A 55,762-nucleotide genomic window follows, 5' to 3' on the forward strand; every position below is an offset into this window, starting at 1 on the left:
ACACGGAAAACTCCGCGCAACTTAACGCCAGCACCGCGGCGCCCGAACCACACGACTTCGCCGTACGTCTCCGGCGCGAACGTCGAGCGCGCCATCAGCGTCCATCGCATCTCACCGCGCGTTCGTGACGTTCGCGAAGCGCCCCTCATCTCTGCCGTGAGACGGGCGGAGTTATGCGACTGATTTGGGTGAGAACGAAAGNGGGCGCTACTGGACACAACATCTAGCTGATTTGCCCGTCAGGCAATTCGATCTTTTGACCACTCGTCGGGCAGTGTCTGTACGCGGCTGGGTGAGCTTCAATTGCCGCATGGTGTGACGCGTTTACTCGCGTCGATCGTGCTCGCTTTCGATGGCCCGGCAATATTCGACAACGACCCTGCCCTTCATTTGATTGACTCAACATTGAACCTCCCTGTCATTCCGCTGACGTACATCAAGGGCCGGGGAACGGAGGTTTCCCATGACGACGCATCGAACGATCACCAATTTGGTAGCCATCGCTCTGATTGCTGTCGCGGTAACAGCCGCCACCCACCGACCGCTGCCGTCAAAGAACCATCGGAACGCACCTGCCGGCTTGATATCAGTCAGCGAATTGGCCGCTGACGTGAACAAGCTTGCGACTGACGACTACGACGATCAATCGTTTGTCTATTCGGCGAAGCGCAATTAACCGCGTGCTTCGCATGCTCGCGAGGATCGCGTGGCACGACATCGCCGAAATATGCCGCACGTGATCCAGTTCACAGCGCAACGCTTCGGGCGGGTCCATAAAGCGTCTGGGCTGACAGATGGATTTCCCGATATGGAAAGCTCTTTGCCACAGCGGAAAGCCAGGACGCGACGCTGGCTGATAACGGCCTTCCTGATTTACGGCGCGATGATCGCCGGTCTTCTTGGATTTGTTGTAGTTTTTTCAAGTGACGATACCCATGAAACAGCGGCCGAAAACACGGCGACCGTAGCGGCCACGAAACCTGCGCGCTTTGAGGCGGTGATCGCCAACTGGAACCGGTATCGCAACAAAGACGCGAGGGCGGACGCGCGGTAATCGCGCCGCGCTCAATCGAGAAGCAGGCGGCCGACCGGTTCGGCGCGGTCGCTGCCGCCTTTGACGACGACGATCTCGCCGCTGGCGGGCGAGACGCCGGTCAGCGCCGAAATGTTCGCGCCGTGGGTCACGACGAGCAGGTTTCCGCTCGCCGTCCATTTGGCGATGAGCGCGCGCCCACCCGCCGTCAGCGCCTCCCTTTGATCGCGCAGCACCACGACATTGCCGAATGTCGCCTCGGTCTCGACCGTGCCGAGGTTCATCAGCCTGCCCGTGTCGATGCACCGGCACCAGGGCGAGCTCAGGATCTTTTCGAACGCGATCCCCTCTCGCTTGAGCCGCGCACCGATCTTTTCCGCGTCCGCCCTGCCCTTGGCGCTGAGGTTGCGCTGGGTGGCGCAATCCTCGACGCGGAAGCCCGGCGGATCGCCGAAGCCTCCCGGTGCATCGGCATGCCGCATCAGCGCGACATGCCCGCCGGCGCGCAGGGCGTTCCAGGCCCTGGCAGCCTCGTCGGCGGTGGCGATCTCCGCCGTGGCGCTGAAGCCGAGCAGGAGTACGAAGATGGCGAAGCGAATAAGGGACATGGCCACCTCACTAGAAGTAGGCGATCAGGCGTCCCGCACAGATAACGCCGAGCCACAGCAGGATCGATAGCAGCGCCGTCGCCTTGGCCCCAAGGGAGGCTTCCTTTCCCCACGCTTCAACATGGCGCCATGGGATCGCATGCGCGATCACGATGTTGACCAGCGCCGCCACAATCAGCAGCGCCTTGGCCTGGAATGCCGGGTTTTTCACGACATGCGAAGCATCGGCGCTGAACAGCAGAAATCCCATACTGATCGCGAGCAGAAAGCCCACGCGTGACACCGGCAACAGCAATTGCGCCATCGGCTGGATCGCAATCGCACGTCCGAGCCCCAATAGCCTCAAATCGAGCGCCACGATCGATCCGACGAGCACCACGAACCCGATGATGTGCAGAATCTCGACCGCGGGATAAAGTGCGGGCGACGAGCGCATCGTGTGCCCCAGCGCGCTTTCCTGCAGCGCCAGGAAGATCGATGCGGCCGGCTGCTGTTCCACGCGCGGCCTACCGCAACTCGATGCGCTTGCCGTCGAGCACGATATATTCGATCCGCGCCTCATCCGGCTTGGTGGTGTGAGGATAGCCGAACACGGTGCAGGTCTTGCCGGGCGCGATCAGGTCAGCGGTTGCGCCGCGCGCCTGCATGCGCGAGGGTGGCGCCAGGATGAAGTGCCAGTGCTTGCCGTCGACCTCCATCTCGATCTCGCAATGCGGATTCTCGAAGGTCGATTTCAGGATTCTGCCGGTGACGGTGAACGATTTCGACGTATCGTATCCGCCCCAGCCGTGATGGGCGATCGCGGACGCCGGCACGAACGCTGCCGCCAGCGACAGGAATAAGCGACGGGTGATAGAGGTCATGGCAGCCTCCGTCGATCAGAGCCCGGAATCTATGGCGGCGCGCGCGCGGCAGCAAGGCTTTCACCGCGAGGTTGTGCTTCCATCCTGCTGCCCCGATCGGGTCCCCCTATAGTCCCGTATATCCCGCCTTTACCGGATCGTTGCTGCCGTCGAGCTGGCGCAAGTAAGTCAGCCCGCACACCGTCAGCCGATGCGGGTCCTTCTCGCCGGCCTCGACCAGCGTGGTGAGATATGCGGTCACCTTGGCGCGCGCCTCGTCGCTGGCCGCGGCCGTGCAGTTCAGAAGCAGATCATAGGTCTGCATGATGCGGTCGATCGCGGCTTCCATGGAATTCTCCTGATGTGGGATGACACCGTTGATACGGTCAAGCCGATACGCCGGCTTCGAATTTGGCGATTGCCCTGTTGGCGAGCCTGATCCGGTTGTATTCGCCGAGCTGGAACATCCTGACGATGATATCGAGCAGCCGCTCGTCGGTGGCGAAGCTGTCGGCGATGGCGCCGGTTTTGCGGAGGTAGTTCGAGGCAATGGCGTAAGCGTCGCCGACCACCTCGAAATTCATCACCTGCAACCCACGCTCGACCAACATGCCCCACCTGTTTATGGCCGGGCCAACAATGCGCAAGGGCCGGAATGGTTCCAATTTTTTTGGAACAGGGAACTCAGGGCCGCCAAACAAAAGGGCTTTCGGCCTGATTTCACTCAGGAAATCGGCAGTTCGGTCTCCGGATCGAAGAAATGCAGCCGGCCGGCCTGCGCCGACAGGCGGACCTGATCGCCGCGCGCGATCGCAGTTTCCGCCGGCACGCGGGCGGCGGTGATGCTGGCATTGCCGACCCTCGTCTCCAGCAGGATTTCCGAGCCGAGCTGCTCGACGACCTCGACATGGGCGTCGAAACCAAGGCCCGGGGCGCCGGCACCGAGTGAGAGGTGCTCCGGCCGCATGCCCATGATCACGCGGCGGCCGCTGTGGATCGCAAGCGCGGCCGCATCCGCGGGCCCGATCGTGAGCCGCAGCCCCTCCGCCTCGACCGACGTCACCCCCGCCGCGCTGCGCACGTTGACGTCGATGAAGTTCATCGCGGGCGCGCCGATGAAGCCGGCGACGAACTTGTTGGCGGGCTTGCCATAGACCTGCAGCGGCGTGCCGATCTGCTGAATGCGGCCGTCGCGCATGATGACGACACGGTCCCCGAGCGTCATGGCCTCGACCTGGTCGTGGGTCACGAACACCGAGGTGGTCGGGATTTCCGCATGCAGGCGCTTGATCTCGATGCGCATCTGGGCGCGCAGCTTGGCGTCGAGATTGGACAGCGGCTCGTCGAACAAGAACACCTGCGGGTTGCGCACGATGCAGCGGCCGAGCGCGACGCGCTGCTGCTGGCCGCCCGAGAGCTGCTTCGGCTTGCGCTGCAGCAGATCGTGCAGCCCGAGCATGCCGGCGGCGCGGTCGATCGCCGTCCTGATCTCGGCTTCCGGCGTCTTCTTGTTGCGCAGGCCGAAGGCGAGGTTGTCGTAGACGCTCATGTGCTGGTAGAGCGCGTAGTTCTGGAACACCATGGCGACGTCGCGGTCACGCGGCGGCAGGTGGTTGACCACCTTGTTGCCGATGCGGATGTCGCCGCTGGTGATGTCTTCCAGGCCTGCGATCATGCGCAGCGTCGTCGACTTGCCGCAGCCGGACGGGCCGACCAGCGCGACGAACTCCTTGTCGGCAATCTCGAGATCGACGTCCTTCACCGCGTGGAACAGCGAGCCATAATGCTTGTTGAGCTTGCTCAGTGAGATTGCTGCCATTGCCTCGCCGCTATCGAACCGGTTGCCTGTTTTTGGAAAGCCCGCCGCAAACCGCGCGGCGGGCCTCATGTCGTTGACTACTGCGCCGCCTTGCTGACCAGCGGGGCGTTCTCGGCAAGCACTTTTGCAATGTCCTCGCGCTTGCCGGTGACGGCCTTGGTGACGGCGTCGTTGAACGCCTTGTGCACGGCGGGCCATTGCGGGAAGTAATAGGCGCCGCGCACCTTGTCCGGGGAGTCGAGCACCGCTTCCTTCAACAGCTTCATGAAGGCATCCTGCTCGGCGATCTTCGGCCAGAACGTCGTATTGGGCGGCGGGGCGCCCGTCGACTTGAACAGCTTGGTCTGGCCTTCTTCGTCGAGCATCATCGCATTCAGCATCTGCTTGGCGAGCTTCTTGCGCTCTTCCGGTATCGACTTCGGGATTGCCCAGCCCCAGATGTCGTCCCAGCCGAACGGCTTCTTCCGGTCGGGGCCGAGTGGGAAGCGCGCGGCAGCGACCTTGCCGACAATCTTCGACTTGTTGGGATCGTTGAACGTGCCCCACCACAGCGTGTCCGCCACCGTGAATGCGGCGTCGCCGGCCATGAAGATGGCGTTGGCTTCGTTGCGGTCATAGGCCGGCATGCCGCGCGGCGAGATCTTGTGGGTGTTGATCGCATCCCACCAGTACTCCACCGTCTTCTGCATGCAGGGGTCGGTCAGGCTCGATTTCCAGCCAGCTTCCGCGAGCTTCTTGTTGTCGCGCTCGTAGGCCGGCAGCAGCACGTCGCAATTGTTGGCCCACATCGACCAGAACCAGCTGAACCAGGAGTGGTTCATCGACATGCCGCCGACATAGCCGAACTTCACCTTGCCGTCCGCCTGCAGCTTCTTGCTCATGGTGACGAGTTCATCCAGCGTCTTCGGCACTTCCTCCGGCTTGACGAGGTCGGATCGGTAGAAGAACACGCTGAAAGTCTGGCCCATCGGCACGACGGTGTTCTGGCCCTGCGCGTTGGCGAACACGATGGGCGACATGCTCCACTTGGAGCCGAACTTGTTGGCTTCGACGTCGTCGGTCGGCTCCAGCAGATGCGCCCAGGTCTGACCCCAGTCGTCATTGTGCCAGATGACGTCATACTGATCCGAGTTCGAGGTCAGCGAGGCCGTCATCTTCTCGACATAGACGCCGTAGGAGTTCGGCACCTTGACGATCTTGACGCCGTTCTTGGCGCCCCACGCCTCGAACATCGCAATCGAGGCATCCTGGATCGGGCTCGGCTGATAGCCGATCCGCAGTTCCTTCACCTGTGCGGCGGCACTGCCCGTCGCCGCCACCAGGGCCGCGGTTGCCGCAACGAACCATCTCGCCAGTCCCTGCATCGCCTCTCCTCCTCTTTTTGTTGTGTCTTTCGTTGCCTCGGCTAAATCCTCAGTCCGCGGATGACGTATTTCTGGCCGAACAGCGCGATCAGGAAGGCCGGCAGCAGGGCCATCACGGCGGTCGCCGCCATCAGATTCCAGCGCAGCCCCATCTCGGTGACGAACTGCGCCATGACCACCGTGATGACAGGCACGCGGTTGCCGGTCAGGATCAGCGCGAACAGGAACTCGTTCCAGGTGAACAGCCAGCACAGCACCGCGAGCGCCGATATCGCCGGCAGCGCCGACGGCACCGCGACGCGGATGAAGGCGCCCCACCGGGTGCAGCCGTCGATCATCGCAGCATATTCCATCGACGGATCGATGCCGTCGAAAAAGCCCTTCATCAGCCAGGAGAAGAAGCAGATGTGCACGGCGATGTGCGGCAGCAGCAGGCCGGTATAGGTGTCGTAGAGGCCCCAGCTTTGCGTCACGAAATAGAGCGGCAACACCCAGGAGATGTAGGGCACGCAGCGGAACACGTAGATGGTGCCGAACCAGAGCCGCGAGGCCGGCCCGGTGAAACGCGACAGCATGTAGCCGCTGGAGACCGTCACCAGCAGCGAGAACACGGTCGCCAGCGTCGAGATCAGCGCGCTGTTGAGAAAGGCTGCCACGATCCGCTCGTCGCTCAGGACCTCGGCGAAGCTGGCGAGCGTGAACTCGGTGCCGCGATGGACGTAATAGACGCCGGATTCCGGGCGCAGCGAGGTCAGGATCAGCCACAACACCGGAAAGGCGAAGGCAAAGCAGATGAAGGCGACCGCGAGCGCAAACAGCGTCTTGCGGCCGATCGGCGGCAGCCACGGCAGGAATTGGGGGCGGTTGACCATGGCCATCGGATCAAGCCTTTGCGATACGGTCGACGAGGCGGTAGAGCACCACGCCGATCACGAGAATGACGAGCCCGCCGATGATCGCGGCCGCCGAACCGCGACCGAGATCAAGATTGAGGAAGGCGTGCACATAGGCGTAGAGGCTGAACAGTTCGGTCGAGCGTCCCGGCCCGCCGCCGGTCAGCGTCCACACGATATCGAAGGTGCGGAAGGCATCGATGGCGCGGATCACCACGCAGACCACGATGACCGGACGCAGCATCGGCAGCGTGAGATAGCGGAACACGCGCCAGGTGGTGGTGCCGTCGATGGCGGCGGCCTCGAACGGCTCCTTCGGCAGGCTCTGCAGCCCCGCGAGCAAGAGCAGCGTGAACCACGGCGTCCACAGCCAGATGTCGGTCAGAAGGATGATGCCGAACGCGCTCCAGCGCTGCACCAGCCAGGGCTGCCCCTCGAGGCCGATCGCTTCCAGCACCACATTCACGATGCCGAACTGGTCGTTGAAGATCCAGCGGATCATGATCGCGGCGATCACAGGCGCCACCATCAGCGGCACCAGCAGGATGGTCTGCACCAGCTTCTGCCCGCGGAATGGCCGGTTAAGCAGCAGCGCCAGCGCCAGCCCCGCCACCAGCGCGCCGGCAACGCTCAGCACCATGAACAGGAAGGTGTTCGGCAACACCACATAGAGGAACGCCGGGTCCGTTATCACGGCGACATAGTGGTCGAAGCCGATCCAGGTCTTCTTGGGATTATAGAGCGCCCAGTCGCGAAAGCTGGCATTGGCGCCGATCACGATCGGCACGACCTGAAACAACAGCAGCAGCAGCGCAGCCGGCGCGATCAGAAGCAGCACGAAGCGCTGTTGCTCGCCGAACATGGGACGCCGTGATGCCGACAAGCCCGTTTCCCCATTTGGGCGTCAAGCCGTCACGACTCTTCTCGGCCGCTACGTGCGTGAAGCCTGTATTTTTTTGGGATTATGGGCGGGGCGTCGAAGGCTAGTCAATCCGGATTGTGCGAGGGGCACAATCGGATTGTGCAAGTGGCCAATAGTGGCCGGACGCTCATGCAAAATGCCGGCGACAATGGTGCGACTTGAGGTTGGCCGAAAAACAAAACGCACCGGCTCCGGAAAACCGGGGCCGATGCGCTTTGAGCAAGGCTTACTGCCTTGCCAGTTCATTGTCCGCTGTTGGCTGCCGGTCTTTTGAATGGCCGGCTTGACCGCGGAAAGAAATTCTCAGAGCCGATACAGGATCTGGTCGGTCCAGAACCGCTCGAGGCGGTGCAGCGACTTGTTCAGCGTCGCGAACTCCTCGTTCGAGATGCCGCCGACCTGCTCCACCGTCTTGACGTGCTTCTGGTAGAGCGCATCGACGATCTTGCGGATCTCCTGGCCCTGAGCGGTCAGGCGGATGCGGACCGAGCGACGATCAACGCGGGAGCGCTGATGATCGAGGAAGCCGAGCTCGACGAGCTTCTTCAGATTGTAGGAGACGTTGGAGCCGAGATAGTAACCGCGCGTGCGCAGCTCGCCGGCGGTCAGCTCCTTGTCGCCGATGTTGTAGAGCAGCAGAGCCTGCACCGAATTGATATCGGCGCGGCCGCGACGATCGAACTCGTCCTTGATGACGTCGAGCAGCCGGCGGTGAAGCCGCTCCACCAAAGTCAACGCTTCCAGATAGAGCGGCTGCACCGGAGTTTGGCCGGCAGAGCGCTCAGCGGTTTCCACCGCCGTTGCAACGGCTTTGATCATGACACTTCCCCTGTCGTCGTTTTTCGACTTATTTCGACGAAACTTCTGTCCCGCCTGATAGCCTCAACTTAAGGGGCCCGTTTGAAGATCCGCTTAAATAAGACAATAAAGAGATCATGAATTTAACAGAGTGAATTGTGCATTAAGCCCTATGGATCAAGGCTTTTTGCAACATTTCATTGAGGTTGGAAGCGCCCTGTTCACGCTTCGTCTGCATCCCCTGTCGCATTCGGAAACAGGTGCGTCAGAAATCGAAACGCTCGCGTAAGATGTGTGGTGGAACCCTTTACGGCCCTTAACGGTGAGCGAAACGTTACCGGCAAAATTTTGGAGAATTGTACGGGATCGCGTCGCGGTTTCTGCAGGCGGATGGAATATGGCGGAAAACTGCCGCGCTGAGGCGGCGGTGGCTTCATCCTTCGAGATGCGGCCAATTGGCCGCTCCTCGTCACAACGTCCTACGGCGGACGTTCGCGGGCGGCCATCCAGGCGAGCGCGAGATAGGCGCCGAGCATCACGGCCTCGAGCGCCACCACCGTCAGGCTGCCGCCATAGATGCCGGGAAACATCAGTTCGATCACCGCCATCGACACCACGGTGGTGAGCCACACCACCGCGCCCCAGGGCGTGGCAAGCCAGAGGCCGACGGCGGCGACGAGTTCGATGACGGCGAAATAGACGGTCGCGGTCTGCCAGGCCATCGACTGGTTCTCGAATGCCTCCTCGCCGCCGATGAAACCCGTGACCTGCGCCCAGTGGTACAGGCCCTTCATGATCGACACGATCGCCATGACGCGCAGGAACAGCACCAGGCGCCGCGTCCACACATTCTCGTCGGACTCGATCCGCTCCGAGGACATCGCCCCGACCGACATCGCATTGTCCCTGGCCTTGTCCCGCGCCGAAAGGTCAGACATGGCCACCGGCCCACGGGCTGACTTGGGAGCTGCCCCCGGAATCGGGCCTGAATGGTGCTGGAGTCTGCTCATGGTCTCATGTCTTGGCCCGCCGGCACGGCAAAATCAATTGCCGATGAGATGGATCAAGGCGCGGTGACGGGCGGCGGGCAAGGTGCTAGAACTGGAACAAATCAAAATTGAGCCGCCGCCTTCAGGAGTACCCATCACATGGCGATCAAATTCGGGCGTCCGATCGAACTGCGCGACGCGCCGCGGCGGCAGACCGCCCTCGCGTCCACGCCACTCGACCTGACCATCCGCCCCCGCCGCAACCGCAAGGCGGAATGGGCCCGGCGGCTGGTGCGCGAGAACGTGCTGACCACCGACGACCTGATCTGGCCGCTGTTCGTGGTCGACGGCACCAACACGCGCACGCCGGTGGCCTCGATGCCCGGCGTCGACCGCCTCACCGTCGATCAGGCGGTGCGCGATGCCGAGCGCGCGATGAAGCTGAACATCCCCTGCATCGCGCTGTTTCCCTACACCGAGCCGTCCTTGCGCGACGAGAACGGTTCCGAGGCGCTCAATCCGAACAATCTCGTGTGCCAGTCGGTGCGCGCGATCAAGAAGGAATTCCCCGAGATCGGCCTGCTCTGCGATGTCGCGCTGGATCCCTTCACCAGCCACGGCCATGACGGGCTGATCGACGACGGCAAGATCCTCAACGACGAGACGGTGGCGGTCCTGGTGCAACAGGCGCTGGTGCAGGCCGAGGCCGGCTGCGACGTCATCGCGCCCTCCGACATGATGGATGGCCGCATCGGCGCGATCCGCGAGGCGCTGGACGACAATGGTTTTGCCGACGTGCAGATCATGTCCTACGCGGCGAAATACGCCAGCGCCTTCTACGGCCCGTTTCGCGACGCCATCGGATCGGCCAAGACGCTGACCGGCGACAAGCGCACCTACCAGATGGACAGCGCCAATTCCGACGAAGCGCTGCGCGAGGTCGAACTCGACATCGCGGAAGGCGCCGACATGGTGATGGTGAAGCCCGGCATGCCCTATCTCGACATCGTGCGGCGGGTGAAGGACACGTTTGCGATGCCGACCTTCGTCTACCAGGTGTCGGGCGAATACGCGATGATCGCAGGCGCTGCCAACAATGGCTGGATCGACGGCGAGCGCGCGATGATGGAGAGCCTGCTCGGCTTCAAGCGCGCCGGTGCCGACGGGATCTTGACGTATTTTGCGCCGAAGGCGGCGGAGAAACTGAAGTCGGAGGGGTAAGCCCCCCGCTCTCTCACCGTCATTGCAAGGAGCGCGCGACAAAATTGCGCAGCAATTTTGCGCTGAAGCGACGAAGCAATCCATCTATCCGGTATGCCGTGCGATGGATTGCTTCGCTCCGCTCGCAATGACGGGGATAAAGGGCGACGTTCCCCTCAACCACCCACAATATTGCACGCTGTTAATGGTCGCAGGCCCTTGGCGGCAGCGCGGCCGGTTCCCATGTCTCGTTCGGGAATATCGGCCTGGAGGACGAACCATGTCTTATAGCGGCTCTGACAATGGCGGCAGCGGTACTTCTGCTGGCGGCGCCTGGCGGAACGACGGCGGGGTGCCGCCGCATGCGTTCGATCCCGATCTGCAGCCGGAATTGTTTCGCGGCGTGCTGACGCGGCGGGTGTTTGCGTTCCTGATCGACCTCGTGGTGCTGTCGGTGCCGGTCATCCTCGGCTACATCTTCATCTTCGTGTTCGGCATCGTCACGCTGGGGCTCGGCTGGATGCTGTTCTGGCTGGCGTGGCCGGCTACCATCGTGTGGGCGATCGTCTATTACGGCGCCTCGATCGGCGGGCCGCATTCGGCCACGTTCGGCATGCGCGCGATGGATCTGGAGCTGCGCACCTGGTACGGCGCGCCGGGCTATTTCGTGCTCGGCGCCTGCCATGCCGTGTTGTACTGGGTCTCGGTGTCGTTCCTGACGCCGCTGGTGCTTTTGGTCGGCCTGTTCAACGGCCGCCGCCGGCTGCTGCACGACGTGATCCTGGGAACTGTGATCATCAACAGCTCGGTTCGTACCCAGGTGGTGCCTTCGGGCCGCGGCAGCTACTGAGCGAGCCGCAAACTAATTGACCATCGGCCTTTGGAGCGCAATGCTGTAGCCGGTCCGGCCCTGAATCGGGTCTGACCGGCACTTTTGCGTTTTGATGCGTTTTCTTAACGGGAACTGGTGTCTACTTCGCTCGAAAGCGCTATGGTTGTTTGTTTCGGAGGCCTGACGAACCGACGTGACCCAGCATTCGCGTGATACCCCGCAGTTCTACCTGACGGCGCCCTCGCCTTGCCCCTATCTGCCGGGCAGGCACGAGCGCAAGGTGTTTACGCATCTGGTCGGCGACAAGGCCGGCGACCTCAACGACCTCCTGACCCATGGCGGCTTCCGCCGCAGCCAGTCGATCGCCTACCGCCCGGCCTGCGACCAGTGCCGGGCCTGCGTTTCCGTGCGCGTGATCGCCAACGAATTCCGCCCCTCCCGCAACTTCAAGAAGGTCCTGGCGCGCAATGCCGACATCGTCGGCGAGCAGCGCAGCGCGGTGCCGACCTCGGAGCAGTATTCGGTATTCCGCGCCTATCTCGACAAGCGGCACCGCCATGGCGGCATGGCCGACATGACCGTGCTCGACTACGCGATGATGGTGGAAGACAGCCATGTCGAGACCCGCATCATCGAATACCGCAAGCGCGGCGTCGATACCGGCATCACCGGGCGCGGCGAGGAGCTGATCGCGGTGGCGCTCACCGACGTGCTCAGCGACGGGCTGTCGATGGTGTATTCGTTCTTCGAGCCGTCGCAGCAGAGCCGCTCGCTCGGCACCTTCATGATCCTCGATCATATCTCCCGCGCCCGCCGGCTCGGGCTGCCTTACGTCTATCTCGGCTACTGGATCGAGGGCTCGAAGAAGATGGACTACAAGGGCCGCTTCCTGCCGCAGCAGCGGCTGGCGCCGTCAGGCTGGCTGCGGGTGGATGCCTCAGGCGAGATGTTGGCCGAGCCGCAGGATTAGGCACGCTCGGAGTTACCAACTCCGCTCGTCGTATTCCAGGAACAGCAGCAGTTGAATCGAGAGGCCGCGGCGTACTGGATCGCCCGGTCAAGCCGGGCGACGACGGCTGTGTGTGCGGCTAGTCACCCGAAGAACGTCTCGATCAAGAGCTTCACGTTCAGCGCCACGATGATGCCGGCGACGATCCAGGCCACGACCGCCACACCGCGGGGGATGACGAACTCGCCCATCTTGCGCTTGTCGGAAACGAACTTGACCAGCGGGATCACCGCGAACGGCAATTGCATCGACAGGATGACCTGGCTGAATACCAGGAGCTGGCTGGTGCCACGCTCGCCATACAGCGCGGTGACGATCACGACCGGAACGATGGCGATGCCGCGCGTGAGCAGCCGCCGTGCCCAGCTCGGCAGGCGGAGGTGCAAAAAGCCTTCCATCACGATCTGGCCGGCCAGCGTCGCCGTCACGGTCGAATTGAGGCCGGAGGCGAGCAGCGCCACTGCAAACAGGGTCGAGGCGATGCCGAGGCCGAGCAGCGGCGACAGCAATTCATAGGCCTGGCCGATCTCGGCGACCTCGGTGCGTCCGCTCGAATAGAAGGTGGCGGCGGCGACGATCAGGATCGCGGCGTTGATGAACAGCGCCAGCATCAGCGCGATCGTCGAGTCCGTCGTCGCCCATTTGATCGCCTCGCGGCGGCCTTCGTTGGTGCGTTCATAGGCGCGGGTCTGCACGATCGCGGAGTGCAGATAGAGATTATGCGGCATCACGGTCGCGCCGATGATGCCGATCGCGATGTAGAGCATTTCAGGATTGGTGACGATCTCGGGCGACGGCACAAATCCCTTCAGCACGGCCGCCACCGGCGGCGCCGCGGCCACGATCTGAATCGAAAAGCAGATCGCGATCACGATCAACAGCGAGATGACAAAGGCTTCGAGGAAGCGAAAACCCTTGTTCATCAGGAGCAGCAGCAGGAAGGCGTCGAGTGCGGTGATCAGCGCGCCCCAGATCAGGGGAATGCCGAACAAGAGGTTGAGCGCGATCGCGGTGCCGATCACCTCGGCGAGGTCGCAGGCGATGATCGCGGCCTCGCAGGCCAGCCACAGCATGAAGTTGACGGGCCGCGAAAAGCTGGCGCGGCAGGCCTGCGCCAGATCGCGGTCGGTAACGATGCCAAGCCGCGCGGCCAGCGCCTGCAGCAGGATCGCCATCAGGTTCGACAGCAGAATGACCGCCAGCAGCGTGTAGCCGAACTTCGAACCACCGGCGAGATCGGTGGCCCAGTTGCCGGGATCCATGTATCCGACCGAGACCAGGTAGCCGGGGCCGAGGAAGGCGAGCAGCCGGCGCGACCAATGCCCGCCAAAGGGCACGGAAATGGTCGAATTCACTTCAGGCAGGCTGCGCTGGGCACCGGCGGCAGCGTCAGCGCGCCAGCCGGTGGCGGTCGTGTCAGACATGGTCAAACTCTTGGCCGAGGGTTCGGCGCTCAAACCGGGCGTTCGTGCGTCCATTTCAAAGCGATAACCGAGCTTCCGGCTTATTGCAACTCATTTGCAACTGCATCTGGCGATCACGAAAATGATACCGGCGCCGGATCTGGAAAAGCACTGAGGAAGTGCTTTATGCTATCAGCATGATCAAGATCCCGGTCGAAACGCCTACGGCCACGCTGCGATACGCCCTCACCCCTGATGAGGCTGGGATTGCCGCCATCGAAGCGACCTTTGCCGCCTATGACCGGATGATGGCGATCCTCGCCGAGGTTGCGCCTGTTGGCGCCAACCTCGTCGCCCTTCACGCCCAGGCTTACGAGCGCATTCGCACCGAGACTGGCCTGCCGGCACGTCTGGTGACGCTCGGCCTGCGTGACCGCGCCAACTATGTGGCTGATGCGCCGGTACGCAGACTTCCACTCGACGACAAGTTGTTCGCAATCAAGGGACCAACTTCACTGACGATTAGCACTGTCCAGGGACGTGTCTTGGTGCCGTTCGAAATCCCCGGCTACCTTGCCGGCTGGGAAAGTCCCTTCCCGGCTCACCTGGTCTCGGACGGCCGCGCCTACGAACTCCACTTCGCCGTCAAATCGAAATCATCACCGGAGGAGAAGACCATGGTTCACGAGGGTATCCTTGCGCGTATGGGTAGACTTCTTGCCGCTATCGCCAGCGAGACCATCGACAATGTCGAGAACAGCAACAAGGTCGCGCTGGTCAAACAGGCGATCCGCGAGATCGACGCCGGCGCCGATGAAGCACGCCATGCACTCGGCAAGTCGCGCGCCGAGGAATTCCGTCTCAAGCGGCGGCGCGAGGAGCTGGACAGCGAAGTCGCAGCGTTAACGGAAAAAATCCGTCTCGCAATTGCGGAAAATCGCGAGGATCTCGCACGCGCCGGCGTCGCACGGCAAATTGATCTGGAATCGCAGGGCACGGCGCTCGAACGTGCGATGGACTTCATCGAACTCGAAATCGATGAGCAGACCAAGGCCTTGCAAGCGATGCTTGGCGCACGACGTGAAGCCGAAACCCGCCTGGCCGATCTCGAGGCAAGCCTCGCAAAACATGCGCCGCAGGAAACCGGACGCGCGGCTGGCGCGACTAAAACAGTGAGTCCCGATCGGGCAATGGCGGCGATCGCACGCGTCACCGGCGTGCCTGCAGCCGGCCTGCCCGGTGACAAGGAGCTCGACGAACTCGACCGGTTGCACCGCGAAAAGGAAATCGCGGCCCGCCTTGAAAGGATCAAATCGCAGCAATGAGTGCCCTGACCGACATCCTGCTAGCGCCGGACGTGCGGCCTTTCGCCGTGGCTGCCGCAATCATGATGGCGTTGGGCGGCATCGAATTGCTGGCGATGCTGATCGGCTTCTCGATCGGCGAACTCTTCGGAAAAGAAGTCGCCGTCGACGTCGACCACGGCAACGGCCTCGGCGGCCTGTTCCTGTGGATCAATGCGGGGCGCCTGCCGCTATTGATCCTGATCATCCTCGCACTCGGCGTGTTCTCGATCACGGGATTCTTCCTGCAGGGGCTGGCGCACGGTGTCGGAATTTCGGTCCCGGCCTCGATCGCGGCGCTCGCCGCAACAGCCGGCAGCATCCCCATCATCCGGGTCACCAGCCGTAGCATCGCTCGCATCATCCCGCGCGACGAGACCTATGCGGTGGACGAGGCCGACTTCATCGGCCACGTCGCCGAGGTTTCGATCGGCCCGCTCGACCAGGGGCTGCCCGGCCGCGTCCGTCTCAAGGATGTCTTCGGCAACTGGCATTCTCTCGTCGCACGCGCCAGTCCCGAATCCACCCCGCTTCCGGTCGGCGCCAGCGTGCTGCTGGTCGACCGGGACGCCAAGAGCTTTATCGCCATTTCCGCTCCAGCCGACCTCATTGCGCAACAACGATCAGACAGGGCTTAACACATGTGGGAACTTGCAGTACCCGTCGCTATTGGCGTCATTGCCATTCTTGTTATCGGTCTCCTGCTCGCCAAACTCTACCGCCGCTCGACGCGTGACGAAGCCTATGTCCGCACCGGCCTCGGCGGCCAGAAAGTCGTCCTCGACGGCGGCTCGATAGTCCTTCCGGTTTTCCATTCCGTCGCCTCGGTCAATCTCAAGACGCTGCGGCTTGAGGTCGCCCGCGGCGGCCCGGATTCGATGATCACCAAGGATCGCATGCGCGTCGACATCGGCGCCGAATTCTACTTGCGCGTCAAACCGGATAGCTCGTCGATCGCGCTCGCCGCGCAGACGCTGGGCAGCCGGACCCAAAACGGAGGCGAACTGCGCGAACTGATCGAGGCCAAATTCGTCGACGGCCTGCGTTCGGTGGCCGCCACCATGAACCTCGAAGAGCTGCAGGAACAGCGCGCGACCTTCGTCAAATCGGTGCAGGAGGCGGTCGGCGCCGACATCCAGAATAACGGCCTCGAACTTGAATCGGTCTCGCTGACGCGGCTCGACCAGAGCGACATCAAGCATTTCAATCCGAGCAATTTCTTTGACGCCCACGGCCTGACGACCCTGACCAAGATCACCCGGGAGCGCGAACAAGAGCGCAACCAGATCGTCCGCACCACCGAGGTCAACATCGCGCAGCAGGACCTCGTGGCACGCCAGACCACGCTGACGATCGAGGCCACCAAGCGCGAAGCAGAACTGGCGCAGCAGCGCGACATCGCCAACAAGACCGCCGCGATGCGCGCGCAGACCGCGCAGGTCGAACAGACCGCGGTGCAGAACGAGGCGGAATACCGCATCCAACAGGAACTGGCGGTCGCCAACAAGCAGACCGAGGCCAACCAGGCTCGCGACACCCGCAAGATCGAGGCCGATCTCGCGGTGAAGCGCCGCAACACCGAAATGGAGCGCGACCTGCAGATCGTGGCGCAGGAAAGCGCGATCGCGGTGGCCAACAAGAGCAAGGAGCAATCCGAGGCGCAGACGGTTGCCGAAACCGCGCGTGCGCTGGCGATCGCGGCCGAGGAAAAGGTGACTACCGCGAAGGCCGTCGAAATCGCCGAACGCGACAAGATCATCAACGTGATCGCGGCGCGAAAGGCCGCCGAAACCGAGGCGATGCCGATCACCGTCATGGCGGAAGCCGAGAACCAGGCCGCGGCCAACAAGGCGGAAGCCATCACCATGCTGGCCAAGGCCGACGCCGATGCGGCGACCACCCGCGCAGCCGGCGTCAAATCGCTCGGCCAGGCCGAAGCCGAGGTCGCGGCGCTGAAGGCGGAAGCCCGCAACAAGCTCTCGCAGGCGATCGTTGATTACGATCTCACGCTGGCGCGCATCAACGTGATCCCGAACGCGCTGGCCGAGGCGGTCAAGCCGATCGAGAAGATTTCGGACATCCGGATCTTCGACACCGGCGGCATGCTCGGCCGCGGCGGCGGCAACGGCGCCATGAACGGGCACGGCAACGGACTCGGCCTCGGCGACGGGCTTGCGGCGCAACTGCTCTCGGTCTCGGCGTTCAAACCGATCATCGACAAGATTTTGGCCGAGGGCGGCTTCGCCGCCGGTCCGGACGCGCTGACCAGCCTGACTAACGCATTGGCCGCGCAGCAACTGGCCACGCCGGCCGAACTGCCCGCCGTGGTGGACGAAGATGAAGATGATGTTGTGACGCCACCCGCGACGATCTCGGGAACGGGCAAGGCGACGCTCGGACCGAAATCATAAGTCACATCCGGGAACGGTTCCGCCGTTCCCATCGAGATCGAAGGAGGCCTGCCGCCTTCATGCGGCGGGCCTTTTTCTTGTTTCCTCTGCCTTGTCGGGAAACGGGTGGGTTGGGTCGTCCTCTGGCCGGACAATGCGGCCAGATCGATTCAAGCCCCAAGGATTTCGTCATGTCCGCCGCCGACACAACTCACCTGCCCGCGACCTTCAACCGCCTGGCCTGGTCGAACCTCGCGGCCCAATCGGCCGAGCAGATTGCGCTGGCCGCGGCGCCCATCGTCGCGGTGCTGATGCTCGGCGTCGGCGAAGGCCAGACCGGCCTGTTGCAGACGGCGCTGACGCTGCCCTTCATCCTGTTTGCGATTCCCGCCGGCCTGCTTGCCGACCGCGTCTCGCGGCGCTGGGTGATGGCGGGCTCGGAGGCGCTCCGCGCAGCCGCACTTGCCGGAATTCTGCTGCTACTCTGGTTCGGCGCCATCACGCTGCCGCTGCTGTCGCTGCTCGGCTTCATCGCGGTATGCGGTACGGTCGCCTATAGCGTCGCCGCCCCTGCCCTGGTGCCCTCGCTAGTCGATTCGGAGCAATTGCCCGCAGCGAATGCGCGGATCGAACTGGCGCGCACGGTCGCGTTTGCGAGCGGCCCCGCGCTTGGCGGCGTGCTGGTCGGATGGGTGGGCGCAGCGCCTGCGTTCGGGGTTGCCACGGCGCTGTCCGTGATCGCGGTCGTGCTGCTGTCCGGCATTTACGAGCCGGCGCGCGCCCCTGCCCCGCGCCGCCATCCCCTGCAGGAGATCAAGGAAGGCGCCGCCTTCGTGCTGCATCATCCGCTGCTGCGGCCGGTGTTCATCACGCAGTTCATCTTCAACACGGCCTCGTTCCTGCTGCTGGCCGTGTTCGTGCCCTATGCTGTGCGCCATCTCGGGCTATCGGCCACCGGCGTCGGCGTGACGCTTGGGATGTATGGCGTCGGCATGGTCGCCGGGGCGCTCTCGGCTACGCGGGTGATGAAGCGCCTCGCCTTCGGCACCGTGATCGGGCTTGGACCGGTCACCGGCTTCATCGCGGCGGCGGTGATGGCGCTGACCACCATCGTTCCGGCGGCATGGCTTGCGGGCGCAAGTTTGTTCCTGCTCGGCGCGGGCCCGATCCTGTGGGTGATCTCGACCACAACGCTACGCCAATCGGTGACGCCGCCCTCGCTGCTCGGCCGCGTCTCCGCCATCAACATCATGAGCTACGGCGCCCGCCCGCTCGGCTCGGCGCTGGGCGCCATCGTCGGCGGCCTCTACAGCGCCGAAGCCTGCCTCTACCTCGCAGCGATCATCTTCGCCGCGCAGGCGCTGGTTATCCTGCTGTCGCCGGCGGTCTCGCTGGCGCGCCAGCCGGATATGGTGGGGGAAGCGGCGCGCTGTTAGCCATCAGGTTCGCGCGCCGCTGAGGTCGTCATTGCGAGCGAAGCGAAGCAATCCATTTCTCCACGCGGGGACAGATGGATTGCTTCGTCGCTTGCGCTCCCTTGCACAAACGCTTCGCGTTTGTCGCAGGCAATGACGGGGTGAGTGCGGTGCGTTGTCGGCGATACCGCGCTTAAGGCCGCATGAACGTGAAGTCCGTATCGGGATCGCAATTGTCGGCGACAAAGCGCAGTTCCGACTGAACGTCGGCGACAGACCGGCTCTCGAGATATTTCGAGACGATCAGGCCGAGCAGCGCCCGGCAGACGCCGTCGGCGCCTTGTCCGGCAGCCTCTGCCTCCGCTATGGCGGCCGTAAAATGGCGGGTGGCGATCTCGGTTGCCGACATGTTGGCTTCCATCTTATGCACGACCGCATCGTGCGGCCGTTCGATGCAGTTGAGGCCGGGCGCAGCGGCAGCGCATTGACGTGAATCAATCGAACGCGCTGGCACGTCAGCTCGCCAGGTACCGCTCGTATTTCCCCGCCACCACCTCGTCCGCAGCGATGTCCGGATCAAGCGTGTACAGATCCTGCGCGCGGCCGATGCCGCGCAGCGCGTAGCGGCCGGTGGAGACGAGGTAGTTGCGCCCGGCGGCATCGAGGCCGGCGCGGAACGCCGACGACATCAATAGCTCGCGGTCGACCGAGCGGCACATCGCGGCGATGCGGCTGACTTCGTTCACCGCCGGCCCGACCACGGTGAAGTCGAGCCGGTCGTCGCTGCCGATATTGCCGTAAAAGACTTCGCCGACATGCAGGCCGACATGGGCCGATGTCACGGGCCTGCCCTCCGCGGTGCGGCGGGTGGTGAGCGCCTTCATGTTGCGGCGGAAGCGATGCTCGGCGCGCAGCGCGGCGCGCTTGGCCTTCGCCATGTTCTCATGCGTGAACATCGCCAGCACGCCGTCGCCGATCAGCTTCAGCACCTCGCCGCCGGCGTCGTGGATGGCATCGATCGAGGCCTGGGCGTAATCGTTGAGGAATGGAATGATCTCGCCGGGATCGATGCTCTCGCTGATCGCGGTCGAGCCGCGCAGGTCGGAGAACCACAGCACCGTGTTGATCCGCTCGGTAACGCCGCGCGTCATCCGTCCGCGCAGCACCTGCTCGGCGGTATCGCGCCCGAGATAGACGCGCCCCAGCGTCTTGGTGATGTCGGCCTGCGCCGCGGATTTGATCGCAAGCCCCAGCACCGGAACGAGATCGCGCAACGCCGCCAGCCCCTGCGCGCCAAAGCCCTCGTCGCGCCTTGTCACCCAATAGGAATAGACGCAATCCATCTGCCCCATGGTGCCGGCCTCGCCGAACTGGTGCACATAGGCCACGAGGTGCTTGTGGCCCTTCTCGGCGAGTTCGTTGACGAACTTGAACCGCTGGGCCGCGCCGTCGGCGAGGTCGATCGGCAGTTCGTCATGGCCATGTTCGAGCATGTGGTAGAAGATCGAGCTGCGCCAGGCCTGCGCGGCTTCGCCCTCATTGGTCGAGCCATATTCGAAGACGTCGCTTTCGTTGGTCTCGGCATCGTTCCAGCGAAAGCCGCGGCCCTCGAAAATCGGATGCAGCGTGTCGATGAAGACCATTCCGCGCGACACATGGAGGCCTTCGGCGCGGCAACGCTCGCAGAAGCCGCGGACCAGGTCGTTTTCGGGCATGCCTGTGAGGCCCTGGCTGACCAGCCAGTTCGTCAGGCGCAAACGGGGTGTGAGTTCCATACGCTATTATGACGCGCAATCGTGACGAGTGAAAGCCTCGCGCCCTTCAACGTTTCGCGCGCGTCACCGCCTCGCCGTCTTCCTTGACGAAGGAATCGACCGGGTTATCCAGCAGATCGAGCACCAGCTCCGACGGCCGGCACACCCGGACGCCCTTCGGCGTCACCACGATCGGCCGCTGGATCAGGATCGGATGCGCAAGCATGACATCGACCAGCTCGTCGTCGCTCCATTTGGGATCGGCAAGGCCGAGTTCGGCATAGGGCGTGCCCTTTTCGCGCAACAGCTCGCGCGGCGAGATGCCGAGGGCCCCGATCAGTTCGACCAGCCGCGCGCGGCTCGGCGGCGTCTTCAGATACTCGATCACCTCGGGCTCCTCGCCGCTCTGCCGGATCATCGCCAGCGTGTTGCGCGAGGTGCCGCAGGCGGGGTTGTGATAGATCGTGACGCTCATGGTCGGGCCTCCTTCGTCGCTGCCGCCTCGCCTGCCCCACGCAGCAGCCACGTCATGAAGATCAAGGCAACTACCGCGCCGCAGAGTTCCGCCGCGATAAAGCCCGGCAGATCGGCGGGGCGAATGCCGGAAAACGTATTCGTCATCGAGCGCGCGATTGCAACGGCGGGATTGGCAAACGAGGTCGAGGCCGTGAACCAGTAGGCTGCCGTGATGTAGAGGCCGACCAGCCACGGCACGGCAACGACGGAGAACCTGATGCCGCCCAATATCGTCGCGACAAGTCCGAACGCGGCCATACCCTCGGCGAACCATTGCGCGCCGCCGGTTCGCATCTTCAGCGAAGCATCGATCAAAGGCAGCGCGAACATCGCATGCGCGATCATGGTCCCCATAATTCCGCCCGCGATCTGCGCGGCGACATAGGCCAGCGCGTCGCGCGGCGCGAGTTCACGCTTCAATGCAAAGACCAGCGACACCGCCGGATTGAAATGCGCACCCGACACCGGTCCGAGAATGGTGATGAGGACGACCAGGATGGCACCGGTCGGCAGTGTGTTGCCGAGCAACGCCAGCGCGACGTCCTTGGTCAAGGTCTCCGCCATGATGCCGGAGCCGACCACGGTCGCAACCAGCAGCGCAGTCCCGAGTGCTTCGGCCGCGAGCCGGCGTGGCAGATCGAATTCGGACATTTAGCTGGCCTTCTCCTGGCCTGAGGTCGAACCGTCGCTGCGGCCGATGTCGCGCAATCTGGCCCCAAGCGATAGCCGGTCGATGCTTTCCAGCGGAAGGCTGGTGAAGGCGGCGATTCGATTCTTGAGATAACGGAACGCTGCGACGAAGGCCGCCTCCTTCTCGATGTCGGTGCCCCCGACTGCGGCAGGATCCCCAATGCCCCAATGCGCCGTCATCGGCTGTCCCGGCCATCTCGGGCAGGATTCGCCCGCCGCGTTGTCGCAAACCGTAAAGACGAAATCCATCACGGGAGCATCAGTGCGCGCGAACTCTTCCCAGCTCTTGGAGCGCAAATCGTTCGTGGGGTAATCGAGACGGTTCAAAACCTTGATCGCAAATGGATTGACCGTACCCTTGGGCTGGCTGCCGGCGGAGAAGGCGCGGAAGTTGCGGCGGCCGTCCTTGCGCAGGATCGCTTCCGCCAGAATCGAACGTGCGGTGTTTCCGGTACACAGGAAGAGAACGTTGTAGAGACGTTCAGACATGGGCTTTCCTCCTTGTCTTCGGCGGACAACAAGGCGTGAGGTCCTCGATTAACGGCCCGCAGATCTCGGGACGTCCGTCGCAGCAATCCCGCAGCATGAATAGAACCACGGCCTGAAATGCCTTGAGATCGGCGCGGTAGACGATCGAACGGCTGATACGCTGCGCCGTCACCAGCCCGGCGCGGGACAGGATGGCGAGATGCGAAGACATGGTGTTTTGCGGGACCGCCAGTTTTTTGGCGATGTCGCCAGCGGCGAGCCCCTCGGGCTCATGCTTCGTCAGTAGCCGAAACACCTCGAGGCGGGTCGACTGGGCAAGCGCGGCCAGCGCGAGAATGGCTTGTTCGGATTCCATATATCGAGATTTATCGATATAATATTCCCTGTCAACTCTCCGTTTGAGCCGCACTTCTGGTTGCCGAAATATCCTCGCCTTGGTTAGGACGGGTCATGCAATTGCAATCAACCCTGACCTGTCCGGCTTGCGGACACCAGGCTACCGAAACCATGCCCACCGATGCGTGTCAGTTCTTCTATGACTGCAGGGGCTGCGGACAGCGGTTGAAGCCTATTCCTGGCGATTGTTGCGTGTTCTGCTCTTACGGCACCGAACCATGCCCACCTGTCCAAGAGAAGGGTAAAGGCGCGGGCTGTAACTAAGGTCGCCCGCTTAGCGGGCCAATCTATATTTCGATAATTCTAGAAATATAGTTGACAGTCTGGCCGAGCGCTGTCACCATGCCCTCATGAAAATCGATGACGCCGCCGCCCATCTGGAAGCGCTGGGCAATCCGACCCGGCTGAAAATCTACCGCGCGCTGATCCGCGCCGGTGGTGCGGGACTTGCCGTCGGCCGCTTGCAGGAAAAGCTGAAAATCGCGCCCTCCACTCTCTCCCATCACATCAAGGCGCTGGTGGTGGTGGGGCTGGTAACCCAGGTGCGCGATGCCACCACGCTGATCTGCCACGCCAACTATGAGGTGATGCGGGAGCTGGTCGGTTTTCTCGTCGCCGAATGCTGCACCGAAAGCGCCGAGACCAAGGACACCAAGACCGCGGCTTGAATGCCGTGTTTTTCTCGAACCATATTTCGATATTTCTGGTTTTACGGGAGGAGCGCATGAGCGGAACCAGGACCGTCGCCATCATCGGAGCCGGGCCGGTCGGCCTCGCCGCCGCAGCCCATGTGCTGGAGCGCGGGCTGCAGCCGATCGTGCTGGAGGCCGGAGACAGTGTCGGCCACGCCATGCGGCAGTGGGGCCACGTCCAACTGTTCTCGCCCTGGGAATACAATGTCGACAAGGCGGCGGCGCGGCTGCTCGCGGCGGCGGGCTGGAATTCTCCCGAGCCGGACCAGTATCCGACCGGCGCGGAGATGGTCGAGCACTACCTCGAACCGCTCGCCGGCAATACGGCGCTAAAATCTTGCATTCAGACCTCGAGCCGCGTCACCGGCATCAGCCGCACCGGCTTCGACAAGATGAAAACCAATGGCCGCGAAAAGGCACCGTTCGAAATCCGCTATCAGAACGGTCTGGGTCCGAAGATCGTCAGGGCCGATGCCGTCATCGACACCTCCGGCACCTGGCATTCGCCGAACCCGGCGGGTGCCAATGGCCTCCCCGCCATCGGCGAAGCTGAAACCGCCGACAGGATCGCCTATGGGATGCCCGATGTCCTGGGCAGGGAACGCGCGCGTTATGCCGGCAAGACCGTCGCAGTGCTGGGTGCAGGGCATTCGGCGATCGGCACGCTGACCGATCTGGCGAAACTCGCGCTGGACGTGCCGGGCACCCAGCCGATCTGGCTGCTGCGCGGCAGCGATCCCGCCAAGGCGTTCGGCGGCGGCGCCAACGACAAGCTGACGGCGCGCGGCGAACTCGGCGCGGCCTTTGCCGCGCTGGTGACCGCAGGCCGGATCAAGGTTGAAAGCGAGTTTCGCGTGTCGCACCTGATCGCCGACGGTCCGCGCCTCGTCGTCGGCGCCCTCTCCGCCTGCTCGGCGCGGCAGGTCGTGGTCGACGAACTGATCGTCGCGACGGGTTTCCGGCCGGATATCGATTTCGTCCGCGAGCTTCGTATCCGGCTCGATTCTGCGATCGAGTGCCCGGTGGCGCTAGCGCCGCTGATCGATCCCAACATTCACAGTTGCGGCACCGTGCGCCCGCACGGCGCCCGCGAACTGGCGCAGGACGAGCCGGGATTCTACTTCGCCGGCATGAAGTCCTACGGCCGCGCGCCGACTTTCCTGATGCTCACCGGCTACGAACAGGTGCGTTCGATCGCCGCCGACATCGCCGGAGACCGCAAGGCTGCCGAGCGCGTCGAACTGGTGCTGCCCGAGACTGGAGTCTGCAGCCGGTCGCTCGCGCCAGATGCCAGCAATTGCTGCGGCGGCCCTGCATTATCGGATGTTGACGCATGTTGCGTCGCGGATGAAAAATCAAAGCAGCAAGGCAAGACGGGATGCGGTTGCGCATCCTGAAATAGGGAGTAAACGGAATCTCGCTGGAAGGTCGATCCGTCATTGTCGCGATGTGCGTGGGGCAACTCGGCAGCCTGCTCCCCCACGTCGTCGTACCCTCGATTCTGGCCGCATTCCTGATTCCCGAATGGCACTTGAGCGGTGCGCAGGCCGGCCTGCTGGCGGGCTCCGGCGCCGCCGGCTACATGCTGACCGTGCCGGTGCTGGCGACGCTCACCGATCGCATCGATGCGCGCAAGATCCTGATCGCGGGCTCGGCGGTCAGCGCGCTCGGCACGCTGCTGTTCGGCGTCTTCGCCGCCGGCCTGTGGTCGGGCGTGCTCTTCAACGCCATTGCCGGTATCGGCTTTGCCGGCGCCTACATGCCCGGCCTCAAGGCGCTGACGGACCGGCTTGCGCCGGGCGATTCTTCCCGTGCGATCACGCTGTACACGTCGAGCTTCTCGTTCGGCGTCGGCATGTCATTCCTGGTTTCGCAGCTCGTCGCGGAGACGTGGGGTTGGCGCAGCGCGTTCCTTGTGACCGCCGCCGGGCCGCTCATCATGCTCACCGTGTGCTTCCTGCTGCGGCCGGTCGAGCCGAAGCCGACGTCGGGGCGGCTTCTGGATTTTGGTCCGGTGTTCCAGAACCGGAAAGCCATGGGCTTTGTGCTCGGCTATGGCGCGCACTGCTTTGAACTCTACGGCATCAGAACCTGGATCGTGGCGTTCTGGACCTTTGTCGCCGCGAGAAATTCCGACGCGCCGATCCTGACGCCGATCGTGGTGAGCGTGGTGTTCTCCCTGCTCGCCATGCCCGCGAGCATTCTGGGCAACGAATTCGCGCTCCGGTTCGGCCGTCACCGCGCCATCACGGCTGTGATGCTCGCTTCTGCCGCGGTCGCACTTCTGATCGGCTTCTTCGCCGACAAGTCGCCATGGTTGCTGCTGCCCCTGATCCTCGTCTATGCCATCACGGTACCTGCCGATTCCGGCGCGTTGACGTCGGGCATGTCGATGGCCGCCGACCCGAGCCATCGCGGCGCGACCATGGCGATGCATTCCACGGTCGGCTTCAGCCTCTCCGCACTTGGCGCGTGGGCGCTGGGTGTCGCGCTGGATGCGACCGGCGGTCCGCAGAGCGCGTCGGCATGGATGGCCGCCTTCTCGGTGCTGGCCGCCGGCATCCTGCTTGGCCCGCTGGCGCTGATGTGGTCGAGAAAAGAGACGATGCAATCGTGAACCAGCTTCCCATCATTTTGGCCCTCGGCACGACGCAGACGCTGGCCTGGGCGTCGAGCTACTACCTGCCCGCGATCCTCGCCGATCCCATCGCGCGCGATCTCGGCGTTTCCTCAAGCTGGGTGTTTGGAGCGTTCTCGGCATCGTTGGTGCTTTCCGCCCTGCTCGCCCCACGGATCGGACGTCAGATTGATCTCATTGGCGGCAGACCTGTACTGTCGATGTCGAATCTGATGCTGGCGGCGGGTCTCGCGCTGCTCGGCATGAGCACATCGATCCCGCTCATGATCGTCGCCTGGCTCCTGCTCGGCATCGGCATGACCGCGGGCCTCTACGACGCCGCCTTTGCCGCGCTTGGACGCATCTATGGCGATTCGGCCCGCCGCGCGATCACCGGCATCACATTGCTGGCCGGTTTTGCCTCGACGGTCGGATGGCCGCTATCGGCGTGGGGCCTGGAGACCATCGGCTGGCGCAACACCTGCTTTGCCTGGTCGGCGGCCCATATCCTGATCGGCCTGCCGATCAATTTGCTGATGCTGCCGGCGGTGAAGGGCGCGAAAGCCGCGGTGGCGGCAGCCGCCAAGCCGCATATTCCCATCGACCGGACCATGATCGTGCTGGCCTTCGTATTTGCTGCGGCATGGACCGTCACCGGCGCGATGGCGGCGCATCTGCCGCGCATCATGGAGGCGGCCGGCGCGACCACCGCGCAGGCGGTGTTTGCCGGCGCGTTGATCGGCCCCGCGCAGGTGGCCGCGCGGATCTTTGAAGCGAGTTTTCTCAGCCGTTTTCATCCGCTGGTATCGACCAAGCTCGCCTGCATTACGAATCCGATCGGCGCTGTCATCCTGGGGCTGGCGGGCGGCGGCGCGGCCAGCGTGTTCGCGGTCTTTTACGGCTCGGGCAACGGCATCCTGACGATTGCGCGCGGCACGCTACCGCTCGCAATCTTCGGCCCCGAGAATTACGGCTATCGCCTCGGCATCATCGGAGCGCCGGCGCGGATGGCGCAGGCGACAGCACCACTGCTGTTCGGGCTATTGATCGAGGCCATGGGCGCGCGGGTCCTGATCGTCTCCTCTGCGCTCAGCATCGCGGCGCTGCTGGCGCTATTCCTGCTGCGAAAGACATCGCCGAAGTCGTGAATCAAGACGTGGATGCCCGGGACAAGCCCGGGCATGACGCGGCTGATGAAGCACGTCGGACGTGCGGCAGGATACGACGCAGTCGATCAACCAGTTCAATCATAGAACGCGGGCGACATCTTCAGACCGTCGCGTTGCGCCTTGTCATGGTTGATCCACAATTGCCCCTTCTCCTTCGTCAGCGTGTCCGCGATCTTCTGCATCGAGGCCAGCGTCTGGTCCTTGCTGGCATTCATGCTGGGCACGCCGCGATTGTCCCAGTTGGCTTTGAAATGAACGGCATCGCCGGACAGAACGACGGCGCCGGTCTTGGGCAGTTTCACCAGCAGTGATTGATGGCCGGGCGTGTGCCCCGGCGTCGAAAGAATGATGACGCTGCCATCGCCGAACACGTCACGGTCTCCCTCCAGCTTGGTTACGGGGTGCTCCGGCTTGAACCGCGGCTGGTTGTTGGCGCCGGGCCACTCATATTCGGCCTTCTGGACATACAGCATGGTGGCGGGGAACATCTCGACGTTCCCGACATGATCGGGATGCGTATGGGAGATCGCCATCCCCTTGAGATCGGCGGGCTTCACGCCAAGCTCATCGAGTTGGGCCGCCAGCGTCTTGGGCCGGCGCCAGAGAACCGCCTTGGGATCGGCTGGCGCAAGGCCGCCTGGCATTGCCGCCACTGCATCCGTCACGCCGGTGTCCCAGAGAAACCAGCCCTGCGCATGTTTGATCAAATAGCAATTGTCGACAAAGTCCATCGACTTGCCTTCGTTGATGCCGGGCGACCAGCGTGAGATGTCGCCCGCGACGCCCTCACCGCAATTGAGAATATAAAGCTTCTCGACGCCCGGCTGCCCGGTTTGCGCATGGCCGACGCTGACCGAATGCGCGACTGACAACAACACTGTGGCAAGGCCGATTGCTCGTTTCACATTCACCTCCACCATCGACAGTTCCGCCTCTTGGGTTTGGCGGATCAAATCCTAGCTCACGCCTCCTCCAAAATCATCGTGGCTTACGGATTTTTGATCTCCGACGTCGCGATCCATATCCCCGCAAACACCGCGATCAGCCCGATGACGAGGTTTGGCGTGATCGGCTCGCCGACGAGCTGGGTGGCGAGCAGCCCGGCTGCGATTGGATTGACGGTCATGGTGTTGGCGACCCGCGTCGGCGAGGCCCGCTCCAGCGCCAATACCCAGAGGATGAACGCCAGCGCGCCACCGGCGACGCCGAGATAGATGCCCGCGATCCATTGCGGCGTGCCGAACCCGTTCAAGGCCGCGATGCTGCCGGTGAACAAGCCGACCAGGATCAGCGCCGCAGCGCCCGTCCCCATGCCGACCGTGAGGAAGCCCAGCGCGCTGGAGCGACGGATGAACGGGCGGGACCACACATTGTAGAACGCCATGCACAGCACCGCGCCCGTCATGATCAGCTCGCCGCGCCACGCCCCCGCCGGCGCCGCCGCAAGCCCCGAGGCGAGCGCTGCGACGACGCCGAGCACCGCGACGCAAACGCCGATCGTTTTCCGCTTCGTCAGCGGCTCGATGCCGAGCAGCGCTCCCACCACCATGGTCTGCAGCGGCAGCGTCGCCAACGCGAGCGAAGCGCGCGCCGCGGTCGTGAACGTCATCGCGATGTTATAGAAAACGAAGAACACGCCGAAGAAAGCAAAGCCGAGCGCGGCGACTGCAGGCCAGTCTGCCCGCTGCGGCCATTTGGCCCCAAGCAGCAACGTCGCCGGCAACACGCAGAGGAAACCGATGCCCCAGCGCAGAATGGCGAGCGTGATCGGATCGGCATTGCCGGCGAGATAACGCGTGATCGCGGCCGCACTGCCGCCAAGACAACTCGAGACCAACGCGATGGCAACGCCTACCCATTCACCCAATGCCGCCCCCTGTCGCCCGCCTCCATTGCGCGATCATATGGTGCTGCAATTCGCACGCGCGAGTGTCTCGACGGCTCGGGTGAAATTTTTCTGTCTTGCACCTCGCGGCGGACGCGCTCATGGCAGCAACTGTCAGCAGCATCCGGTGATCCCTCGCGCCTTGCGCGCGAGGCCGTGTCGGGCTTAGCCTGCAAGCGGGGGAAATCGCAGCCTCCCCGTGAAATGGTGATCCCATTCAAGCGCTGCTCGCTTTTCTGTGGAGCGGGCACATGGATGGAACAACACTCGAACTAGCGCTGTTTCTTCTCGCCACCTTTGCCGGCGCGCTGGTCGCCGGTCTCTCCGGCTTCGCCTTCGGCCTCATCGCATCTGCGATCTGGCTTTACATTCTCACGCCACTGCAAACGGCCACGCTGATCATCGCGTTTGGTCTGATCGTGCAGGGCTATTCAGTCTGGAAGCTGCGCGGCGCACTGGACTGGCGAAAGCTCTGGTCGTTCATGGCCGGCGCCGCGTTCGGCGTCCCCGTCGGCGTCAGTGTCCTGACCTGGGCGAACCCCGCCCATGTGCGCATGGGCGTCGGCGCCTTCCTCGTGCTCTACAGCCTCTATGCGCTGCTGCGGCCAGCGATTGCGCCGGTGAAGGCGGGCGGCGCATTGGCCGATGCTGGCATCGGATTCCTCAACGGCGTGCTCGGCGGCATCACCGGGCTTGCCGGAATCCTGGTGACGATCTGGTGCAGCCTGCGCGGCTGGCCAAAGGATGTGCAGCGAACCGTGTTTCAGCCGGTGGCGGTTGCGATCTTTCTGATGAGCGCATTGTGGATCGGCGCGAAGGGCGCGATCACGCCAGATACGATCAAGCTGTTCCTGATCGGACTGCCGGTATTATTCGCCGGCACCTGGGCCGGGCTCAAGCTGTACGGCCGGCTGGATGAGGCTTCGTTCCGGAGAGTGGTGCTGGTGCTGCTGCTGGTCTCGGGAGCGGTGCTCATCACCTGACGGTAGCGCCGGAACCGGGGAACGCCCGATCGCGTCCGGTCAATTGAGTGTGAGCGTTGCTGATGCCGGCGCGTGACCGCGTTGACACTCTGCGTCAGTGTGGCTGAATACGGCCATTGGGGGCTTTGCGATCCCCCCACGAGGCGACATGTCCAGGTGACTCGCCCAAGTATCGCGTCCCGGTTTCCCGGAGGCGCATACGCATGCCCGGAATACTCTCTCATCCGGATCCCGACACTCGGCCGCGCTGCATCACGCAATGCGGAATAATACCTGCCGTCCAGCCGAAACTTTGGGGCGCGCCAAGCAAGAAGGAGAACACCATGAAACNNACCCTCTCACATTACTCGCTCTCGGCGGCGCACTGCTGCTGTCGCATGCCGCNTCGCGCTGAAGCTATCGACTGGAAGAAGGTGGATGCCGCCCTCGGCAAGACCGCCACGGTAAGCGGTGAAGTGCACCGTTACGGGCTGCCGCGATCCGATCTGCGCGTGACGCTCGACGGCATCGCGATCAAGCCAGCATTGGCACTCGGAGGCTGGGTCGCCTTCGCTCCCATGCAGGGAGAGGCGATGCTGATGGGCGACCTCGTGCTGCTCGATACCGAGATTACCCCCGTCATGACGCGGCTGCTGGACAGCGGGCTGGACATCACCGCCGTCCACAATCACGTTCTCCGCGCCTCTCCCGCGACCTTCTACATGCATGTCGCCGGGCACGGCGACCCCGAGAAAATGGCGGCCGCGATACGCACAGCACTTTCATCGGCAAGCGGGACGCCGTTCGATCCGCCGGCTACTACCGCTACCGCCGCGCCCGCGGTTGATCTCGATACCGCAAAGCTCGACGAGGCGATCGGCGCCAAGGGCACGGCGAATGGTGGTGTCTATCAGTACGGCATTCCGAGGCGTGATCCGGCCAAGGAAGGCGGAATGCAGGTCAACACGCCACTCGGCGGCGCGAATGCCATCAACTTTCAGCCGACCGGTGGCGGCAAGGCCGCCATAACAGGCGACTTCCTCGTGACCGGCAACGAGGTCAATCCCCTGATCCGGGCGCTGCGTGCCGGCGATATCGAGGTCACCGCGATCCATAGCCACATGCTCGCAGAAGAGCCGCGGATGTTCTTCGTTCATTTCTGGGCCAACGACGACGCCCTCAAGCTGGCGCGCAACGTTCGCGCTGCGCTCGACAAGACGGCCGTCGCGCAGCATTGATCGCAATACGTCAAGCCGCCTTCCGCGGCTTGACGTAGCGCTGTGAAAACAAGGGCAGGCGCCGCAGCCAGCCGCCGGGCGTCGGACAATCAGAAAACAATTCAGGGTTGTATCCGACCAGATCCGAGAACTATCGCCTCAATCCATTCCAAAATTTCAATCAATTGCACCTAACCGGCATAGCATGCTGTCAAGAAGTTTTTGTCATGAGGACAATGACCGGAACTCGTTTCGGTTGTTTCTGAGCTCGGCATGGTGGAGCTCCCAGGCTGTGGAATCGACAATGCAAGAAGCGACCCGCCTACAAGAATTGGAAGCCGAGTGCCGGCAGCGCGCACTGAGCGAACCGGACAAGAAATGGTACTGGCTGGCGCAGGCTGCCAAGTACCAGGTACAGGCTAGCCAGAAGATCGCCTTCCACGCCGAAGAGGCTACCACCACCGACTCTCCGGAAGTCAAACTGGCGCAATGGTCGCATGGCCGTGACGAGCGCCGGCTGGCAGGCCCCTACGCCGTGAAGGGCGAGCGATAGCGCGGCTCTTTGTTTGACGCGTTTTCTTGACGCGAACCGGTATCCACCTCGCTTGGAAACGCCTCTAACGCCCCTGCTCTTCCGGCGGCTTGATGTGTCGGAACGAGAACAGGAGCGCCAAGTCGTACGCGATCTTCAGCGTACCGCAGATCACCAGCGGCAGCCCGGTAAACGATGTCATCAGCAGCGCGCCCGCGATTGCCGGGCTGATTGCGGACGCGAGGCTGCGCGGCACGGCGGTGATGCTGGCGGCCGCCGGCCGCTCGGCCGGCGTGACCACGGCCATGACATAGGAGGTGCGCGTCGGCACGTCCATCTGCGACAGCGCCGAGCGCAACAGCAACAAGCCGAGCGCCACGTAGAGGTTCGGCGCAAACGCCGCCAGGATCAGGAAGATGCTGGAGGGAATATGCGTGAACACCATGGTGTTGACGAGGCCGATGCGCTTGGCGATCCAGGCGGCCACCGGATAGGAGAAGGCGCTCAGCACGCCCGACCAGAAGAAAAACAATCCGGCCGCGGATAGTGACAGGTCGAAACGCTCGAACAGCCATAGCACCAGCAGGGACTGCGCGACGAAGCCGCCGGCAAAGGCATCGATGCCAAACAGCGCCGCGAGCTTGTAGACCGTGCCGCGCGAGGGCCCAAGCGGTGCTTGCGGGGCCTTCGCCTCGCCGCGTTGGTGCGGCACATGGCGATAGAGCGTCGCGCAGGCGATGCCGAGCGCGGCATAGGCATAGAACATCAGGCGGAATGCGGTGAGTTGCGGGCTGCCTCCGGCGACAAGGAAATCGGGCAGCGAGGCCGCAAGCGACCCTGCCGCGGTGCAGAGCGCGCCGATCAGGCTGTAGCGCGCGAACACCTGCGTGCGGCGCTCGTCGCTCGCGCTGTGCGCCAGCACCGCATGCTCCAGCGGCACCAGCACGCCGAGATCCCCGCCGGAAGGGTTGATGGTGCCGATGAAGGCGACCAGCGCGATCAGCACAAAATGCTCGACGGCGGGAAAGGCGATTCCGGTCGCCACCATCAGGCTGGCGCCCACGATCAATAGCGGTCGCAGATCGTGGCGCGGCGCAATCCAGCCCGTGATCAGCGTCAGCAGCGCCGTTCCGAGCAGCGATGCGGTCGCGACGATGCCGACCGCGACGGCGTCGTAACCGAGCGCGGTCATGTAGGCCGGCAGGATGATGATGGCAAAGCCGTCGCCGAAGCCGCGCAGGCCGCGCGCGATATAGAGCAGCCTGATCAGCGCGGAGCCGGTCGACGCCTTCGGTTCAATCGCGATATCAGTCATTCCGGCGTCCCTACGGCAAGGTAGTGATCGTGACCTGGTCGAAGCGCGTCACGCTGTCAGCCTTGGTCCATAGCGCAACACCGCCTGTCTCCCTGAACGTATCGTCCTTGACCTCGAACAGCACCGCTCCGTCATAGCTTACAGTGAACCGGTTGCCCTCGGCCCGCAGCGCGAGATTGTGCCATTCATTGGAAGTGACGCGAATGTTTGACGTGCCGAGCTGCTGCCGCCGGCCGGCGACGACACGATAGAAGCGGACATTATGCTCGAGCGCGTTGGCGCGGGCGACGTAGTAATTGTCGGGGTCTGCAAGCCGCACGACAACGCCGCCGGCCTGGTCGATCCTGCCTGCAACTGGCTTGAAGCGGACCTGCATGATGAGATCCTTCGCCGAGAAGCTCTCATGGATGGCGAGCGGAAAGCGGTAGTCGGTGCGGTCGACGCTCCGCTGCTCGATGGCGCGGCCTCCCCTGGCCGTCGGATCGGCGACGACAATCCATTCGCCCTCCGCGCCGCTGCCGGTCCGCGCAAACGAGAAGCCGGCCGGCGGGGAATCTGTGGTCATGCGGTCGATGGCAATCATGACGGCTTCTCCTGCCGCGGACGCCGGGAGGCCGGCGCATGCCAGGGCGGCCGCGGCGATCGCCGCGCGCAGTATTGACCTGATGGGACAAAAAAATATCGGCCCTGAACCATCCATGCGCGCTTCTCCCGACACGTCGGGTTTGCGCAGAGCTTGGACGATGGGCCGTCTGACGGGGAGCCTGCTTTGTCCCCGGTGGGGTAAAGCTACGACTGAAATCGGCAGGACGCAAGGCGTGATCGCGTAGGATGGGTGGAGCGAAACGATACCCATCATTTCGTGCATTGGCGCCAAATCGATGGGTTTCGCTTCGCTCTACCCATCCTACGGGGCTGTCCTGTTGACAGCCGAGGCGGTGCGCGCTTAATTTCCGCGCATGGGGATATTGCGATCTCCCCACGAGGCGACATGCCCAAGTATCGCGTCCCGTTTTCCTTGACGAGGGCGCAGCCATGTCATCCTACACCACGATATCTCCAGACAAGCTTGCACGATTGATCGGAACGGCAAATGCGCCGGCGCTGATCGACGTTCGTACCGACGAGGATTTCGCCGCCGACCAGCGGCTGATTCCGGGCGCCATCAGGCGCAGTCATCAGGACGCCGGCGAATGGAGCGGCAAATTTTCCGGCAACTCAGCCATTGTCGTCTGCATGCGCGGGGCAAAACTCGCGCAGGGCACCGCGGCCTGGCTGCGGCACGCCAATGTCGCCGCGGAGACGCTTGAAGGCGGCTTCGAAGGCTGGAAGGAAGCAAAGCTCCCGCTGGTGAATGCATCGAAACTGCCGCCCCGCGACGCGCAGGGCCGGACCGTCTGGGTGACGCGCGCGCGGCCAAAGGTCGATCGCATCGCCTGCCCCTGGCTGATCCGCCGCTTCGTCGATCCAAATGCCGTGTTCCTGTACGTGGCGCCTTCCGAGGTCGTCGCCGTCGGCGAGCGCTTCAACGCAGCGCCTTTCGACATTGAAAATGTGTTCTGGAGCCACCGCGGCGAGCTCTGTACGTTCGATGTGATGATCGAGGAATTTGGCCTCGCGACGCCGCCCTTGCTGCGGCTGGCAGCGATGGTGCGCGGTGCCGACACCGGACGGCTCGATCTGTCGCCGGAAGCGCCCGGACTGCTCGCCGCTTCCCTTGGCCTGTCGCGGATGTTCGACGACGATCTCGAGCAGCTCGAAGCCGGCATGACGCTGTACGACGCGTTCTACCGCTGGTGCCGCGACGCAACCGGCGAGACGCACAACTGGCCGACCAACAAGGCCAAGCCGTGATGGATGCCACAATGGAAAAGACGATCGATGCCGGCGCAAGCCGGCATCTCGATCACGGCATCAGCTTCGGTGAAGCCTTTCGCGTCTGGCTGCGGGTCGCCGTGCTCAGCTTCGGCGGCCCGGCCGGGCAGATTGCGGTGATGCACCGCATCCTGGTGGAGGAGAAGAACTGGATCTCCGAGAGCCGGTTTCTGCATGCGCTGAACTATTGCATGCTGCTACCGGGGCCGGAGGCGCAGCAGCTCGCCACCTATATCGGCTGGCTGTTGCACCGGACCGCCGGTGGCATCATGGCGGGCGGGTTGTTCATCCTGCCCGGCATCATCGCCATCATGGCGTTGAGCTATGTCTATGCGGCCTATGGCAATGTCGGCTTCATCGAGGCGCTGTTCTTCGGGCTGAAGGCCGCGGTGCTCGCCATCGTCGTCCATGCCGTGGTGCGCGTCGGCAAGCGCGCTCTACGCAATCGCGTGATGATCGCGCTCGCGGCGATCGCCTTTGTCGCGATCTTCTTTTTCAACGTCCCCTTCCCGATCATCATCATCGCCGCCGGCGTAATCGGCTATCTCGGCGCGCGCTTGGGCCGGCCGGAGTTTGCCGCCATCGAGCATGGCGGCGGCGGCAAGAAGGCGGCGGTCGACAGTCTCCTCGGTGAAGAATTGCCGGAGCATGTCCGCCCGAGCGTGGCGCGGGCGCTGAGGGTGAGTTCGGTATGGCTGTTGCTATGGGTCATTCCCGTGGCGGCCCTGCTGATCGGACTTGGACAGGCCAACGTGTTCAGCCAGATCGCGCTGTTCTTTTCCAAGATGGCGATGGTGACGTTCGGTGGCGCCTATGCGGTGCTGGCCTATGTCGCCCAGCAGGCGGTCGAGCATTATCACTGGCTGCAGCCGCGCGAGATGCTGGACGGTCTCGGCATGGCCGAGACCACGCCGGGACCGCTGATCATGGTGCTGCAGTTCGTGGGCTTCATGGCCGCCTATCGCGACCCCGGCGCGCTGTCGCCGATGTGGGCTGCCACCCTTGGCGGATTGTTGGCGACCTGGGTCACCTTCATCCCCTGCTTCCTCTGGATCTTCCTCGGCGCGCCCTACATCGAGACCTTGCGCGGCAACAAGGGGCTGGCGGGGGCGCTTTCCGCCATCACCGCGGCGGTCGTCGGCGTGATCCTGAACCTCTCGATCTGGTTCGGGTTGCACACGCTGTTCCGGCAGACCACGCCGGTCCGCTCGTTCGGGCTGTCGTTCGACATGCCGGTGTGGGGGAGTCTCGACATCGCCGCCTTCGTGCTGGCGGCGGCCGCGGCGACGGCGATCTTCCGGCTCAACATCGGGATGTTGTGGGTGCTGGCGGGGTCGTGCGCGGCGGGCGTGGCGCTCAGGTTTGCAGGAGTGGTGTGAGCGAAGCGAAAGATTCGTAGGGTGGGCAAAGGCGCGTAGCGACGTGCCCACCATCGATCGGCGTATTCACCGCGAATGGTGGGCACGCTGCGCTTTGCCCACCCTATGGCTACGGAATCACACCCGCTCGGCCGGCGCCAGCCGGCACGCCTCGGCGGCGGTCTCGATCTGCAGCGTGGGATGATGAATGTTGAACCGGTGCGATAGTTCCTCGCACACGCGGTGCAGGAAGGCGTCGTCGGTGCCGCCCGGGCGCACCAGATGGGCCGTCAGCGCGGTCTCGTTGGTGCTCATCGCCCAGACGTGGAGGTCATGCACCTCCGAGACGCCTTCGAGGCCGGCGAGATAGTCGCGCACCTCGACGAGCTTGATGCCGCGCGGCACGCCGTCAAGCGCGAGGTTTACGCTGTCGCGCGCCAGTCCCCAGCCGCTCCAGAACACCACGGCCGCAATGACGAGGCTGATCGCGGGATCGAGCCAGAGCCATCCCGTCAGCATGATGATGCCGGCGGCAACCACCACGCCGAGCGAGACGCCGGCGTCCCCGACCATGTGGAGATAGGCGCCGCGGATATTGAGATCCCCATGGCGGCCGCGCATGAACAGCAGCGCGGTGAAACCGTTGATGGCGACGCCGAGTGCTGCGACCAGGATGACGGTCATTCCCGCGACCGGCGCAGGGCTGTAGAACCGATTGACCGCCTCGACGACGATGCCGCCGACCGCAACCAGCAGCAGCCCGGCATTGAACAGCGCCGCCAGAATGGAGGCGCGCCGATAGCCGTAAGTATGCCGCTGTGTCGGCTGCTTTTGCGAAAGCCAGGCCGCGCCCCACGCCAGCAGGAGAGCGATCACGTCGGAGAGATTGTGAACGGCGTCGGAAATCAGCGCCAGCGAGTTCGCGGCGTAGCCGAAGATCAGTTCGGCGACGACGAAGGCCGTGTTGAGCGTGGCGCCGATCGCGAAGGCCGCACCGAAATTGTCCGGCGCATGGCTATGGCCGGCGTGACCATGGGAGTGATCATGAGCGTGGGAATGACCGTGATGAGCGTGATCGTGCGCCATTTCGCCTCGACTGGTTCGATGGCGACTTATATAGCGCGCGGATGATCGAATACTATTACAGCGAAACCGCGATCAACTCTTCCACCAGCGGGCCGCCGCCGACCGGAAACACGATGAACTGCTTGCCGCCGGCCATGTAGGTCATCGGCGCGCCGACGGCGTTTGCCGGCAGGCCGATCTCGGCGAGCATCTCGCCGCTGTTCTTGTCATAGACCCACAGATGCGGATCGAAATTATTGAGATCGGCGATCCGGCGCGTGCCGCCCGGCGGCAGGCGCGGCGCGCCGAAATAGCCGGACTGTACGACGATCATCACCGTCTTGGTGATCAGCGCCCAGCTCCGTGTAGGAAACCCCAGCCGCTCGCGAATGCCGAGCTGGCGGATCGGAGGGATCAGCTCGCCGCGTCCAACGGGAATGCGCCAGCGGTGCTCGCCGCTGTTCATATCGATCGCGAGGATGCTGCCGAATGGCGGCTTCAGCAGCGGCACGCCGCGCGGTCCGGGCAGATAGCGGAACTCGCCGATGAAATCGTAAGGCGACTCTCCCGGCGTCGGCCTGCGAACGGTGACGACGAACGGCAGGCGATAGCTCCCGACATAGAGCATGCCGGTTTCCGGATCGATCGCCGCACCGGCCCAGTTGCCGCCGCCGGCGACGCCGGGCACCTGGATGGTGCCCCGCTCCGACGGCGGGGTGAACAGCGGACCGTGATCGTACTTCGCCACGATGTCCTTTGCCTCGTTGCGGAACTCCGGCGTGAAATCGACGAGGTCTTCCTCGCGCACGCCCTGAATATCGATCGGGGCTGGCCGCGTCGGAAATGGCTGCGTCTTCGATGCACTTTCGCCTGGGACGCTCGACGCCGGCACCGGCTGTTCCTCGATCGGCCACACGGGCTTGCCGCTGACGCGATCGAAGACGTAGACGAACGCCTGCTTGGTGACCTGTGCCACCGCCTTGATCGGCTTTCCGTCGACCGTGACGTCGATCAGGGTTGGCGCCGCCGGGGTGTCGTAATCCCACAATCCATGGTGCACGAGCTGGTAGTGCCAGACCTTCCTGCCGGTGGCCGCTTCGATACACACCAGGCTGTCGCCATAAAGACCGTCGCCGGGACGGTGGCCGCCATAGTAGTCATTGGTCGGCGTGCTCACCGGGAGATAGACATAGCCGAGATCCTCGTCCGCGCTCATCGGCGCCCATACGTTGGCGTTACCGGCCTGCCGCCACGAATCCCGTTGCCAGGTCTCGACGCCGGGCTCCTCCCCCTGCGGCACTGTGTGGAAGGTCCAGAGCAGCCGGCCGGTCACGACGTCGAAGCCGCGCACATCGCCGGGCGGCGACGGGCTTTTCCGCCACCAGTCCATTACGGACGAACCCACCACGATGACGCCACGCACGATCACGGGCGGCGTACTCATGGTGTAGTAATCGCGGTCGACGGGGCGGCGCAGCCCCTCCGCGAGGTCGACCCGGCCATCATTGCCGAAACCCGGCACCGGCTTCCCGGTCTTCACATCCAGCGCGATCATCTGCGCGAATGCCGTGAGCATGATGATGCGCTCGTCATCGCCGTTGCGCCAATAGGCGACGCCGCGATGCAACCAGCCGTCATTGGCGGGAATGCCGAGCCCGTTTTCGTAGACCTTGGGATCGAACACCCATTTGGTTTCGCCGGTGGCGGCATCGATGGCGGCGACCTGTGACAGCGAAGTCGAGGTGTAAAGCACCCCGCCGATCATCAGCGGCGTCGATTCATTGGCGCGGGTCGGACCGATTTTCGGATTGGCCTCCTTGATCGCCATGTCAGGCGACTTCCACCGCCAGGCAACGCGGAGGTTCTTGGCGTTTTCCCGGTCGATCTGCGTCAGCGGCGAATAGCGCGAAGCCGCATAGCTGCCGGCATAAGCGGGCCATTCGCCTTGGGACAACGCCTTGGTGGATTCAGGCAACCCGCCGGGGATGGATTGGGCGTGAAGCGTGGCAGGCGTTGCGAAAAAGGTGAGCGCAAGGCCGACCACCGTAATAAGCCGTAGCGATCCTGCTTTGCGCAATGCCGCCTCCTGCCTTTAGGCAAGCATCGGCGAGAATTGGGACGCAGTCAAAGGAGATCAGTCGAAATTGCGGGCGGATTACGAAACCTTAATCTCGCCTGCAGCACTGCTCCACGCCCCGCAACAAACTTGTTCGGCTTCGGCATAACCGTAGGGTGGGCAAAGCGACGCGTGCCCACCATTCGCGACGAACTTTTCCGATAGATGGTGGGGCACGGCGCTGGCGCGCCTTTGCCCACCCTACATTCTACTCCACGCCACGCAGGAATTTGTTCGACTTCGGAAGGCCGTGTGCGAGGCGGCCGGCGTCGGCACGGGTGCCGCGCCAGTCGGCCAATTCCTTGGCGCTCATGCTTTGCTCGCGGCCGGCGGAATCCTTCCAGGTCAGGCCGGCCTTGAATTCGAACACGGCGACGTCGGAGAGTTTCGCGCTGGAATATTTCTGCAACCGCACGCCGCGGCCGCGGGCCATTTCCGGGACCTGGTCGAGCGGGAACAGCACCATCTTGTGGTTGGTGCCGATCGCGGCAACCGTGTCGCCTTGCACGGTCGCAATCGCGCAGGCCTCGTTCGGCATGGTGACGTTCAGCACCTGCTTGCCCTTGCGGGTATTACTGACGCAGTCCTCTTCCTTGACCACAAAGCCCTGGCCTTCGCTGCTCGCGATCAGGAACTTGCGCTCGCCCTTGTTGACGAACAGCGACACGATCGCCGCGTCCTGCTCCAGGTCGATGAACATGCGGATCGGCTCACCATGGCCGCGGCCGCCCGGCAGCTTGGCGACGTCGAGCGAGTAGAACTTGCCGTTGGTCGCGAACAGCAGCAGTTTTGACGTCGTTTCCGCGAAGAACGCGTGGTCGAGCTTGTCGTCGGTCTTGAAGGCAAGGCCCGAGATATCCTCGACATGGCCCTTCAGCGTACGGACCCAGCCCTTTTCGGAGATCACCACCGTGCATGGCTCGCGCTCGACAAAGGCTTCCTCGATCGCGGCAAGGTCATGCTCGGGCGCGTCGGCAAACTGGGTGCGGCGCTTGCCGAGCGGCGTCTTCGGTCCAAAGATGTCGCGTACTTTCCGGACCTGCTCGCCAACCTTGGACCATTGCTCGGCTTCGGAGCCGAGCAGCGACTTGATGCCCTTCAACTCGTTGCGGAGATTCTTGTCCTCGGTACGGATTTCGAATTCCTCGAGCTTGCGCAAGCTTCGCAGGCGCATGTTGAGGATGGCGTCGGCCTGGATTTCCGTCAGCTTGAACGCCTTGATCAGCGCCGGCTTCGGCTCGTCCTCGGTGCGGATGATCTTGATCACCTTGTCGATGTTCAGATAGGCGATCAAATAACCGCCGAGAATTTCCAGCCGGTTCTCGATCTGGGTCTTGCGGTAGTTGGAGCGGCGGACCAGCACGTCGCGCAGATGGTCGAGCCATTCGCGCAAACATTCCGCAAGCCCCACCACCTTGGGGATCTTGCCCTTGATCAGCACGTTGAGGTTCAGCGAGATCTTGCTCTCGAGCTCGGTGAGCCGGAACAGCGATTCCATCATCAGTGCGGGATCGACCGCGCGGGATTTCGGCTCGATGATCAGGCGGACGTCCTCGGCGGATTCGTCCCGGACGTCGCCGACCAGCGGCAGCTTCTTCTCGTTGAGCAGCTCGGCAATCTTTTCGACCAGCCGCGACTTCTGCACCAGCCACGGAATTTCAGTAATGACCACGACCCAGGTGCCGCGCGCCCCCTCTTCCTGGACCCATTTGGCGCGGGTGCGGAACGAGCCGCGCCCGGTGGTATAGGCCTCGGTGATGGCCTCCTTGGAATCGACGACGATGCCGCCGGTCGGGAAGTCCGGGCCCTTGACCCACTTCAACAGCGACTTCGACTTGGCGTCGGGCTTCTCGATCAGATGCAGCGCGGCGTCGCAGAGTTCGGCGGCGTTATGCGGCGGGATCGAAGTGGCCATGCCGACCGCGATGCCCTGCGCGCCGTTGGCGAGCAGGTTCGGAAAGCCGCCGGGCAGGACCACCGGCTCCTTGCTCTGTCCGTCGTAATTCGGACGGAACTCGACGCCGTCCTCGTCGATACCCTCCAGCAAGAGCCGCGCGACCTCGGTCATGCGCGCTTCGGTGTAGCGGTATGCGGCCGGATTATCGCCGTCGATATTGCCAAAGTTGCCCTGGCCGTCGACCAGCGGGTAGCGCGAGGAGAAATCCTGCGCCAGACGCACCATGGCGTCGTAGATCGCCTGGTCGCCATGGGGATGGAACGAGCCCATCACGTCGCCGACGATTTTGGCGGACTTCTTGAATGCCGTGCCCGGATCGAGCCGGAGCAGCCGCATACCGAAGAGGATGCGCCGATGCACCGGCTTCAGCCCGTCGCGGGCGTCCGGCAGAGCGCGGTGCATGATGGTCGAAAGTGCGTAGGCGAGATAGCGCTCTTCCAGCGCGTCGCGCAGCATCACCTCGTGGATTTCGGCCGGCTCTTCCGGCGGCAGCTGTCGTTTTCCCATGGGGAGGGGTTAAACTCTGCTGGCAAATCCGGCAAGCCATATGCCGAATGGAATTTTCCGGCGTCCCCCCTGCGAACGCAGGAGCCCATAACCACAGGCGTTTATTGGAAAAACGACTGATAGCGCGGGGCGAACGACTGCCGCGGCGTATGGGTCCCCGCATTCGCGGGGACGACGGAGAAAGAGCAAGTCAGGCCGGGGAACTGATTCGCGCTCGGTCCGGCATCAGGCATTATGGCCCCGCTGGCCCCCTCAGTTCACATGTTGATCACCGGGGAGTGCTCCGAGCGGCAGGACGCCGCGGGATGCCGGCACCGACCGCAGCCGGTTCATGGCGGGCAGTTCCACGAACCTCCAGGACAGCCAGGCCAGCGGCGTAATGAAGACAACTGACAGAACAAAGGCAGCGATAACGATGACGGTCACCGGCACGGAATCGAACTGGGCGATCGAATAGACCATCAGCCGGTTTGCGCCCCACAGCGCAAGCGGATGCAGCAAATAGAAGCTGTAGGAAATCCTGCCATAGAGCCTGACCACCGCGAGGTCGAGCGGCGCGAAGGTCGTCGCTTCGGCGCGCCAGGCAATCAACATCACCAGGGTCGCGGCCGACAGGCATTGCACCAGCAAGGTCCAGGTCCCTGAAGGCTTGAAGAACGCGCAAGCGCAAAAGACGGCGACGGAGGCGACCGCGCACAGTGCAACTGCGGCCGGCGTCAGCTTTGCGGCAACGTCCCTGCCCTTGAAGTGCACGAGGATGCCGACCGGAAAAGCGAAGATCGGCGCAAGGTTGGTGTCATCGCCGATCGACTTGGCGAATTGACCGACAAAGGCAAGGGCGAACAGCGCCACGGCAACGGCGATCACCGTCCCCATCCCATATCTCCGAAACAGCCAGGCGCACAGGATGATCAGCGGGGTGGCCGCCACTTCCGCCTTCATCGACCACATGACCAGATCGATATCGACGCGCAACATCAGCATGTTGGCGAGGACGTTGAGCGGTGCAAACGAAGCCTTCGGATACACGCTGAAGCCGAAGCAATAATGGACCGCGGCAAATGTCGCGACCGTCGCGATCGCCGCGGGGTAAAGCCGGAAAACGCGCGCGATCACGAAACGGACGATGTCAAAATTTCTGTCCAGCGAACGGGCCAGCACGAACCCGCTGATGACGAAAAATGCAACAACCGCCCCGTAGCCGTTGCTCAACGCCTGGACGGCAAACAGGCCCGCTTTGTCCAGAACGCTGCGGCCCGGCAACTCAACGAAGGACGACGAGACGTGCATAAGCGCGACGGTCAACGCGGCGATGCCGCGCATGGACTCGATGCGGGGAATGAACTGTCGTTGGCTGGGAGTAATCACGCAGGCGGCACTGGAGGGACGTCCGGGAAGGTCTTAGCCTAGCGCTCAGGGCTGCGCCAGCCGCGCCCGGTGCTTCGTGACCGCGTTGATAAACCCGCCCCTGGCGTCGGAATGCCCCTGCCCGCGCGGCTCCAGCACGTGGCGGAGCAGGAACAGGCCGGTCAGACGGAACCCGTCCATGAGGTCCTGATCCGACCAGCTATTTGTGCCGCCCTCGCCTTCGCGGAGGAAGGCCGGCAGCCGCAATAGCCGGTCCCGATAGGGTTCGCCGGCCGCGCGCGACACCGCGCCGCCGGATTTCGGCGAGACGTAGATCAGGTCCGTCGTCTCGCCGGTGGCCGCGCAGTTTTCCAGGTCGAGGCCGAAGCCGAGTTCAGCCAGCATTGCGAGCTCGAACCGGATCAGGTGCGCGGCCGCGCCGCCGGCATCGTCAAAATCGTCCAGCGTGCGGTCGAGCATCTCGTAGATGTCCTCATGCGGGTCGCGCTCCGGCAGCAGCCGCGCCAGCGAGGCCAGATGGGTGACACCATAGACCGCGTGCGAGGATGCGAGCAGCGTCGCCGCGCGCAGCCGCGTGCCTTCGATGGCGTAGGTGCCGAGATGCTCGTCGAGCCGCGCCCGCCACACCGCGGTGACGCTGTTGCCGGGCTGCAGCAGCGGCCGCATCCGCGATCCGGCGCCACCGCGCACCAGCCCGAGATGCCGGCCGTGCTCGCGCGTCAACAACTCGACGATGGCAGAGGATTCGCCATGCCGCCGCACGCCCAGCACGATGCCTTCGTCGGTCCATTCCATGGGAGCCACTATAGCGCTATATAGTCAGCCACTGAAGTTTCCCGACACCCGAGACTACATCGCGATGGCCAGCATTATTGGCGACCTGATCGTCGCAGTTCTCGAATTGGTGTTCTGGGCGATAATGGAAATCCTTCCAACCGTTTTCTATTTCACCGCGCTAGCCTTGGTGTTCATGGCCTCGCTCGGCAGAGTGGTTGTCGAATTTCCCAAAGATCTGACCAGCATCGGCTGGACGGGCCAACTCAGAATCGAGCGCTCGGCCGAGGGACGAACGACACTGTCCCCCGCACTTGGCGTCATCATCGGGTTCGTCATCTGGGCCATCATCGTGAGCGCATCGATCATTTACTACGCGCGCAGCTGATCCGCCCCAAAGCGTCTCACGCGTTGAACCAGCCTACCGCGTCGCCGGTGTAGGAGAGGTACAGCCCCAGCGCGGTCAGCGCGCAGGAGACCNACCTGGATGCCGCTGTCGAACTCAATGCCCTTCTCGCCGATGACCTGCACCANGCGAAATCACCGACAGCACCAGGGCTGCCGTCAGCACCCAGCGCGGCCAGTTCTTGCGGTGCTCGGCGGCGAGGCGGACGAAATAGACGAACAGCAGGATCTGGCCGGCCGCCATCAGCGTTCCGGTGGCGATCATCTGCTCGGTCATCTTCGCCGTGGGCGTGCGGTCCTGAAACGCCACCGTGATCGCATCCAACGTCAGCGACACATACAGCAGCACTTCAAACCAAACGACGTTGCGAGGTACGTTCATCGGGCTGGTTCTTCGTTATTGCCTGAGCGCTGACTGTTCATTCCTTCGGGAATTCCAGTCCCATTTCCCGATAGCGGTCGGGGTCGTCACCCCAGTTCTCGCGCACCTTGACGAACAGAAACAGGTGCACGGGTACGCCGACGATCTCCGCGATCTCCTTGCGCGACTCCGCGCCGATCGACTTGATGGTGGCGCCGCCCTTGCCAAGCACGATCTTGCGCTGGCTCTCGCGCTCGACAAAGATCGTCTGCTCGATGCGGACCGACTTGTCCTTGCGCTCGGTCCAGGTGTCGGTCTCCACCGTCGATTGATACGGCAGTTCCTGATGGAGCTGGCGGTAGATCTTTTCCCGGGTGATTTCGGCTGCCAGATGCCGCAGCGGTGCATCCGACATCTGGTCCTCGGGGTAGTGAAACGGTCCCGCCGGCACGCTCCTGGCAAGCGTCTTGCGCAGGTCGTCGACGCCGTCGCCCGACAACGCCGAGATCATGAAGGTGTGCTCGAACTTCATGCGCTCGTTGGCGGCCTGCGCCAGCGCCAAAAGCTTCTCGCGCGGGATCAGGTCGATCTTGTTCAGGACCAGGATTTTCGGGTGCGCTACCGTCGCGAGCTTACCCAGGATCGCATCGGCCTCGTCGTCGATTCCGGCCTTGGCATCCAGCAGCACGCAGACGAGATCGGCATCATGGGCGCCGCTCCAGGCGGTGGAAACCATGGCGCGGTCGAGCCGCCGCTTCGGCGAGAAAATGCCGGGCGTGTCGACCAGAATGATTTGCGCATTGTCCTCGATCACGATGCCGCGGATCAGCGCGCGCGTCGTCTGCACCTTGCGCGAGACGATGGTGACCTTGGAGCCGACCAGCGCGTTGACGAGCGTCGACTTGCCGACATTGGGGGCGCCGATCAGCGCGACGAAGCCGCAGCGGGTCTCGCTGGACGCGCCGGGTGCGGGTTCAACTGTCATTGCTGCCGCCACCGACGCCTTCGCGTTCGATCATCACGGAGGCCGCGACCTTCTCGGCGGCGCGCTTGGAGCCGCCGACGCCTTCCGCGGGCGCAAGGCCCGGCAGGTCGACGGCGACGCGGAATTGCGGGTCGTGATGCGGCCCGGTGCGCTCGATCTCGCGGTAGACCGGCGTCGGCAATCCCTTGCTCTGGGCCCATTCCTGCAACACCGTCTTGGGATCGCGCAGCGGCCGCCGGGGTTTGCGCATCCGCTCCAGCCAGTTGCGCTCGACGAATTGCGACGCCGCCGCATAGCCGCCGTCGAGATAGATCGCCCCGATCACCGCCTCGCAGATGTCGCCGAGCACCGATTTGCGCAGGCGCGCGCCGGCCCCTGCCCCCACCGCGCCGAGCTTGATGTCCTCGAGCAGTCCGAGCGATTTGGCGACATCGGCGCAGCTTTCCTTGCGCACGAGATCGGCGAGCCGTTTCGACAATTCGCCCTCGTCGGCCCGCGGATAGGCGCGATACAGCATGTCGGAGATGATCAGCCCGAGCACGTGATCGCCGAGGAATTCCAGCCGCTGGTAGCTGTCGGCGCGATGGCGGGTGGCGGGCTTCAGGGCGGAGACATGCGTGAACGCGGTGGTCAGCAGCGCGGGGTCAGAGAACTTATAACCGATGCGGCCCTCGATCGCCGCGGCCGCAGCCTTGGCACCGGCCTTGCCGCGCTTCTTCTTCGGCGCAGCGGCGCTCGGCGCATCCGCCGGCTGGCTCGCCTCGCCTGAGGCCGGTGCGTCGGGAATGGTCGCGGTCTCGTCGTTCATCGCACGATTGTGAATAGGCGATTCCAGCGCACCGCCGTCGGCCAGCGCCAGAACATCCAGGCGTGTTCGCCCTCGGCAATGGAGAAGAAGATCATCTGCGCCCGGCCGACGATGTTCTCGAACGGCACATAGCCGACAGCCGACAGCACCCGGCTGTCGGTCGAGTTGTCCCGGTTGTCGCCCATCATGAAGAAGTGACCGGGGGGCACGGTGTAGACGCTGGTGTTGTCGTAGAAGCCGTTGTCGACGCAATCGAGCGATTCATAGCTGACGCCGTTCGGCAGCGTTTCTTTCCAGCGCTTGACGCGCGCGGTGGCGTCGGAGCCGCAGGGGTCTTCGCCGATGAAATCGGAAAGCCGCTCGCGCTTGACCGGCTTGTCGTTGATGTAGAGCAGCCCTTCCCGCATCTGGATGCGGTCACCCGGCAGGCCGATCACCCGCTTGATGTAATCGGTGGAATCGTCCTTCGGCAGGCGGAACACCACGATGTCGCCCCGGTTCGGCTCGGAGCCGAAGATACGCCCCGAGAACAGCGGCGGCGACAACGGAATGGAGTAGTGGCTGTAGCCGTACGAATATTTCGAGACGAACAGGTAATCGCCGACCAAGAGCGTCGCCTTCATCGATCCCGAGGGGATGTTGAACGGCTGGAACAGGAAGGTGCGGATCACCAGCGCGATCAGGAGAGCATGGATGACGACGCGGATGGTTTCGCCCAAGCCGCTTTCAGATTTTGTGCTGGAGGTCACGCTCATCGCTTTCCCAATTCCCGCGAGCGCTGGCCCGCACGGTGGCAGAACGTTTTCCGCACGCGAATCGCCTGGTTCGCGTCAGGAAAATGGTCTCAATACTGATGTTGAGGGCCAATTCCGGCGCTAACCTGAATCGGCCCTGGCTCGAACTAGTTGCTGCGCGTTTTAGACGGTTGTTCGTGGGCGCGCAATCAAGCGCCTTGTCAAAACTTCATAATCCATTGAAAAACAATGATTTTTAGTTTTGTCTCGTTTCCCCGGCGCAAACGCCTGCGCGGCTCATGATTTGCCGGGCGTGACCGCCGAAATTATGACGAAGGCCTGCGCCAGCGGCCAGTCATCGGTGATCGACAGATCGATCCGCGCCTCGAACCCCTCCGGCGTCAGCGCTTCCAGCCGGGCCAGCGCACCGCCGGTGAGTTTCATGGTCGGCCGTCCCCCCGGCAGGTTCACCACCCCCATGTCCCGCCACCAGACGCCGCGGCGGATGCCGGTGCCGAGCGCCTTGGAACAGGCCTCCTTGGCGGCGAATCGCTTGGCGTAGGTCGCGACCACCATCTTTTCGTTGTTGGCCCGGCGCGCCGCCTTGGCGCGCTCGGCGTCGGTGAAGATGCGGTCGAGGAAGCGGTCGCCGTGACGCTCGATCACCTTGGCAACCCGGGTGATGTCGACCAGGTCGGAACCGATGCCGATGATCATGTCCGGCCCGTAATCTTCTGGCGGCCGCGGTCCATCGCGGCGCGCATTTGCCGCACGGTCTCGCCGAGGCCGACGAACAGCGCCTCCCCCATCATGAAATAGCCGATGTTGAGCTCGGCGATCTCGGGCAGCGCGGCAATCGTCTCGGCGGTCTGGTAGTCGAGGCCGTGGCCGGCATGGACCTCCAGCCCCGCGGCGCGGCCCAAAGCGGCCCCCTTGACGATTCGCTGCCATTCCGCCTCGGCCTTGGCGGCGTGACCGTCGACCACGGCGTCGCACCAGCCGCCGGTATGGATCTCGATGACGGGCGCGCGCAATTTTGCGGCCATCTCGATCTGCTGGGGGTCGGCGGCGATGAACAGCGACACCCGGATGCCGGCGTCATTCAGCCGGGCGATAAACGGCGCCAGCGCATTGTGCTGGCCGACCACATCCAATCCGCCCTCGGTGGTGAGTTCTTCACGCCGCTCCGGCACCAGGCACACCGCGTGGGGCTTGGTGGCGAGCGATATCCGCAGCATGTCCTCGGTCGCCGCCATCTCGAAATTCAGCGGCTTCGAAATCTCGGCCTTCAGGCGAGCCATGTCGCTGTCGCGGATATGGCGGCGGTCCTCGCGCAGATGCGCAGTGATGCCGTCGGCGCCGGCCTCGATCGCGGCGAGTGCCGCCCGCACCGGATCCGGCCGCTCGCCGCCCCGCGCATTGCGAAGGGTGGCGACGTGGTCGACATTGATGCCGAGGCGGAGCGGAGGAACGGGCATTTTCAGGACTCGCAGACTGACTTGCAACGCAACGATGATACAGCCTACCCGTTGACCCGCTCAACCTTGGCGACGACGGCCTTGGCGCGCAATTGTGCGATAATTGCACTGAGATGCTTGAGGTCATAGACCTCGAGATCGATGGTCAGCTCGGTGAAATCGGGCGAGCGGCGCGACATGCTGATATTGTCGATATTGCCGTCATGCTCGGCGATCACGGTCGCGACCTGGGCGAGGCTGCCGGGCTCGTTGACGTTGTGCACGAGTATCCGCGCCGGGAAACGCTGCGGCATGGTCTCGTCGATATCCCAGCGCACGTCGAGCCAGCGCTCCGGCTCCTCCTCGAAATCCTTCAGCGCCGGCGACTGGATCGGATAGATCGTGATCCCCTCGCCCGGCGTGACGATGCCGACGATGCGGTCGCCCGGCACGGCGCCGCCGTTCGGCGCGAACTTCACCGGCAGGTCGGAATTGATGCCGCGCACCGGGATCACGGAGGTGGAGCGCGCCGGATGCGGCTCCGACTTCAGCTTCAATTTCACCGCCAGGCTCTTCTTGGCCCCGTAGCGTACCAGCCGCTCTTCCTTGTAGTCCGGATACATGGCGCGGGCGACGTCGGAAGCCTTCAGCTCACCGCGTCCGACAGAAGCCATCACGTCCTCGATCGAGGTGCGGGCCAGCCGCGGCAATGCGCCCGTCAGCTTGTCGTCAGCATATTCGATCTTGGCGCGCGCGAACAGGCGATCGACGATGCGGCGGCCAAGGCCGGCATATTGGTCGCGCACCGCGGTACGCGTGGCGCGCCGGATTGCCGCGCGCGCCTTGCCGGTGATCGCAAGCGATTCCCAGGCCGACGGCGGCGCCGACTGCGCCTTCGAGGTCAAAACCTCGACCTCGTCGCCGTTCTGCAGTTCGGACGACAGCGGCGCGAACTTGCCGTTGATCTTGCAGCCGACCGCCGAGTTGCCGACGTCGGTATGCACGGCATAGGCGAAATCGATCACGTTCGCCTGCCGCGGCAGCGCGATCAGCTTGCCCTTGGGCGTGAAGCAGAACACCTGGTCGTGGAACAGCTCCAGCTTGGTGTGCTCCAGAAACTCTTCCGGATTGGCGCTTTCGGAGAGGATGCCGACGGTGTGACGGAGCCAGGCAAAGGCGTTGGATTCGTGCTTGAGCCGCTCGGTCGGCGAGCCCATGCCTTCCTTGTAAAAGGCATGCGCGGCGATGCCGAATTCCGCGATCTGGTTCATCTCTTCGGTGCGGATCTGCAGTTCGACGCGCTGGTTGCCGGGGCCGATTACGGTGGTGTGGAGCGAACGGTAGTCATTCTGCTTCGGCGTCGAGATGTAGTCCTTGAAGCGGCCCGGCACCACCGGCCAGGTGGTGTGCACCACGCCGAGCGCGGCGTAGCAGTCCTCGACTTCGCCCAGGATGATGCGGAAGCCGTAGATGTCGGACAATTGCTCGAAGCCGATCGACTTGCGCTCCATCTTTGTCCAGATCGAGAACGGTTGCTTGCGGCGGCCATAGACGCGCGCGATGATCCCGTTCTTCTGCAGGTTCTTGGAAAGCTGGCTTTCGATCTCGCCGATCAGATTGCGGTTGCGGTCGGCGAGCGCGTCGAGCCGCTGCTTCACCACCGCATAGGCTTCGGGATCGAGCACGTGGAAGGACAGGTCTTCCAGCTCCTCGCGCATCTCATGCATACCCATGCGGCCGGCGAGCGGCGCATAGATGTCGAGCGTCTCCTCGGCGATACGCCGCCGCGAGGCATGCGGCACGAACTCCAGCGTGCGCATGTTGTGCAGGCGGTCGGCAAGCTTGATCAGGAGCACGCGGACGTCGTCGGCGATTGCCAGCAGCAGCTTGCGCAGGTTCTCGGCCTGCTTGGCTTCGCGCGAGACCAGTTCCAGCCGCTTCAGCTTGGTGAGCCCCTCGACCAGCGCGCCGATCTCGTGGCCGAAGATGTTGTCGATCTCGGCGCGCGTCGCCTCGGTGTCCTCGATGGTGTCGTGCAGCAGCGCCGCCACGATGGTGGCATCGTCGAGCTTGAGGTTGGTCAGGATCGCCGCGACCTCGAGCGGATGGGAAAAATAGGGATCGCCGGACGCGCGCGTCTGCGTGCCGTGCGCCTTCATGGCGTAGACATAGGCGCGGTTGAGCAGGTCTTCGTTGGTATCAGGGTTGTACGATCGGACGCGCTCGACCAGGTCGTATTGGCGCATCATCCGCGAGCGCGGCGATTTCGGCTTCTCCGCCACCGGCGACGTCGGGGCGACCGCGACCCCACCGGTTGCGGCCTGCATTTGCCTCGAGCTGCGGCGCCAATACGCCATCACATCACTGCCTTCTTCCACCAGACCCCGTCGGGTCCCGCCCTTGGCGTATCTAATGCGTTTTCGGAGGACGATGCACGCCGCCCGGATCGCGAAACGGTTCAATTTCGCTTGGGTCGGCGGCCATCCAACGCCCGCCCCGGCGGGCCGGCCGGCCAGCCTAAGTCAGCCGGTTTCCGCCGCGCCCAGCAAGGACGCATTGTAACCGCAAAAATGTCAACAAAAGCAAAGGCCCGGACGAATGTCCGGGCCTTTGGCAAATCAGGGAGTTCGGGACGACCGAAATGTTCCGGATTACTCGTCCTCTTCGGGCTGCTCTTCCGGCGGCGCCAGGCCTTCCAGGCCCTTGAGGAGCTCTTCCTCGGTCATACGCTCGACCGCAACCTCGGTGTCGTCGGCATCGACGCTGGCGCCGGCCGAGCCGATCAAAGGTACGGTATCGGGCTCTGGCTCGTCGACCTCGACGAATTTCTGCAGCGAATGAACCAGTTCCTCACGCAGGTCTTCCGGGGAAATAGTGGAATCGGCGATTTCACGCAGCGAAACGACCGGGTTCTTGTCGTTGTCGCGATCAACCGTGAGTTGCGATCCGGACGAGATCATACGAGCGCGATGCGCCGCCAACAACACCAGGTCGAACCGGTTGTCGACCTTGTCAATGCAATCTTCCACGGTGACGCGCGCCATAGACTGTCGCTCCGTTATTTGGGGCCAAATATGTCGGTATTGGGCGCTAGTTATAGTGGCTGGGGTCGTTTCGCAAGCCTAAATTTGTGATTTGCCTTCCTAATGGGCTCTGGTAACCCACCCTTCGGGGCCAAAATGGCCGGAGCGTCCAGACGCGGCAGGGTTGCCGCGCAGGACAAGTAAATCTCTTCATTGCACCGTCAAAAGTCTAGGTTTTTCGCCCTCGGCTCACCATAATTGCAGTGGTGACTGTCGCGGGGCACGATTCACCGAACTTTAGGCACCAGAACTGGAAAGTGCGCGCGGACGATAGCCGCTGCGCTAGAAAAGCTAACCACAACGTGAGAACCATTTGATGTCACCGACTTCCAACAAGATTGCGCTCTTCATTGATGGCGCCAACCTGTACGCAACCGCAAAGACGCTCGGCTTCGACATCGACTACAAGCGCCTCCTCAAGGAATTTCAGAGCCGCGGGACGCTGTTACGTGCATTCTACTACACGGCGATCATCGAAGATCAGGAATACTCCTCGATCCGCCCGTTGATCGACTGGCTCGACTACAACGGCTACACCGTCGTCACCAAGGCAACGAAGGAATTCATCGACGCGTCCGGCCGGCGCAAGGTGAAAGGCAACATGGACATCGAGCTCGCCGTCGATGCCATGGAACTCGCCGAGCATGTCGACCAGATCGTCCTGTTCTCGGGCGATGGCGATTTCCGCTCGCTGGTGGAAGCAGTGCAACGTCGGGGTGTTCGCGTCACGGTAGTGTCGACCATTTCGAGCCAGCCTCCGATGATCGCCGACGAACTGCGCCGCCAGGCCGACGTTTTCACCGACCTCGTCGAGCTGCAATCGAAGCTCGGCCGCGATCCCTCCGAGCGTCCTGCCCCGCGCGAACCGCGCCACCACTCCCCGCAATTCCTGCAGCGCGCGACCACGGTTGCGACGCGGGCGGGGGATGACGATTTCGACGATTGAGAATGGGTCCATACGCTGCTAGAGCCTCGGTTCTGATTGAAAACAGAACCGGGGCTTTTTGTTTGCCGCGCGTAGTCGACGCGACCCGGCCTCGATCCCGGATCCAGCTCCGTGGCCGGCTGTCGCTCGAAAACGCATTGGAAACATGGCTAGTCTCCCCGCCCCCGCTTCTTTCGAACCCGGCCGCAATTGCCCGCTCTGCCCGAGGCTCGCCGAATTTCGTGCGCAGGCGCGCGCGAAAGAGCCGGATTGGCACAATGCGCCGGTCGCTTCGTTCGGCGATGCCAACGCGCAGCTCCTGATTGTCGGGCTCGCGCCCGGCATGCAGGGCGCCAACCGGACTGGACGCCCGTTCACCGGCGACTACGCCGGCGACTTGCTGTATGCGACCTTGCTCGAATACGGTTTTGCGAAAGGCGTCTATCAGGCACGTCCCGACGACGGGCTCAAACTGGTCAACTGCCGGATCAGCAACGCGGTGCGCTGCGTGCCGCCGCAGAACAAGCCGTTGCCTGCCGAGATCAACACCTGCCGGCAATTCCTGGTGAAGACGATTGCAACGATGCCGAAGCTTCGCGCGATCGTGGCGCTCGGGCGCATCGCCCATGACTCGACGTTGAAGGCGCTCGGGCTGCGCAATGGCGCCGCCCCCTTCGCACACGGCGCGGTGCACAAGGCCGACACCATCAAGCTCTACGACAGCTATCACTGCTCGCGCTACAACACCAACACGCGGGTGCTGACGCCGGAGATGTTTCGCAACGTGTTTGCGAAAGTGCGGAAAGATCTGGATTCGTAGGGTGGGCAAAAGCGCAGCGTGCCCACCCTTGACGTCAACGATTTCGGGAGGTGGTGGGCACGCTGCGCTTTGCTAATCCGCCCTACCGGTTATTGCCTTTGCCCCTGATAAAATCGAACCCGATAATCCTGCGGCAACACGTGTAGACGGCGGCGGAAAGCGCGCCGAAAGTGCTCTTCACTTTGAAATCCCGCGCGCGCCGCGATTTCCTTGATGCTGGCAACAGATTCTTCCAGCGCCCTCCGGGCGGCCTCTACGCGAAGCTCTTCCACCGCTTTGCCGGGCGTCCGGCCGGTCTTTTGCCGAAATACGCGCGCGAATGTGCGGGGACTCATCCCTGCTCTTTCGGCCAGACTCTCCACACGCAAATCACCGCCGAGATTATCCTGCATCCAGGTCGAGATATTTTCGAACGCCCTGTCTTCGGACGACTGCAGTGACAGCGGCACGCTGAATTGGGCCTGCCCCCCGGGTCGCTTCAAAAACACCACCAAACGACGCGCGATACGCATGGCTTCGCGGTGTCCGAGATCATCTTCCAGCAAGGTGAGCGCAAGATCGATGCCTGCTGTCACCCCCGCAGACGTCCAAATTCCGCGGTCGTGAACGAAGACCGGATCGACCAACACCGAAACGTCGGGGTATTGGGCGCTGAGCAGCTCGCAGGAGCCCCAATGGGTGACGGCGCGTCGTCCGTGCAGCAGGCCGGCTGCAGCCAAAACAAACGCACCGGTACAGACGGAGCAGACACGTCTTGCGTTCGGCGCAGCCAAGCGAAACCAATCGACAAGCGCGGTCTCCGCAGAAGCACGATGAACGCCGGGCCCGCCACCGACGACGAGCGTGTCGATATTGATGCGGTCGCAGTCGGACAGGGAGGTTGTCATCACCTCCAGGCCGGACGAGGTTCGAACCGGCCCGCCCTTCAACGAGCAGACCTGCCAGACATAGGGCGCCCGGCCGGTCTCGGCGTTTTCGCAGGCAAGCTCAAATGCCTGCAGCGGCCCGGCGAAGTCGAGCAGCAGGCAATCCTCGAAGAGAACAAAGACCAGACGGCGGGCTTGGGAACGAGCCATGAGCGGGCCTTGTCAGCAAACCTTGGCAGGAAATGCGTGTATTATGACATTTCGGCAAACCCGCCAGCCTGTCAACCTGCCTTCGTTCAAAACGGAGGTGCACCATGTCCGGCAAGCCGATCGAGATCGGAATTCTGTTCTTTCCCGGGATGACCCAGCTGGATGTCACCGGACCTTTCGAAGTCTTTGCGCGCCTTCCGAACGTTCGCATGCATTTGCTTTGGAAAAGCATCGAACCTGTCATCAGTGACGTCGGCCTGCCGCTGCTGCCGACCACCATTTTCGCCGACTGCCCGGATCTGGACGTGTTCTGCATCGGTGGCGGCCCGGGGCTGGTCGACTTCCTGGGCGATGACGAGGTGATTGCGTTCGTTCGCGACAAGGGCGGATCGGCTCGCTACGTCACCTCGGTTTGCGCGGGCTGCCTGATCCTAGGCGCCGCCGGCCTGCTCGACGGATACAAGTCGGCCTGCCACTGGCTGATGAGTGAGCAGCTTGCCGCCTTTGGCGCCATCGCGGTCAACGAACGCGTCGTGATCGACCGTAACCGCATTTCCGGCGGTGGTGTTACCGCCGGAATTGATTTTGGCTTTCAGGTCGCATCCGAGCTGTGCGGCGAAGACGTCGCGAAGAAACTCCAGCTCATGCTGGAATACCAACCGCAGCCGCCGTTCGATATCACGGTGCAGAATGCGCCGCCCGAACTGCTTTCCCAAATGCGCCTTGAGGCCGAACCCTGGCTTCGCAAGCGCGCCGCGGCGGTGCAGAAGGCTGCTCAAAAGCTCAAATCAAACGCGATGACGGTTGCTTGACCCGTTGGTTAGAGCGCCGGAAACGTAGCGCCACACCTGGAAAGATACCCGCATGATTTGGAACGGCCGTGCGACCCCGAGAAGAGCGATACTCAAGGTTGCTGCTCTTTTGATCTTTGTCGGATCCTTCCCGGCCGCCCGCGCTGCCGAACTCTCCGGTGGCGTCGTCCGGATCGGCATCA

At 63.5% G+C, this 55,762-nt stretch carries 58 protein-coding genes and 2 pseudogenes (1 of these 60 running past the window's edge); 24 read left to right on the plus strand and 36 right to left on the minus strand.

Translation table 11 applies throughout. The annotated features are described in order from the left end of the window. The first annotated feature begins 463 nt into the window (after nt 1-463). Nucleotides 464-676, plus strand: a complete 213-nt coding sequence (locus tag CQ14_RS16335) for a hypothetical protein (RefSeq protein WP_057858887.1) — start codon at nt 464-466, stop codon at nt 674-676. 51 nt (nt 677-727) lie between these two features. Beyond that, nucleotides 728-1,054 (plus strand): hypothetical protein, encoded by a 327-nt coding sequence (locus tag CQ14_RS16340; RefSeq protein ID WP_057858888.1) that lies wholly within the window; start codon nt 728-730, stop codon nt 1,052-1,054. 11 nt (nt 1,055-1,065) lie between these two features. On the opposite strand, the gene CQ14_RS16345 is transcribed toward CQ14_RS16340, so the two are convergent. From CQ14_RS16345 to CQ14_RS16395, 11 genes are all read right to left on the minus strand, one after another. Beyond that, the gene (locus CQ14_RS16345; RefSeq protein ID WP_057858889.1) at nt 1,066-1,641 is read right to left on the minus strand and encodes a histidine phosphatase family protein; all 576 of its coding nucleotides are present in this window, start codon (nt 1,639-1,641) and stop codon (nt 1,066-1,068) included. 10 nt (nt 1,642-1,651) lie between these two features. After that, on the minus strand, nt 1,652-2,140 hold the full coding sequence (locus CQ14_RS16350) for a hypothetical protein (protein ID WP_057858890.1): 489 nt from the start codon (nt 2,138-2,140) through the stop codon (nt 1,652-1,654). Between the two features lie 7 nt (nt 2,141-2,147). Continuing rightward, nucleotides 2,148-2,504 carry a DUF6152 family protein gene (locus CQ14_RS16355; protein ID WP_057858891.1) on the minus strand — a complete coding sequence of 119 codons (357 nt, stop codon included), beginning with the start codon at nt 2,502-2,504 and terminating at the stop codon, nt 2,148-2,150. A 106-nt stretch (nt 2,505-2,610) separates the two neighbouring features. Beyond that, nucleotides 2,611-2,832 carry a hypothetical protein gene (locus tag CQ14_RS16360; protein WP_057839070.1) on the minus strand — a complete coding sequence of 74 codons (222 nt, stop codon included), beginning with the start codon at nt 2,830-2,832 and terminating at the stop codon, nt 2,611-2,613. A gap of 37 nt (nt 2,833-2,869) precedes the next feature. After that, nucleotides 2,870-3,094 carry a hypothetical protein gene (locus CQ14_RS16365; protein ID WP_057858892.1) on the minus strand — a complete coding sequence of 75 codons (225 nt, stop codon included), beginning with the start codon at nt 3,092-3,094 and terminating at the stop codon, nt 2,870-2,872. Nucleotides 3,095-3,207: 113 nt separating this feature from the next. Then, nucleotides 3,208-4,302, minus strand: coding sequence for an ABC transporter ATP-binding protein (locus tag CQ14_RS16370; RefSeq protein WP_057858944.1), 1,095 nt, complete (start codon nt 4,300-4,302; stop codon nt 3,208-3,210). 77 nt (nt 4,303-4,379) lie between these two features. Continuing rightward, entirely contained in the window at nt 4,380-5,666 is a 1,287-nt protein-coding gene (locus tag CQ14_RS16375) for an extracellular solute-binding protein (RefSeq protein WP_057858893.1), read from the minus strand. A gap of 41 nt (nt 5,667-5,707) precedes the next feature. Next, entirely contained in the window at nt 5,708-6,538 is an 831-nt protein-coding gene (locus CQ14_RS16380) for a carbohydrate ABC transporter permease (RefSeq protein WP_245320372.1), read from the minus strand. 10 nt (nt 6,539-6,548) lie between these two features. After that, on the minus strand, nt 6,549-7,442 hold the full coding sequence (locus CQ14_RS16385; protein WP_245320373.1) for a carbohydrate ABC transporter permease: 894 nt from the start codon (nt 7,440-7,442) through the stop codon (nt 6,549-6,551). A gap of 342 nt (nt 7,443-7,784) precedes the next feature. Beyond that, complete coding sequence (ldtR, locus tag CQ14_RS16390; protein WP_028345688.1) at nt 7,785-8,300, minus strand: transcriptional regulator LdtR; 516 nt, start codon at nt 8,298-8,300, stop codon at nt 7,785-7,787. A 458-nt stretch (nt 8,301-8,758) separates the two neighbouring features. After that, nucleotides 8,759-9,217, minus strand: a complete 459-nt coding sequence (locus tag CQ14_RS16395; protein WP_057858896.1) for a DUF6163 family protein — start codon at nt 9,215-9,217, stop codon at nt 8,759-8,761. Nucleotides 9,218-9,427: 210 nt separating this feature from the next. On the opposite strand from CQ14_RS16395, the gene hemB reads away from it, so the two are divergent. From hemB to CQ14_RS16410, 3 genes are all read left to right on the plus strand, one after another. Continuing rightward, nucleotides 9,428-10,489, plus strand: a complete 1,062-nt coding sequence (gene hemB, locus CQ14_RS16400) for a porphobilinogen synthase (protein ID WP_057858897.1) — start codon at nt 9,428-9,430, stop codon at nt 10,487-10,489. 259 nt (nt 10,490-10,748) lie between these two features. Beyond that, entirely contained in the window at nt 10,749-11,318 is a 570-nt protein-coding gene (locus CQ14_RS16405; RefSeq protein WP_057858898.1) for an RDD family protein, read from the plus strand. A gap of 175 nt (nt 11,319-11,493) precedes the next feature. Next, nucleotides 11,494-12,270 (plus strand): arginyltransferase, encoded by a 777-nt coding sequence (locus CQ14_RS16410; protein WP_057858899.1) that lies wholly within the window; start codon nt 11,494-11,496, stop codon nt 12,268-12,270. A 122-nt stretch (nt 12,271-12,392) separates the two neighbouring features. Here CQ14_RS16410 and CQ14_RS16415 read toward each other — a convergent pair whose 3' ends face one another. Beyond that, nucleotides 12,393-13,787 (minus strand): Nramp family divalent metal transporter, encoded by a 1,395-nt coding sequence (locus CQ14_RS16415; RefSeq protein ID WP_057858900.1) that lies wholly within the window; start codon nt 13,785-13,787, stop codon nt 12,393-12,395. Nucleotides 13,788-13,909: 122 nt separating this feature from the next. On the opposite strand from CQ14_RS16415, the gene CQ14_RS16420 reads away from it, so the two are divergent. From CQ14_RS16420 to CQ14_RS16435, 4 genes are all read left to right on the plus strand, one after another. Beyond that, on the plus strand, nt 13,910-15,037 hold the full coding sequence (locus tag CQ14_RS16420; RefSeq protein WP_057858901.1) for a PspA/IM30 family protein: 1,128 nt from the start codon (nt 13,910-13,912) through the stop codon (nt 15,035-15,037). Next, nucleotides 15,034-15,693, plus strand: a complete 660-nt coding sequence (locus CQ14_RS16425) for an OB-fold-containig protein (protein WP_057858902.1) — start codon at nt 15,034-15,036, stop codon at nt 15,691-15,693. Before CQ14_RS16420 ends, CQ14_RS16425 begins: the two co-directional genes overlap by 4 nt. Before the next feature lie 3 nt (nt 15,694-15,696). Next, a complete protein-coding gene (locus tag CQ14_RS16430) occupies nt 15,697-17,466 on the plus strand; it encodes a flotillin family protein (protein WP_082649900.1) in 1,770 nt (589 codons plus the stop codon). A gap of 170 nt (nt 17,467-17,636) precedes the next feature. Then, a complete protein-coding gene (locus tag CQ14_RS16435) occupies nt 17,637-18,881 on the plus strand; it encodes an MFS transporter (protein WP_057858945.1) in 1,245 nt (414 codons plus the stop codon). Nucleotides 18,882-19,053: 172 nt separating this feature from the next. Here CQ14_RS16435 and CQ14_RS16440 read toward each other — a convergent pair whose 3' ends face one another. The 6 genes from CQ14_RS16440 to CQ14_RS16465 all read right to left on the minus strand — a co-directional run bounded on the left by CQ14_RS16440 (nt 19,054) and on the right by CQ14_RS16465 (nt 22,664). Next, on the minus strand, nt 19,054-19,281 hold the full coding sequence (locus tag CQ14_RS16440) for a hypothetical protein (RefSeq protein ID WP_245320378.1): 228 nt from the start codon (nt 19,279-19,281) through the stop codon (nt 19,054-19,056). A gap of 94 nt (nt 19,282-19,375) precedes the next feature. Next, on the minus strand, nt 19,376-20,635 hold the full coding sequence (locus CQ14_RS16445) for an adenylate/guanylate cyclase domain-containing protein (RefSeq protein WP_057858903.1): 1,260 nt from the start codon (nt 20,633-20,635) through the stop codon (nt 19,376-19,378). Between the two features lie 46 nt (nt 20,636-20,681). Further along, the gene (arsC, locus tag CQ14_RS16450) at nt 20,682-21,089 is read right to left on the minus strand and encodes an arsenate reductase (glutaredoxin) (RefSeq protein ID WP_057858904.1); all 408 of its coding nucleotides are present in this window, start codon (nt 21,087-21,089) and stop codon (nt 20,682-20,684) included. After that, complete coding sequence (locus CQ14_RS16455; protein ID WP_057858905.1) at nt 21,086-21,781, minus strand: aquaporin; 696 nt, start codon at nt 21,779-21,781, stop codon at nt 21,086-21,088. The genes arsC and CQ14_RS16455 overlap by 4 nt, the downstream gene beginning before the upstream one ends. Continuing rightward, nucleotides 21,782-22,309 (minus strand): arsenate reductase ArsC, encoded by a 528-nt coding sequence (locus CQ14_RS16460; protein WP_057858906.1) that lies wholly within the window; start codon nt 22,307-22,309, stop codon nt 21,782-21,784. Beyond that, entirely contained in the window at nt 22,302-22,664 is a 363-nt protein-coding gene (locus CQ14_RS16465; RefSeq protein WP_057858907.1) for an ArsR/SmtB family transcription factor, read from the minus strand. The genes CQ14_RS16460 and CQ14_RS16465 overlap by 8 nt, the downstream gene beginning before the upstream one ends. Before the next feature lie 95 nt (nt 22,665-22,759). Here CQ14_RS16465 and CQ14_RS46305 point away from each other — a divergent pair, with 95 nt between their 5' ends. From CQ14_RS46305 to CQ14_RS16485, 5 genes are all read left to right on the plus strand, one after another. Then, on the plus strand, nt 22,760-22,969 hold the full coding sequence (locus CQ14_RS46305) for a GDCCVxC domain-containing (seleno)protein (protein ID WP_082649901.1): 210 nt from the start codon (nt 22,760-22,762) through the stop codon (nt 22,967-22,969). An 86-nt stretch (nt 22,970-23,055) separates the two neighbouring features. Continuing rightward, nucleotides 23,056-23,373, plus strand: coding sequence for an ArsR/SmtB family transcription factor (locus tag CQ14_RS16470; protein ID WP_057858908.1), 318 nt, complete (start codon nt 23,056-23,058; stop codon nt 23,371-23,373). 56 nt (nt 23,374-23,429) lie between these two features. Continuing rightward, nucleotides 23,430-24,794 carry an NAD(P)-binding domain-containing protein gene (locus CQ14_RS16475; protein WP_057858947.1) on the plus strand — a complete coding sequence of 455 codons (1,365 nt, stop codon included), beginning with the start codon at nt 23,430-23,432 and terminating at the stop codon, nt 24,792-24,794. A gap of 50 nt (nt 24,795-24,844) precedes the next feature. Then, the gene (locus CQ14_RS16480) at nt 24,845-26,014 is read left to right on the plus strand and encodes an MFS transporter (RefSeq protein ID WP_199805540.1); all 1,170 of its coding nucleotides are present in this window, start codon (nt 24,845-24,847) and stop codon (nt 26,012-26,014) included. Then, nucleotides 26,011-27,162, plus strand: a complete 1,152-nt coding sequence (locus CQ14_RS16485; protein WP_245320374.1) for an MFS transporter — start codon at nt 26,011-26,013, stop codon at nt 27,160-27,162. Before CQ14_RS16480 ends, CQ14_RS16485 begins: the two co-directional genes overlap by 4 nt. Before the next feature lie 95 nt (nt 27,163-27,257). Here the strand turns inward: CQ14_RS16485 and CQ14_RS16490 are convergent, their stop codons facing one another. After that, a complete protein-coding gene (locus tag CQ14_RS16490; protein WP_082649902.1) occupies nt 27,258-28,103 on the minus strand; it encodes an N-acyl homoserine lactonase family protein in 846 nt (281 codons plus the stop codon). Between the two features lie 68 nt (nt 28,104-28,171). Beyond that, entirely contained in the window at nt 28,172-29,050 is an 879-nt protein-coding gene (locus CQ14_RS16495) for a DMT family transporter (protein ID WP_057858909.1), read from the minus strand. A gap of 269 nt (nt 29,051-29,319) precedes the next feature. On the opposite strand from CQ14_RS16495, the gene CQ14_RS16500 reads away from it, so the two are divergent. The 3 genes and pseudogenes from CQ14_RS16500 (at nt 29,320) to CQ14_RS16510 (ending at nt 31,800) form a co-directional block, all read left to right on the plus strand. Then, complete coding sequence (locus CQ14_RS16500) at nt 29,320-30,051, plus strand: sulfite exporter TauE/SafE family protein (RefSeq protein WP_057858910.1); 732 nt, start codon at nt 29,320-29,322, stop codon at nt 30,049-30,051. A gap of 385 nt (nt 30,052-30,436) precedes the next feature. Beyond that, a pseudogene (locus CQ14_RS16505) lies at nt 30,437-31,268 on the plus strand (DUF1259 domain-containing protein); the annotation flags it as partial. A gap of 283 nt (nt 31,269-31,551) precedes the next feature. Next, entirely contained in the window at nt 31,552-31,800 is a 249-nt protein-coding gene (locus CQ14_RS16510) for a hypothetical protein (protein ID WP_057858912.1), read from the plus strand. Nucleotides 31,801-31,864: 64 nt separating this feature from the next. On the opposite strand, the gene CQ14_RS16515 is transcribed toward CQ14_RS16510, so the two are convergent. After that, nucleotides 31,865-33,094 carry an MFS transporter gene (locus CQ14_RS16515; protein WP_057858913.1) on the minus strand — a complete coding sequence of 410 codons (1,230 nt, stop codon included), beginning with the start codon at nt 33,092-33,094 and terminating at the stop codon, nt 31,865-31,867. A 10-nt stretch (nt 33,095-33,104) separates the two neighbouring features. Further along, nucleotides 33,105-33,677 (minus strand): hypothetical protein, encoded by a 573-nt coding sequence (locus CQ14_RS16520; RefSeq protein WP_057858914.1) that lies wholly within the window; start codon nt 33,675-33,677, stop codon nt 33,105-33,107. Between the two features lie 452 nt (nt 33,678-34,129). On the opposite strand from CQ14_RS16520, the gene CQ14_RS16525 reads away from it, so the two are divergent. Both CQ14_RS16525 and chrA read left to right on the plus strand, forming a co-directional pair. Then, nucleotides 34,130-34,948, plus strand: a complete 819-nt coding sequence (locus CQ14_RS16525) for a chromate resistance protein ChrB domain-containing protein (protein ID WP_057858915.1) — start codon at nt 34,130-34,132, stop codon at nt 34,946-34,948. Nucleotides 34,949-34,959: 11 nt separating this feature from the next. After that, nucleotides 34,960-36,348, plus strand: a complete 1,389-nt coding sequence (gene chrA / locus CQ14_RS16530; protein ID WP_156435053.1) for a chromate efflux transporter — start codon at nt 34,960-34,962, stop codon at nt 36,346-36,348. Nucleotides 36,349-36,465: 117 nt separating this feature from the next. Here chrA and CQ14_RS16535 read toward each other — a convergent pair whose 3' ends face one another. From CQ14_RS16535 to recO, 5 genes are all read right to left on the minus strand, one after another. Next, entirely contained in the window at nt 36,466-37,413 is a 948-nt protein-coding gene (locus tag CQ14_RS16535) for a cation diffusion facilitator family transporter (RefSeq protein ID WP_156435055.1), read from the minus strand. Between the two features lie 55 nt (nt 37,414-37,468). Then, a complete protein-coding gene (locus CQ14_RS16540; RefSeq protein WP_156435057.1) occupies nt 37,469-39,469 on the minus strand; it encodes a PQQ-binding-like beta-propeller repeat protein in 2,001 nt (666 codons plus the stop codon). 247 nt (nt 39,470-39,716) lie between these two features. Next, on the minus strand, nt 39,717-41,972 hold the full coding sequence (gene parC, locus CQ14_RS16545; protein ID WP_057858919.1) for a DNA topoisomerase IV subunit A: 2,256 nt from the start codon (nt 41,970-41,972) through the stop codon (nt 39,717-39,719). A 252-nt stretch (nt 41,973-42,224) separates the two neighbouring features. Then, the gene (locus CQ14_RS16550) at nt 42,225-43,295 is read right to left on the minus strand and encodes an acyltransferase family protein (protein WP_057858920.1); all 1,071 of its coding nucleotides are present in this window, start codon (nt 43,293-43,295) and stop codon (nt 42,225-42,227) included. A gap of 90 nt (nt 43,296-43,385) precedes the next feature. Next, a complete protein-coding gene (recO, locus tag CQ14_RS16555) occupies nt 43,386-44,135 on the minus strand; it encodes a DNA repair protein RecO (protein ID WP_057858951.1) in 750 nt (249 codons plus the stop codon). A gap of 64 nt (nt 44,136-44,199) precedes the next feature. Between recO and CQ14_RS16560 the strand changes: the two genes are divergently transcribed. Beyond that, nucleotides 44,200-44,502: a hypothetical protein gene (locus CQ14_RS16560; RefSeq protein WP_057858921.1), complete on the plus strand. Its 303-nt coding sequence runs from the start codon at nt 44,200-44,202 to the stop codon at nt 44,500-44,502. Between the two features lie 146 nt (nt 44,503-44,648). On the opposite strand, the pseudogene CQ14_RS46310 reads toward CQ14_RS16560, so the two are convergent. From CQ14_RS46310 to rpoZ, 8 genes and pseudogenes are all read right to left on the minus strand, one after another. Then, nucleotides 44,649-44,901: pseudogene (locus CQ14_RS46310) on the minus strand (hypothetical protein); the annotation flags it as partial. 37 nt (nt 44,902-44,938) lie between these two features. Continuing rightward, nucleotides 44,939-45,865 (minus strand): GTPase Era, encoded by a 927-nt coding sequence (gene era, locus CQ14_RS16570; protein ID WP_057858922.1) that lies wholly within the window; start codon nt 45,863-45,865, stop codon nt 44,939-44,941. Beyond that, nucleotides 45,855-46,673: a ribonuclease III gene (gene rnc, locus CQ14_RS16575; RefSeq protein WP_057858923.1), complete on the minus strand. Its 819-nt coding sequence runs from the start codon at nt 46,671-46,673 to the stop codon at nt 45,855-45,857. The genes era and rnc overlap by 11 nt, the downstream gene beginning before the upstream one ends. Further along, nucleotides 46,670-47,428: a signal peptidase I gene (gene lepB / locus CQ14_RS16580; RefSeq protein WP_057858924.1), complete on the minus strand. Its 759-nt coding sequence runs from the start codon at nt 47,426-47,428 to the stop codon at nt 46,670-46,672. Before lepB ends, rnc begins: the two co-directional genes overlap by 4 nt. A gap of 276 nt (nt 47,429-47,704) precedes the next feature. Beyond that, on the minus strand, nt 47,705-48,124 hold the full coding sequence (acpS, locus tag CQ14_RS16585) for a holo-ACP synthase (protein WP_057858925.1): 420 nt from the start codon (nt 48,122-48,124) through the stop codon (nt 47,705-47,707). Then, nucleotides 48,121-48,885 carry a pyridoxine 5'-phosphate synthase gene (locus CQ14_RS16590; RefSeq protein WP_057858926.1) on the minus strand — a complete coding sequence of 255 codons (765 nt, stop codon included), beginning with the start codon at nt 48,883-48,885 and terminating at the stop codon, nt 48,121-48,123. The genes acpS and CQ14_RS16590 overlap by 4 nt, the downstream gene beginning before the upstream one ends. Before the next feature lie 44 nt (nt 48,886-48,929). Continuing rightward, nucleotides 48,930-51,221 carry a RelA/SpoT family protein gene (locus CQ14_RS16595; RefSeq protein ID WP_057858927.1) on the minus strand — a complete coding sequence of 764 codons (2,292 nt, stop codon included), beginning with the start codon at nt 51,219-51,221 and terminating at the stop codon, nt 48,930-48,932. Nucleotides 51,222-51,515: 294 nt separating this feature from the next. Beyond that, nucleotides 51,516-51,908, minus strand: a complete 393-nt coding sequence (gene rpoZ, locus CQ14_RS16600) for a DNA-directed RNA polymerase subunit omega (protein ID WP_024512695.1) — start codon at nt 51,906-51,908, stop codon at nt 51,516-51,518. Between the two features lie 355 nt (nt 51,909-52,263). On the opposite strand from rpoZ, the gene CQ14_RS16605 reads away from it, so the two are divergent. Further along, nucleotides 52,264-52,893 carry a LabA-like NYN domain-containing protein gene (locus tag CQ14_RS16605; RefSeq protein ID WP_057839027.1) on the plus strand — a complete coding sequence of 210 codons (630 nt, stop codon included), beginning with the start codon at nt 52,264-52,266 and terminating at the stop codon, nt 52,891-52,893. A 145-nt stretch (nt 52,894-53,038) separates the two neighbouring features. After that, the gene (locus CQ14_RS16610) at nt 53,039-53,692 is read left to right on the plus strand and encodes a uracil-DNA glycosylase (RefSeq protein ID WP_057858928.1); all 654 of its coding nucleotides are present in this window, start codon (nt 53,039-53,041) and stop codon (nt 53,690-53,692) included. An 89-nt stretch (nt 53,693-53,781) separates the two neighbouring features. On the opposite strand, the gene CQ14_RS16615 is transcribed toward CQ14_RS16610, so the two are convergent. Then, nucleotides 53,782-54,768 carry a GlxA family transcriptional regulator gene (locus tag CQ14_RS16615; RefSeq protein ID WP_057858929.1) on the minus strand — a complete coding sequence of 329 codons (987 nt, stop codon included), beginning with the start codon at nt 54,766-54,768 and terminating at the stop codon, nt 53,782-53,784. A 104-nt stretch (nt 54,769-54,872) separates the two neighbouring features. On the opposite strand from CQ14_RS16615, the gene CQ14_RS16620 reads away from it, so the two are divergent. Then, on the plus strand, nt 54,873-55,580 hold the full coding sequence (locus tag CQ14_RS16620) for a DJ-1/PfpI family protein (protein ID WP_057858930.1): 708 nt from the start codon (nt 54,873-54,875) through the stop codon (nt 55,578-55,580). A 52-nt stretch (nt 55,581-55,632) separates the two neighbouring features. Continuing rightward, nucleotides 55,633-55,762: the start of an ABC transporter substrate-binding protein gene (locus tag CQ14_RS16625; protein ID WP_082649903.1), read on the plus strand. It continues 1,115 nt past the right edge of the window; only the first 130 of its 1,245 coding nucleotides appear in the window; its start codon is at nt 55,633-55,635; its stop codon lies off the right edge, out of view.

Origin of the sequence: Bradyrhizobium lablabi, from assembly GCF_001440475.1 — a bacterium.
In the GTDB taxonomy this organism is placed as follows: Bacteria; Pseudomonadota; Alphaproteobacteria; order Rhizobiales; family Xanthobacteraceae; genus Bradyrhizobium; species Bradyrhizobium lablabi.

Excerpts from the sequence above, each read along its gene's own strand:
- CQ14_RS16335 (WP_057858887.1), top strand. The coding sequence starts at position 464 with ATGACGACGCATCGAACGATCACCAATTTGGTAGCCATCGCTCTGATT.
- CQ14_RS16340 (WP_057858888.1), top strand. The coding sequence starts at position 728 with ATGCCGCACGTGATCCAGTTCACAGCGCAACGCTTCGGGCGGGTCCAT.
- CQ14_RS16345 (WP_057858889.1), bottom strand. The coding sequence starts at position 1,641 with ATGTCCCTTATTCGCTTCGCCATCTTCGTACTCCTGCTCGGCTTCAGC.
- CQ14_RS16355 (WP_057858891.1), bottom strand. The coding sequence starts at position 2,504 with ATGACCTCTATCACCCGTCGCTTATTCCTGTCGCTGGCGGCAGCGTTC.
- CQ14_RS16360 (WP_057839070.1), bottom strand. The coding sequence starts at position 2,832 with ATGGAAGCCGCGATCGACCGCATCATGCAGACCTATGATCTGCTTCTG.
- CQ14_RS16365 (WP_057858892.1), bottom strand. The coding sequence starts at position 3,094 with ATGTTGGTCGAGCGTGGGTTGCAGGTGATGAATTTCGAGGTGGTCGGC.
- CQ14_RS16370 (WP_057858944.1), bottom strand. The coding sequence starts at position 4,302 with ATGGCAGCAATCTCACTGAGCAAGCTCAACAAGCATTATGGCTCGCTG.
- CQ14_RS16375 (WP_057858893.1), bottom strand. The coding sequence starts at position 5,666 with ATGCAGGGACTGGCGAGATGGTTCGTTGCGGCAACCGCGGCCCTGGTG.
- CQ14_RS16380 (WP_245320372.1), bottom strand. The coding sequence starts at position 6,538 with ATGGTCAACCGCCCCCAATTCCTGCCGTGGCTGCCGCCGATCGGCCGC.
- ldtR (WP_028345688.1), bottom strand. The coding sequence starts at position 8,300 with ATGATCAAAGCCGTTGCAACGGCGGTGGAAACCGCTGAGCGCTCTGCC.
- CQ14_RS16395 (WP_057858896.1), bottom strand. The coding sequence starts at position 9,217 with ATGTCTGACCTTTCGGCGCGGGACAAGGCCAGGGACAATGCGATGTCG.
- hemB (WP_057858897.1), top strand. The coding sequence starts at position 9,428 with ATGGCGATCAAATTCGGGCGTCCGATCGAACTGCGCGACGCGCCGCGG.
- CQ14_RS16405 (WP_057858898.1), top strand. The coding sequence starts at position 10,749 with ATGTCTTATAGCGGCTCTGACAATGGCGGCAGCGGTACTTCTGCTGGC.
- CQ14_RS16415 (WP_057858900.1), bottom strand. The coding sequence starts at position 13,787 with ATGGACGCACGAACGCCCGGTTTGAGCGCCGAACCCTCGGCCAAGAGT.
- CQ14_RS16420 (WP_057858901.1), top strand. The coding sequence starts at position 13,910 with ATGATCAAGATCCCGGTCGAAACGCCTACGGCCACGCTGCGATACGCC.
- CQ14_RS16425 (WP_057858902.1), top strand. The coding sequence starts at position 15,034 with ATGAGTGCCCTGACCGACATCCTGCTAGCGCCGGACGTGCGGCCTTTC.
- CQ14_RS16430 (WP_082649900.1), top strand. The coding sequence starts at position 15,697 with ATGTGGGAACTTGCAGTACCCGTCGCTATTGGCGTCATTGCCATTCTT.
- CQ14_RS16435 (WP_057858945.1), top strand. The coding sequence starts at position 17,637 with ATGTCCGCCGCCGACACAACTCACCTGCCCGCGACCTTCAACCGCCTG.
- CQ14_RS16440 (WP_245320378.1), bottom strand. The coding sequence starts at position 19,281 with ATGGAAGCCAACATGTCGGCAACCGAGATCGCCACCCGCCATTTTACG.
- CQ14_RS16445 (WP_057858903.1), bottom strand. The coding sequence starts at position 20,635 with ATGGAACTCACACCCCGTTTGCGCCTGACGAACTGGCTGGTCAGCCAG.
- arsC (WP_057858904.1), bottom strand. The coding sequence starts at position 21,089 with ATGAGCGTCACGATCTATCACAACCCCGCCTGCGGCACCTCGCGCAAC.
- CQ14_RS16455 (WP_057858905.1), bottom strand. The coding sequence starts at position 21,781 with ATGTCCGAATTCGATCTGCCACGCCGGCTCGCGGCCGAAGCACTCGGG.
- CQ14_RS16460 (WP_057858906.1), bottom strand. The coding sequence starts at position 22,309 with ATGTCTGAACGTCTCTACAACGTTCTCTTCCTGTGTACCGGAAACACC.
- CQ14_RS16465 (WP_057858907.1), bottom strand. The coding sequence starts at position 22,664 with ATGGAATCCGAACAAGCCATTCTCGCGCTGGCCGCGCTTGCCCAGTCG.
- CQ14_RS46305 (WP_082649901.1), top strand. The coding sequence starts at position 22,760 with ATGCAATTGCAATCAACCCTGACCTGTCCGGCTTGCGGACACCAGGCT.
- CQ14_RS16470 (WP_057858908.1), top strand. The coding sequence starts at position 23,056 with ATGAAAATCGATGACGCCGCCGCCCATCTGGAAGCGCTGGGCAATCCG.
- CQ14_RS16475 (WP_057858947.1), top strand. The coding sequence starts at position 23,430 with ATGAGCGGAACCAGGACCGTCGCCATCATCGGAGCCGGGCCGGTCGGC.
- CQ14_RS16480 (WP_199805540.1), top strand. The coding sequence starts at position 24,845 with ATGTGCGTGGGGCAACTCGGCAGCCTGCTCCCCCACGTCGTCGTACCC.
- CQ14_RS16490 (WP_082649902.1), bottom strand. The coding sequence starts at position 28,103 with ATGGTGGAGGTGAATGTGAAACGAGCAATCGGCCTTGCCACAGTGTTG.
- CQ14_RS16500 (WP_057858910.1), top strand. The coding sequence starts at position 29,320 with ATGGATGGAACAACACTCGAACTAGCGCTGTTTCTTCTCGCCACCTTT.
- CQ14_RS16510 (WP_057858912.1), top strand. The coding sequence starts at position 31,552 with ATGCAAGAAGCGACCCGCCTACAAGAATTGGAAGCCGAGTGCCGGCAG.
- CQ14_RS16515 (WP_057858913.1), bottom strand. The coding sequence starts at position 33,094 with ATGACTGATATCGCGATTGAACCGAAGGCGTCGACCGGCTCCGCGCTG.
- CQ14_RS16520 (WP_057858914.1), bottom strand. The coding sequence starts at position 33,677 with ATGATTGCCATCGACCGCATGACCACAGATTCCCCGCCGGCCGGCTTC.
- CQ14_RS16525 (WP_057858915.1), top strand. The coding sequence starts at position 34,130 with ATGTCATCCTACACCACGATATCTCCAGACAAGCTTGCACGATTGATC.
- chrA (WP_156435053.1), top strand. The coding sequence starts at position 34,960 with ATGGAAAAGACGATCGATGCCGGCGCAAGCCGGCATCTCGATCACGGC.
- CQ14_RS16535 (WP_156435055.1), bottom strand. The coding sequence starts at position 37,413 with ATGGCGCACGATCACGCTCATCACGGTCATTCCCACGCTCATGATCAC.
- parC (WP_057858919.1), bottom strand. The coding sequence starts at position 41,972 with ATGGGAAAACGACAGCTGCCGCCGGAAGAGCCGGCCGAAATCCACGAG.
- CQ14_RS16550 (WP_057858920.1), bottom strand. The coding sequence starts at position 43,295 with ATGCGCGGCATCGCCGCGTTGACCGTCGCGCTTATGCACGTCTCGTCG.
- recO (WP_057858951.1), bottom strand. The coding sequence starts at position 44,135 with ATGGAATGGACCGACGAAGGCATCGTGCTGGGCGTGCGGCGGCATGGC.
- CQ14_RS16560 (WP_057858921.1), top strand. The coding sequence starts at position 44,200 with ATGGCCAGCATTATTGGCGACCTGATCGTCGCAGTTCTCGAATTGGTG.
- era (WP_057858922.1), bottom strand. The coding sequence starts at position 45,865 with ATGACAGTTGAACCCGCACCCGGCGCGTCCAGCGAGACCCGCTGCGGC.
- rnc (WP_057858923.1), bottom strand. The coding sequence starts at position 46,673 with ATGAACGACGAGACCGCGACCATTCCCGACGCACCGGCCTCAGGCGAG.
- lepB (WP_057858924.1), bottom strand. The coding sequence starts at position 47,428 with ATGAGCGTGACCTCCAGCACAAAATCTGAAAGCGGCTTGGGCGAAACC.
- acpS (WP_057858925.1), bottom strand. The coding sequence starts at position 48,124 with ATGATCATCGGCATCGGTTCCGACCTGGTCGACATCACCCGGGTTGCC.
- CQ14_RS16590 (WP_057858926.1), bottom strand. The coding sequence starts at position 48,885 with ATGCCCGTTCCTCCGCTCCGCCTCGGCATCAATGTCGACCACGTCGCC.
- CQ14_RS16595 (WP_057858927.1), bottom strand. The coding sequence starts at position 51,221 with ATGGCGTATTGGCGCCGCAGCTCGAGGCAAATGCAGGCCGCAACCGGT.
- rpoZ (WP_024512695.1), bottom strand. The coding sequence starts at position 51,908 with ATGGCGCGCGTCACCGTGGAAGATTGCATTGACAAGGTCGACAACCGG.
- CQ14_RS16605 (WP_057839027.1), top strand. The coding sequence starts at position 52,264 with ATGTCACCGACTTCCAACAAGATTGCGCTCTTCATTGATGGCGCCAAC.
- CQ14_RS16610 (WP_057858928.1), top strand. The coding sequence starts at position 53,039 with ATGGCTAGTCTCCCCGCCCCCGCTTCTTTCGAACCCGGCCGCAATTGC.
- CQ14_RS16615 (WP_057858929.1), bottom strand. The coding sequence starts at position 54,768 with ATGGCTCGTTCCCAAGCCCGCCGTCTGGTCTTTGTTCTCTTCGAGGAT.
- CQ14_RS16620 (WP_057858930.1), top strand. The coding sequence starts at position 54,873 with ATGTCCGGCAAGCCGATCGAGATCGGAATTCTGTTCTTTCCCGGGATG.